General features: G+C 69.7%; 56 protein-coding genes, 1 tRNA gene and 1 pseudogene (2 of these 58 running past the window's edge). 26 read left to right on the top strand and 32 right to left on the bottom strand.

The window, feature by feature from the left end; all coding sequences use genetic code 11:
- Together ASC58_RS21065 and ASC58_RS21660 are read left to right on the top strand one after the other, a co-directional pair.
- Window positions 1–490, top strand: partial view of a hypothetical protein gene (locus ASC58_RS21065; RefSeq protein ID WP_235529218.1) — the 3' portion only. The gene continues 260 nt to the left of window position 1, outside the view; only the last 490 of its 750 coding nucleotides appear in the window; its start codon lies off the left edge, out of view; the stop codon is at window positions 488–490.
- 243 nt (window positions 491–733) lie between these two features.
- Entirely contained in the window at window positions 734–883 is a 150-nt protein-coding gene (locus ASC58_RS21660) for a hypothetical protein (RefSeq protein ID WP_235529217.1), read from the top strand.
- A 137-nt stretch (window positions 884–1,020) separates the two neighbouring features.
- Here the strand turns inward: ASC58_RS21660 and ASC58_RS21060 are convergent, their stop codons facing one another.
- Window positions 1,021–1,602 (bottom strand): hypothetical protein, encoded by a 582-nt coding sequence (locus ASC58_RS21060; RefSeq protein ID WP_157598483.1) that lies wholly within the window; start codon window positions 1,600–1,602, stop codon window positions 1,021–1,023.
- A 371-nt stretch (window positions 1,603–1,973) separates the two neighbouring features.
- Here ASC58_RS21060 and ASC58_RS12735 point away from each other — a divergent pair, with 371 nt between their 5' ends.
- Entirely contained in the window at window positions 1,974–2,816 is an 843-nt protein-coding gene (locus ASC58_RS12735) for a toll/interleukin-1 receptor domain-containing protein (protein WP_056919537.1), read from the top strand.
- A 275-nt stretch (window positions 2,817–3,091) separates the two neighbouring features.
- On the opposite strand, the gene ASC58_RS21655 is transcribed toward ASC58_RS12735, so the two are convergent.
- The 3 genes and pseudogenes from ASC58_RS21655 to ASC58_RS21055 form a co-directional block, all read right to left on the bottom strand.
- Window positions 3,092–3,775, bottom strand: coding sequence for a restriction endonuclease (locus ASC58_RS21655; protein WP_235529216.1), 684 nt, complete (start codon window positions 3,773–3,775; stop codon window positions 3,092–3,094).
- A 660-nt stretch (window positions 3,776–4,435) separates the two neighbouring features.
- Window positions 4,436–4,576 (bottom strand): annotated as a pseudogene (locus ASC58_RS21975) (DUF2510 domain-containing protein); the annotation flags it as partial.
- A gap of 101 nt (window positions 4,577–4,677) precedes the next feature.
- A complete protein-coding gene (locus ASC58_RS21055) occupies window positions 4,678–5,658 on the bottom strand; it encodes an SHOCT domain-containing protein (RefSeq protein ID WP_157598482.1) in 981 nt (326 codons plus the stop codon).
- 654 nt (window positions 5,659–6,312) lie between these two features.
- Between ASC58_RS21055 and ASC58_RS12730 the strand changes: the two genes are divergently transcribed.
- A complete protein-coding gene (locus ASC58_RS12730; RefSeq protein WP_056919536.1) occupies window positions 6,313–6,924 on the top strand; it encodes a hypothetical protein in 612 nt (203 codons plus the stop codon).
- A 112-nt stretch (window positions 6,925–7,036) separates the two neighbouring features.
- On the opposite strand, the gene ASC58_RS12725 is transcribed toward ASC58_RS12730, so the two are convergent.
- Together ASC58_RS12725 and ASC58_RS12720 are read right to left on the bottom strand one after the other, a co-directional pair.
- On the bottom strand, window positions 7,037–7,315 hold the full coding sequence (locus tag ASC58_RS12725; protein WP_056919535.1) for a hypothetical protein: 279 nt from the start codon (window positions 7,313–7,315) through the stop codon (window positions 7,037–7,039).
- Between the two features lie 661 nt (window positions 7,316–7,976).
- Window positions 7,977–8,429, bottom strand: a complete 453-nt coding sequence (locus tag ASC58_RS12720) for a hypothetical protein (RefSeq protein WP_157598481.1) — start codon at window positions 8,427–8,429, stop codon at window positions 7,977–7,979.
- Window positions 8,430–8,673: 244 nt separating this feature from the next.
- Here ASC58_RS12720 and ASC58_RS12715 point away from each other — a divergent pair, with 244 nt between their 5' ends.
- From ASC58_RS12715 to ASC58_RS12705, 3 genes are all read left to right on the top strand, one after another.
- Window positions 8,674–9,045, top strand: a complete 372-nt coding sequence (locus ASC58_RS12715; protein ID WP_056919533.1) for a hypothetical protein — start codon at window positions 8,674–8,676, stop codon at window positions 9,043–9,045.
- A 108-nt stretch (window positions 9,046–9,153) separates the two neighbouring features.
- A complete protein-coding gene (locus ASC58_RS12710) occupies window positions 9,154–9,456 on the top strand; it encodes a hypothetical protein (protein ID WP_056919532.1) in 303 nt (100 codons plus the stop codon).
- A gap of 514 nt (window positions 9,457–9,970) precedes the next feature.
- The gene (locus tag ASC58_RS12705) at window positions 9,971–10,522 is read left to right on the top strand and encodes a hypothetical protein (protein ID WP_056919531.1); all 552 of its coding nucleotides are present in this window, start codon (window positions 9,971–9,973) and stop codon (window positions 10,520–10,522) included.
- Between the two features lie 42 nt (window positions 10,523–10,564).
- On the opposite strand, the gene ASC58_RS12700 is transcribed toward ASC58_RS12705, so the two are convergent.
- The 3 genes from ASC58_RS12700 to ASC58_RS12690 all read right to left on the bottom strand — a co-directional run bounded on the left by ASC58_RS12700 (window position 10,565) and on the right by ASC58_RS12690 (window position 13,258).
- Complete coding sequence (locus ASC58_RS12700) at window positions 10,565–10,939, bottom strand: PH domain-containing protein (RefSeq protein WP_056919530.1); 375 nt, start codon at window positions 10,937–10,939, stop codon at window positions 10,565–10,567.
- A 272-nt stretch (window positions 10,940–11,211) separates the two neighbouring features.
- Complete coding sequence (locus tag ASC58_RS12695) at window positions 11,212–11,988, bottom strand: PASTA domain-containing protein (RefSeq protein WP_162246850.1); 777 nt, start codon at window positions 11,986–11,988, stop codon at window positions 11,212–11,214.
- A 391-nt stretch (window positions 11,989–12,379) separates the two neighbouring features.
- Complete coding sequence (locus ASC58_RS12690; protein WP_369796227.1) at window positions 12,380–13,258, bottom strand: nuclease-related domain-containing protein; 879 nt, start codon at window positions 13,256–13,258, stop codon at window positions 12,380–12,382.
- A 175-nt stretch (window positions 13,259–13,433) separates the two neighbouring features.
- On the opposite strand from ASC58_RS12690, the gene ASC58_RS12685 reads away from it, so the two are divergent.
- Complete coding sequence (locus tag ASC58_RS12685; RefSeq protein ID WP_056919528.1) at window positions 13,434–14,348, top strand: tyrosine-type recombinase/integrase; 915 nt, start codon at window positions 13,434–13,436, stop codon at window positions 14,346–14,348.
- Window positions 14,349–15,161: 813 nt separating this feature from the next.
- On the opposite strand, the gene ASC58_RS21050 is transcribed toward ASC58_RS12685, so the two are convergent.
- The 3 genes from ASC58_RS21050 to ASC58_RS12670 form a co-directional block, all read right to left on the bottom strand.
- Entirely contained in the window at window positions 15,162–15,869 is a 708-nt protein-coding gene (locus tag ASC58_RS21050) for a hypothetical protein (protein ID WP_157598480.1), read from the bottom strand.
- Between the two features lie 649 nt (window positions 15,870–16,518).
- Window positions 16,519–17,787, bottom strand: coding sequence for an RNA polymerase sigma factor (locus ASC58_RS12675; RefSeq protein ID WP_082553247.1), 1,269 nt, complete (start codon window positions 17,785–17,787; stop codon window positions 16,519–16,521).
- Window positions 17,788–17,812: 25 nt separating this feature from the next.
- Window positions 17,813–18,175: a YciI family protein gene (locus ASC58_RS12670; RefSeq protein ID WP_056916022.1), complete on the bottom strand. Its 363-nt coding sequence runs from the start codon at window positions 18,173–18,175 to the stop codon at window positions 17,813–17,815.
- Between the two features lie 162 nt (window positions 18,176–18,337).
- Here ASC58_RS12670 and ASC58_RS12665 point away from each other — a divergent pair, with 162 nt between their 5' ends.
- Together ASC58_RS12665 and ASC58_RS21045 are read left to right on the top strand one after the other, a co-directional pair.
- On the top strand, window positions 18,338–19,705 hold the full coding sequence (locus ASC58_RS12665; protein ID WP_056919526.1) for an MFS transporter: 1,368 nt from the start codon (window positions 18,338–18,340) through the stop codon (window positions 19,703–19,705).
- A 102-nt stretch (window positions 19,706–19,807) separates the two neighbouring features.
- Complete coding sequence (locus tag ASC58_RS21045) at window positions 19,808–19,969, top strand: hypothetical protein (RefSeq protein WP_157581439.1); 162 nt, start codon at window positions 19,808–19,810, stop codon at window positions 19,967–19,969.
- Window positions 19,970–20,031: 62 nt separating this feature from the next.
- On the opposite strand, the gene ASC58_RS12660 is transcribed toward ASC58_RS21045, so the two are convergent.
- The 4 genes from ASC58_RS12660 to ASC58_RS12645 all read right to left on the bottom strand — a co-directional run bounded on the left by ASC58_RS12660 (window position 20,032) and on the right by ASC58_RS12645 (window position 23,373).
- Complete coding sequence (locus tag ASC58_RS12660) at window positions 20,032–20,694, bottom strand: HAD family hydrolase (RefSeq protein ID WP_056919525.1); 663 nt, start codon at window positions 20,692–20,694, stop codon at window positions 20,032–20,034.
- Window positions 20,695–20,732: 38 nt separating this feature from the next.
- Window positions 20,733–21,557 carry an alpha/beta fold hydrolase gene (locus ASC58_RS12655; RefSeq protein ID WP_056919524.1) on the bottom strand — a complete coding sequence of 275 codons (825 nt, stop codon included), beginning with the start codon at window positions 21,555–21,557 and terminating at the stop codon, window positions 20,733–20,735.
- A 52-nt stretch (window positions 21,558–21,609) separates the two neighbouring features.
- Complete coding sequence (locus tag ASC58_RS12650) at window positions 21,610–22,899, bottom strand: RNA polymerase sigma factor (RefSeq protein WP_056919523.1); 1,290 nt, start codon at window positions 22,897–22,899, stop codon at window positions 21,610–21,612.
- 96 nt (window positions 22,900–22,995) lie between these two features.
- On the bottom strand, window positions 22,996–23,373 hold the full coding sequence (locus ASC58_RS12645) for a YciI family protein (protein WP_056919522.1): 378 nt from the start codon (window positions 23,371–23,373) through the stop codon (window positions 22,996–22,998).
- Between the two features lie 142 nt (window positions 23,374–23,515).
- On the opposite strand from ASC58_RS12645, the gene ASC58_RS12640 reads away from it, so the two are divergent.
- A complete protein-coding gene (locus ASC58_RS12640; RefSeq protein ID WP_056919521.1) occupies window positions 23,516–23,902 on the top strand; it encodes a cupin domain-containing protein in 387 nt (128 codons plus the stop codon).
- Here ASC58_RS12640 and ASC58_RS12635 read toward each other — a convergent pair.
- The 4 genes from ASC58_RS12635 to ASC58_RS12620 all read right to left on the bottom strand — a co-directional run bounded on the left by ASC58_RS12635 (window position 23,868) and on the right by ASC58_RS12620 (window position 26,873).
- Window positions 23,868–24,779 (bottom strand): hypothetical protein, encoded by a 912-nt coding sequence (locus tag ASC58_RS12635; RefSeq protein ID WP_056919520.1) that lies wholly within the window; start codon window positions 24,777–24,779, stop codon window positions 23,868–23,870. The genes ASC58_RS12640 and ASC58_RS12635 overlap by 35 nt on opposite strands.
- The gene (locus ASC58_RS12630) at window positions 24,776–25,297 is read right to left on the bottom strand and encodes a metallophosphoesterase (RefSeq protein WP_056919519.1); all 522 of its coding nucleotides are present in this window, start codon (window positions 25,295–25,297) and stop codon (window positions 24,776–24,778) included. Before ASC58_RS12630 ends, ASC58_RS12635 begins: the two co-directional genes overlap by 4 nt.
- Before the next feature lie 95 nt (window positions 25,298–25,392).
- Window positions 25,393–25,887, bottom strand: a complete 495-nt coding sequence (locus ASC58_RS12625) for a VOC family protein (protein WP_056919518.1) — start codon at window positions 25,885–25,887, stop codon at window positions 25,393–25,395.
- 125 nt (window positions 25,888–26,012) lie between these two features.
- The gene (locus tag ASC58_RS12620) at window positions 26,013–26,873 is read right to left on the bottom strand and encodes an Fpg/Nei family DNA glycosylase (protein ID WP_056916032.1); all 861 of its coding nucleotides are present in this window, start codon (window positions 26,871–26,873) and stop codon (window positions 26,013–26,015) included.
- 47 nt (window positions 26,874–26,920) lie between these two features.
- On the opposite strand from ASC58_RS12620, the gene ASC58_RS12615 reads away from it, so the two are divergent.
- On the top strand, window positions 26,921–28,360 hold the full coding sequence (locus ASC58_RS12615) for an MFS transporter (RefSeq protein WP_056919517.1): 1,440 nt from the start codon (window positions 26,921–26,923) through the stop codon (window positions 28,358–28,360).
- Here ASC58_RS12615 and ASC58_RS12610 read toward each other — a convergent pair.
- Window positions 28,347–29,462, bottom strand: coding sequence for an App1 family protein (locus ASC58_RS12610; RefSeq protein WP_056916034.1), 1,116 nt, complete (start codon window positions 29,460–29,462; stop codon window positions 28,347–28,349). The genes ASC58_RS12615 and ASC58_RS12610 overlap by 14 nt on opposite strands.
- Before the next feature lie 116 nt (window positions 29,463–29,578).
- Here ASC58_RS12610 and ASC58_RS12605 point away from each other — a divergent pair, with 116 nt between their 5' ends.
- Entirely contained in the window at window positions 29,579–30,376 is a 798-nt protein-coding gene (locus tag ASC58_RS12605) for a maleylpyruvate isomerase N-terminal domain-containing protein (protein WP_056919516.1), read from the top strand.
- Here the strand turns inward: ASC58_RS12605 and ASC58_RS12600 are convergent.
- From ASC58_RS12600 to ASC58_RS12590, 3 genes are all read right to left on the bottom strand, one after another.
- Window positions 30,373–31,221: a hypothetical protein gene (locus ASC58_RS12600; protein WP_056919515.1), complete on the bottom strand. Its 849-nt coding sequence runs from the start codon at window positions 31,219–31,221 to the stop codon at window positions 30,373–30,375. The genes ASC58_RS12605 and ASC58_RS12600 overlap by 4 nt on opposite strands.
- A gap of 84 nt (window positions 31,222–31,305) precedes the next feature.
- Window positions 31,306–32,076, bottom strand: coding sequence for a GAF and ANTAR domain-containing protein (locus ASC58_RS12595; RefSeq protein WP_056919514.1), 771 nt, complete (start codon window positions 32,074–32,076; stop codon window positions 31,306–31,308).
- A 122-nt stretch (window positions 32,077–32,198) separates the two neighbouring features.
- The gene (locus ASC58_RS12590; RefSeq protein WP_056919513.1) at window positions 32,199–33,410 is read right to left on the bottom strand and encodes an endonuclease; all 1,212 of its coding nucleotides are present in this window, start codon (window positions 33,408–33,410) and stop codon (window positions 32,199–32,201) included.
- A gap of 126 nt (window positions 33,411–33,536) precedes the next feature.
- Here ASC58_RS12590 and ASC58_RS12585 point away from each other — a divergent pair, with 126 nt between their 5' ends.
- Window positions 33,537–34,313, top strand: a complete 777-nt coding sequence (locus ASC58_RS12585; protein ID WP_056919512.1) for a fructosamine kinase family protein — start codon at window positions 33,537–33,539, stop codon at window positions 34,311–34,313.
- Window positions 34,314–34,322: 9 nt separating this feature from the next.
- Here ASC58_RS12585 and ASC58_RS12580 read toward each other — a convergent pair whose 3' ends face one another.
- The 3 genes from ASC58_RS12580 to ASC58_RS12570 all read right to left on the bottom strand — a co-directional run bounded on the left by ASC58_RS12580 (window position 34,323) and on the right by ASC58_RS12570 (window position 37,421).
- Window positions 34,323–35,201 (bottom strand): AraC family transcriptional regulator, encoded by an 879-nt coding sequence (locus ASC58_RS12580; protein ID WP_056919511.1) that lies wholly within the window; start codon window positions 35,199–35,201, stop codon window positions 34,323–34,325.
- 143 nt (window positions 35,202–35,344) lie between these two features.
- Complete coding sequence (locus ASC58_RS12575) at window positions 35,345–35,848, bottom strand: DinB family protein (RefSeq protein WP_056919510.1); 504 nt, start codon at window positions 35,846–35,848, stop codon at window positions 35,345–35,347.
- A 34-nt stretch (window positions 35,849–35,882) separates the two neighbouring features.
- Window positions 35,883–37,421: an MDR family MFS transporter gene (locus ASC58_RS12570; RefSeq protein WP_235529215.1), complete on the bottom strand. Its 1,539-nt coding sequence runs from the start codon at window positions 37,419–37,421 to the stop codon at window positions 35,883–35,885.
- Between the two features lie 103 nt (window positions 37,422–37,524).
- On the opposite strand from ASC58_RS12570, the gene soxR reads away from it, so the two are divergent.
- From soxR to ASC58_RS12550, 4 genes are all read left to right on the top strand, one after another.
- Window positions 37,525–37,992 carry a redox-sensitive transcriptional activator SoxR gene (soxR, locus tag ASC58_RS12565; protein WP_056916042.1) on the top strand — a complete coding sequence of 156 codons (468 nt, stop codon included), beginning with the start codon at window positions 37,525–37,527 and terminating at the stop codon, window positions 37,990–37,992.
- A gap of 35 nt (window positions 37,993–38,027) precedes the next feature.
- Window positions 38,028–38,744: an endonuclease/exonuclease/phosphatase family protein gene (locus tag ASC58_RS12560; protein WP_056919509.1), complete on the top strand. Its 717-nt coding sequence runs from the start codon at window positions 38,028–38,030 to the stop codon at window positions 38,742–38,744.
- A gap of 93 nt (window positions 38,745–38,837) precedes the next feature.
- Window positions 38,838–41,147 carry an MMPL family transporter gene (locus tag ASC58_RS12555; RefSeq protein ID WP_082553244.1) on the top strand — a complete coding sequence of 770 codons (2,310 nt, stop codon included), beginning with the start codon at window positions 38,838–38,840 and terminating at the stop codon, window positions 41,145–41,147.
- Between the two features lie 11 nt (window positions 41,148–41,158).
- Window positions 41,159–41,974, top strand: a complete 816-nt coding sequence (locus ASC58_RS12550) for a hemerythrin domain-containing protein (RefSeq protein WP_056919508.1) — start codon at window positions 41,159–41,161, stop codon at window positions 41,972–41,974.
- A gap of 15 nt (window positions 41,975–41,989) precedes the next feature.
- On the opposite strand, the gene ASC58_RS12545 is transcribed toward ASC58_RS12550, so the two are convergent.
- The 3 genes from ASC58_RS12545 to ASC58_RS12535 form a co-directional block, all read right to left on the bottom strand.
- On the bottom strand, window positions 41,990–45,382 hold the full coding sequence (locus tag ASC58_RS12545; RefSeq protein WP_157598479.1) for a BTAD domain-containing putative transcriptional regulator: 3,393 nt from the start codon (window positions 45,380–45,382) through the stop codon (window positions 41,990–41,992).
- Between the two features lie 108 nt (window positions 45,383–45,490).
- Window positions 45,491–46,906: an FAD-binding oxidoreductase gene (locus ASC58_RS12540; protein WP_056919506.1), complete on the bottom strand. Its 1,416-nt coding sequence runs from the start codon at window positions 46,904–46,906 to the stop codon at window positions 45,491–45,493.
- Between the two features lie 149 nt (window positions 46,907–47,055).
- The gene (locus ASC58_RS12535) at window positions 47,056–47,862 is read right to left on the bottom strand and encodes a hypothetical protein (RefSeq protein WP_056919505.1); all 807 of its coding nucleotides are present in this window, start codon (window positions 47,860–47,862) and stop codon (window positions 47,056–47,058) included.
- Window positions 47,863–48,275: 413 nt separating this feature from the next.
- On the opposite strand from ASC58_RS12535, the gene ASC58_RS12530 reads away from it, so the two are divergent.
- Together ASC58_RS12530 and ASC58_RS12525 are read left to right on the top strand one after the other, a co-directional pair.
- On the top strand, window positions 48,276–48,779 hold the full coding sequence (locus ASC58_RS12530) for a hypothetical protein (RefSeq protein WP_056916047.1): 504 nt from the start codon (window positions 48,276–48,278) through the stop codon (window positions 48,777–48,779).
- Between the two features lie 33 nt (window positions 48,780–48,812).
- Complete coding sequence (locus tag ASC58_RS12525; protein ID WP_056919504.1) at window positions 48,813–49,316, top strand: nucleoside deaminase; 504 nt, start codon at window positions 48,813–48,815, stop codon at window positions 49,314–49,316.
- Between the two features lie 37 nt (window positions 49,317–49,353).
- Here the strand turns inward: ASC58_RS12525 and ASC58_RS12520 are convergent, their stop codons facing one another.
- The gene (locus ASC58_RS12520) at window positions 49,354–49,917 is read right to left on the bottom strand and encodes an NYN domain-containing protein (protein ID WP_056917332.1); all 564 of its coding nucleotides are present in this window, start codon (window positions 49,915–49,917) and stop codon (window positions 49,354–49,356) included.
- A 280-nt stretch (window positions 49,918–50,197) separates the two neighbouring features.
- On the opposite strand from ASC58_RS12520, the gene ASC58_RS12515 reads away from it, so the two are divergent.
- Window positions 50,198–51,061, top strand: coding sequence for an aldo/keto reductase (locus ASC58_RS12515; RefSeq protein WP_056919503.1), 864 nt, complete (start codon window positions 50,198–50,200; stop codon window positions 51,059–51,061).
- A 164-nt stretch (window positions 51,062–51,225) separates the two neighbouring features.
- On the top strand, window positions 51,226–52,020 hold the full coding sequence (locus ASC58_RS12510; protein ID WP_056919502.1) for a class I SAM-dependent methyltransferase: 795 nt from the start codon (window positions 51,226–51,228) through the stop codon (window positions 52,018–52,020).
- 58 nt (window positions 52,021–52,078) lie between these two features.
- On the opposite strand, the gene ASC58_RS12505 is transcribed toward ASC58_RS12510, so the two are convergent.
- A tRNA-Leu gene (locus tag ASC58_RS12505) sits at window positions 52,079–52,161 on the bottom strand.
- Between the two features lie 296 nt (window positions 52,162–52,457).
- On the opposite strand from ASC58_RS12505, the gene ASC58_RS12500 reads away from it, so the two are divergent.
- The 4 genes in view from ASC58_RS12500 to ASC58_RS12485 are tightly spaced (at most 11 nt apart) and all read left to right on the top strand, a layout consistent with a single transcriptional unit that may run on beyond the window.
- A complete protein-coding gene (locus tag ASC58_RS12500) occupies window positions 52,458–53,348 on the top strand; it encodes a DUF3662 and FHA domain-containing protein (RefSeq protein ID WP_056919501.1) in 891 nt (296 codons plus the stop codon).
- A gap of 9 nt (window positions 53,349–53,357) precedes the next feature.
- Window positions 53,358–53,882, top strand: a complete 525-nt coding sequence (locus ASC58_RS12495) for an FHA domain-containing protein (protein WP_056916052.1) — start codon at window positions 53,358–53,360, stop codon at window positions 53,880–53,882.
- Between the two features lie 11 nt (window positions 53,883–53,893).
- Window positions 53,894–55,267, top strand: coding sequence for a PP2C family serine/threonine-protein phosphatase (locus ASC58_RS12490; protein ID WP_056919500.1), 1,374 nt, complete (start codon window positions 53,894–53,896; stop codon window positions 55,265–55,267).
- 7 nt (window positions 55,268–55,274) lie between these two features.
- Window positions 55,275–55,481, top strand: the beginning of a protein-coding gene (locus ASC58_RS12485; protein ID WP_056919499.1) for an FtsW/RodA/SpoVE family cell cycle protein. The gene runs 1,170 nt beyond the window's last position; only the first 207 of its 1,377 coding nucleotides appear in the window; the start codon lies at window positions 55,275–55,277; the stop codon falls past the right edge of the window.

Genomic DNA, 55,481 nt, shown 5'->3' with positions numbered 1-55,481 from the left:
CGAACAAATCGAGGCTGCTCAGGACGCGGGCAACGAAGGCGCCGTCCATGAGCTCGAGGAACTTCGCCATCGCCTCGAAGAGATGCAACGGACCGGTACCGCCACAAGGCACCCAGCAGCTGACTACGACGATGCAGTCGAACAAGCCATCCACCGAATACTGCCGGGGGCTACGCTGCGCAAGACCGTGGGTCGTTCACGAGACAAGGCAGACTTCGAACTGACGCATGGATCGAAGGTCCTATTGGTCGAGTCCAAGTTCAAGTACGACCCAAGGCGCCCCTTCCAAGGCACGACTCTGGCACCACTTCTGGCGCGGCTAACTGACAACGAGGCGTTGCTTGTCGTTACGAACTCGCTCGACACCCGGGGAGCCGGAGCTGTGATCAGCGACCATCAGGACCGAGTCCAGATCATCACTTGGGCAAGCCCCAATGACGATTCGGCCCTCCGTGCTGCCTTGGACCGGCTCCTAGGTGAGGACTCTTGAACTGCTTGTCGTGAGGATTCCGAGAGCAATCGGGGTGCGCGGTTGACTCGGACAGCCCCGACGTTCTGGGCACGTTAATCCGCGTCACTCAGCCGCGAGACCTCCACACTGCGGTGGCTGTGGGGATATGCGGCGGATAGTGAACTGGCCAAGCCAGCGGCATGCTGAGTGGGCAGGGTATGCGCGAGCGCAGTTGGCTGATTTGGCTAGGCGCATGCCGTGCTGTCCATGCATCCTTTGACCATGAAGACAATTGCGCGCAAGCGTCGCGCCGACGACCCCCGTGCCAAGATCGTGCCTGGACCGTGCGGCTGTGAATGCGCAGGCTGCGATCAGATGGGCATGCACTGCATGAAAGCTGATCGCGGCTGCGGTTACCGCCGCGTGCCGTGAGGTCGGGCAGGATCTCGGCAACGATCAACACTCGTCGTGACCCGTTGCTTCCAGGCTGAAGGTGCGTCTATCCGCCGCGAGTGGTCAGCCAGGGTTCCGAGCCCCTTCCCTGTCAATCGCTTCCCCAAGCCGTGTAGTTAGTACCGCATATCGGCTTCCGCTTTGGCTCTTGCCACCAGGGCGTCTCGTGATTGGGCACTGTAGATCCGGCGTCGGGCCGACCAGGTGCCGGCTACCACACCCTGGGCGGGTTGGTACCACGCCCAGTGAGGATCCATCGACTGACCCGATATCTTGAGGTCCAAGAACACCCCATGCTGGTAGCCATTCAGCTCGACGACGTCGGCGACCGTCGCCTGTGAGCCGCCTCGGTGAGTCTGAGACGAGCTGTTCGTCTTCAGTTCCAGAACGAGCAGGTTGTTCTCCGGTCCACGCTCGCGTCGGCGGTGAATGAGGAGGTCTGGATAGACGCGATTCCCACCAGAGCGTCTCTTGACGTCCGAATCGCCGGCCGCGTCTGTGGCGCGGTTGTACTCGCAATCCACATCCCATCGACGGTCGACTAGCGGCTTCAGGTGCCACCCAAGCGCGAAGGCAACGGCCACCTCGTTGGCAGTTCCGGCCCTGTCCCGCTCAGTTGAGCTCACTAACCGCCATTCGTCGACGATCAACTGCGTGAGTGCAATCCGGATCCGGGCGTCAATCGAGGTTCGGTGCATCGCGCCAGTATGCGCAACCGAGTTCGCGATAGCCGCCGCGGGGCGTCCATTGGGGAGCCATGTCGGGGTGGGGGTGGCTCCAGGTCAGCGTCACACCGCCGCGTCAGCTCGCTCACAATGACGACCAGGTATTTGGTCTATTCTCTGGTCGTTGGCCTGCTGGGGTGCGGTCGCGCTGGCGGCGTCAGGTCGGGTCGCCTTGGCCGATTGTCTGATGACGGGGCTGTCACACCTACGCGCCGGCATCCCAGCTCACCAACTTCGTGTTCCCGAAGACGCCTGGGAAGTGACATGGGCTTTCCCTAACCGAGCGCCGACGACTCATACTGGTTGTTACCCTCCCGAAGCACACAACACGGCGAGGGAGCACGATGGCGACGAAGGTATTCATCAGTTGGTCCGGCGACAAGAGCCGTGCTGTGGCTCTCGCCCTTCGTACGTGGCTACCCAAGATCATCCAGTCGGTTCAGCCGTTCATGTCTTCTGCTGACATTGCGGCGGGCAGCCGGCCGATGTCGGATATCGAGAGCAGCTTGGAGGACGCTCAGTTCGGCATCATCTGCGTCACCAGCGACAACTGGGAGCGGCCGTGGTTGAACTTCGAGGCAGGTGCCATCTCGAAACGACTCGGCCTGGAGGAGACGCGTGTGAGCCCGCTTCTCGTGGACATGAAGCCTGAGGACATTGATAGCCCACTGAAGCAGTTCCAGATGAAGCACCTAGACGAGCGAGGCGTCTTCGAGGTTCTGCTCAGTCTAAACGCTTTGTGCGGCGACGGAGCATTGTCGGAAGCAGACCTGAAACAGACCTTCGAAGTGTGGTGGCCGAAGATGGACGCAGACTTTGAGAGAGCCCGCGTCGTGACCCCGACCATCCCCGTGCATCGGGGACAAGAGGCGAAGATCGACGAGTTGTTGACTCTCGTGCGTGGCCTCGCACGCACCGGCACGACCGGCAGCGAACGCCGGAAGAGGACCAAGGAGGATCCCTCCGACCGGATTACCGCGATGTTGCGGTCCCTCCAGCCTGAACTTCATACCTTAATGTGGTCGTCCACAGCAGACCAAGTAGACATCACTAGCGGCATCCCGGTTGCGCCGGAAACAGCGAAAAAGGTGCGTAGCAGTTTTCCACTCCTCGACATCACGTTCAGCACGGATGACGGCCTCGAAGCCATGCTGCGGCGGGAACTCGACGACAATGATCGCGAGTAGGGACACCTGCCCGTACAGCTCGGCCCAACTGCCAAGGTTCGGCCGTCTGTGTCGGTCGCGTCGTGGCAGGACACCCTCCCGCTCGAGCCACGGCTGACATATGGGACCCCGCGTCTCACCGCCGTCTGTAGGGCGAAGCGAACGCACGCTCATGGCCGAGATGCGGACCGAGCACACCGCGACCAGAGTTAAGGACCCGGACGTGGATGCTGTTCATCTAGGACGCCCGAGCACCAAGATGCGCTGACGACCACCGTGCGCTGCCTCATGGAGCCCTAACGGCCGGTCTTGGCGAGGGCGGTGGCGACTTCGTTTACAGGCTGTACGTATGACTCGGCTGCGTCGACTTCGAAGAGCGCGACCCCGGTTTGCCGCGCGTAGTCGATTGCACTCTGGGAATATCCCGCTCGCGAGTAGAAGACTGGTTGAGCTCCATGCTGGTTGGCTCCGACTAGGCGTTGAACGTCCGGTCTGCCGACGGCGGTCGTTCGGTACTTGACTTGGGCGACGACTCCGCGGCCTTCGACGTCGAACCCGCCGTCAGTCCCGGCCGGCGCGCGTTGGGCGTCTCTGAACCCGATGCTCCGCAGGTGTTCCGTCGCAAGAACTTCTGCTAGCTCCCACTGTGCGAGGCCGTTTATCGAGGATTCAGGACTATCGGCGGCGTCGCGGGCATGCTGGGCGTTCATTGCGCGCGCCCTGGCTTCGATGTCCTCTGACAGCTCGGCGACGACCGCGACAAGGTGCTCTCCACGTTGCGTGTGTCGTGGCTTCAGGCGGCTGACCTCCCGCTGAATCTGTTCGATGGTGGCTGAAAACACCCCCTCGGCGGCACCCTTGGCTGCCTGTCGGTACGTTTCGCGTGCGTCTACGAGTGCGCGTCGCAGCTGCCACAGCCACTCGTCCACTTCGCCCAGGCCGTAGGCGATCCGCAGCAGGTAGGTGCGCAGATTTGACACACTCCGGTTAAGTCTGTGATGCGCGGATTTCAGCGATTCCGCTAAGGGCTGCGGCGCCGAGACTGGGAAGCCGTTGCGTACCGCGCTGGGAAGTGGGGAAAGTGCCAACGGTGTCAGCCTCGAGGCGTCGCAAAGGAGTGTCTCGGCGTGTGAGAGGAGTGTTGCGATTCCGACGGTGGATCGAACCAGGGCGCGACTGCGCCGGTCGGCGTTCGCAATGATTACAGCGGTCGCGTGCGTGATGGCCGCGGGGTCGTGTTGCCAGAACTGCCAGTCTCTTGGGGCCGGCCCCCATTGGCGGGGAGCCTTCCAACGGTCGGGGGGTGACCATCCGGGTGCTGGGCTAGGCCAGTTCGGTGGGGCCACCCATATCAACGGAAACGTGTGACGGTTGTCGAGACGCCAAATGTCTGGTGTATCCGCTCCTTCCTCGCTGAGGATTGCTAGGACGTTAGAGAGCTCCAGGACAGCGGCTTCGTCATCCAGTCCTACGGTGCGCCACAGGTGGTCGATGGGCTTGGACCAGCCCTGCCCCGGTTCCCACATGGGCGCGGGGTGCCAACCGGCAGGCGGTTGCGGCCAGCGAGGGTCGGCGACGAACGTGAGGACGACGGAGTCGACGGCTGTTCCTTGCCCGGGCCGCAACTTGGGATCGCGGGATGGATCGGACCATTCGGAACCGTCCCACCAACGCAGGACATCCTGCTCGCCGTCCTGGTACCAGCCAGGGGGTATCAATCTAGCCTCCTCATTCACGCCCTCTTCGTCGCATGAAACGCTGCGGACGCATTCGCCGCCCATCCAGCATCGCTTTACTTCAAGTCAACTTCCAAGAACTGTTACGACGGGATTGGGGGCTGTCTGCAGCCGCCGCCCCGGGTGTTAAGACACGAGCGGGCCCCTCATGTTCCATATGGGAAACTGCCCTGGACCTGCACAGTCCCAACGAAGCCACGGTCGATAACCACGACACATTCGCCCTCTGAGGCATCTTCGCGTGGGGCTTGAAATGCGAAGGTTGCGACTTCACTCTCGCCGGCTCTGTGGTCCTTTCCACTCCATCCAAGTCCTGACCCGTTGCCCCCGTTAGCTGATCCGTCGACGAAGCGTGTCGCCTCATTCTGGTTCGGACCGACCAGCAATTTGACGTCCGCGACGTTCGCGCTGGCCAGGGTATTCCCCGGGTTGCGGAACTTCACTTTCACTTCGATGCTCTCCATGCCGGGCTCGGCGCCAATGGCGAACTTAGTTGGCTTGAACTTCTTCACCGAAAGGACCGTGTAGGTGCCGTCTTCCCAGCCAACCTCGTCGCCAAGAGAGCCGGTGGGCTCGGTCTCGGAGGGGGTCGAGGTCTCAGCAGGAGAGTCCACGGGCGGCGTGACAGGTCCTGCATCGTCGGCGGGTATGTCATCCATGGGGGCGTCGTTGCCTGATTCAGCCTGCTGCTGCCTCTCGCGCACCCACCATCCGCAGCCCACCTGTTCCAGCTTGGCTGTTAGATCCGCGTTCGGCGTCCCCTCGTTGAGCATTTGGTTGGCTCGGTTGTCGCATTCGGCTGTTGCGGCAGCGGAGTGCGATTCTCGCCCAGACCACCAAACGGCCGTGGTGACCACCAGAGCTAAGGTAGTCACCCCCGCTACCAGAGCGAAGATGCCCCGTTTCCCGGGCCGGCTGCGGGCCTTCGAGCCATTAGCGACGGCCTTCCCCGTAAGTACGGCAGCCTTAGCGCGGGCAAACTCTTCGTCCGAGAGATGCCCGTCGTGGTGGAGGCGAACGAGACGTTCGATCTCATCTGAAACGTCCACTGTCCTACCTTCGATGTGATTTAGCGTGGCGATGAGCAAGCCCGGTTGCAGGCCCTCGACCCGTCCCTTGAGTGTCACGCATCATCCAACCATGACGGTGGGGGCGCTTCCCGAAAGTCCAATCAATTAACTGATAATGGGCCTACCCATAATCCTTACCCTCGACCGTCAGACGGTCAGGTCTGAGCCTCCAATAGACCGTTCACTGCTCTGAGGGAGGACTGGGCCACCTTCGAACGGTGTGATCCGTCGCGACCGATCCGGCTTGGTGTGCGCGTCATGGAATGGACTGGGGTCGGCGCACACAGTCCGCTCTCACTGTGAGTCATACCACCGCGTGCCGACCAGTCGAGCACCTAAGCCTGCCGCCCGTTGCCCGCCGCAGGTGGGCGGCTCGGCCAGCGACACCGCACTCGTCGCTTTCACCGCCACAAGAGCGTCGACGAACTAGCTTCGTCGCGGCCTACCCCGCCGAGGCGCCCGTGAGAGGAGCCGCCTCAGAGACGGCCCACACGCCTCGTGCCGAACTTGGCGGACCACCGAGCGGTCGAGCGCCGTCACGGTGTAGCACTGTGCGCGGCGCAACTCTCATCCGGTCCTTTACTCCTCATAGCGCAAGACGTCGGCTCGACGTCCGGATCACTTGATCGGAGAAGCCCTTGTTCTAGGGCGTGTCTCCGCCTACTCTGACTCTAGGATCGGAGTTGAAGCAACTACCCATAGGAGCGCCACATGAAGGTCCGCAGCTTTGAAATCGAAGCCACCCCCCAGGAGCTTGACTCCTCGACCACTCTCAACGAGCTCCTCAGGCGGATGGCTGGCCAGTCGGTCCGCGACGGCGCGGGCGTCGCAGCTGAGGACGCAGGGTCCGACGACGCGGCCGCGGATCTCGCCGCTACTGCACCTGTAACGCCCGCGCGGCAGGACACCATCCCGGGCGTAGATACAGAAGGCCAGGACGCCATCCGCAGCCTCCTCGACCGGAACCCCGCTGGCGATCTCTTCGTCCAGTTCCTAAGCGAGACGAATGGCTGGCAGAACGTTAAGACACTGGGAATCAAATCCAAGGGTCACCTTCTAGGCACGCCGTTGGACTACTCACGCTATTTGCGGCTGCGGAAGACCGGGTCACAGTTCGGCGGGTTCGCATATGTCTACGCCCAAGACGGGCTCATCAACTTGCGGCTGGCGTTCACGTCGGACGAGGAACTCGCGGCGATCGCTCCAGATGCCTGGCGACTTGCCGTAGGTCACCGCGAGTACCGCGTCAACATCCGCATAACGAATGAGTCGACGCTCGGGCAGGCACTCAGACTGGCCCGGCAGGCGTACGACCTCACCTGATCTGAGGAGGAGCAGACCCATAAGGCGCTGAGGGTTCGGGTAGGTCATGTGACTCCCTGGACGAACGACGCCTTACCGCCGCGTTCGTTCTGAGGACTGGAAGCGCGCAGCCCTAGACGCCCGGATCCTTGCTCAAATGGCCGGCGCCGTCGCGGATCCATCGAACACCTCGGGCATCCGTGAACGAGATGGTCACCCGGATATCGATGCGCGCGTCATCGGCGCGCGGTTGTGCCAGCAACTGGCCGACGCCTGGACACTTAATCTCGCGATAGTGGGCCACGGACCCAGTGGGCGACAGGATATGGAACTTCTGAAGCCCCAAGGGCGCATCAGCGGAGCTGTACGCCACTTCCACGTCGTAGACCGGAACCGCAGACGCGTTCTGCATGGCTAGGTTGGCTCGATCGGTCGGCCGTCCGGAAGCTGAATGGCGATCCGGGGTTGGTCGGTCCAAGAAACCCAGCTCGCAACCAGCTCAGCCTGTCGCTGTTGATCACTCAGCTGTCGGTCCTGCTCCCGGCTTTCCTCGATCGAGTAAACCCTCCTAGCCGTGATACCGGCCCATATGGCTGCGAGTACGGCCAATACGGTGGCGCCGGCAGATATCCAATTGGCGATCGTGTCGGCCACTCCACCCCCCTTTCGCCCAAGCCGGTAGCAAGGGTCATCGCTCAACTTACAGCTGGCATCGTCCCTAGGACCTGCGCCTTTGCGACGTCTGTCGACTCCTAGAAATGGACAGTCGCTACTTCTCAGTGATGGTGATCTGCGGGTCTCCCACGTGCCATCTATCAGTCGGGTTCATTGAGAACCCCTCAATGAAAACCGTGCCGTGCCCGGCACGACTGGCTTCAAAGGTTGCGGCGATCGCCCGAGCCAGAGCACGCGCGTCCACTGGTAGCCCCTCGAACTCAACGGCGATTCGTCTCTGCGTCATGCCTAGATACTGACGGACGGCGCCTACCACGGAGTCGTTTCGGCCTGCGTTGTGTCATATCGCCGCTTGTGGGCGGCCTCAATGGATCGCGAGTGCTTCGGCACGTGTTCGTTCAGTCCCAACCGCGGTCCCGCAGGAAGTCTTTGAAGTCCTTGCCTTGCAGGTGATGACGGGCTACGTCCATCGCGTCGACACACATAGCCGTTCTGCCGGCCTCGTCTTGCCCCGTGGGCCTCTCCCAGAGATTCTCGACGGCTTTCGCGAGATCGCGGTGCGCACCGTCCTCGGTCATGAAACCGAGCATCGTGATGGGGAGGTCGAGGGGTGCCACATCTAGGTTGCCTTCGGTGCTGAGAGCGTGGCCTGCCGCTCGCATCAGCGCCTCCATCTCTCGGCCGATTGCCTCTTCATGTCGATTAGCCCGTTCACGATCCCACTGTCGCTGGGCGGTGCGAGCGGCGGAGATGGTCGCGAGGGCGCCGCCGACGGAGGCGCCGAGAAGCGAACCGAACACACCGATGAAGGCAGCCTGGATTGACGCATCCATTTCGGTCCACCACTCCACGGTTACGAACCGTAGCTTGCAGCAGGCGGTGCTGGTCTAGAAGCCCCGCTCGAATTTCTCTCGTGGGCCTCCGTGATGGCTGCCCGCGTCCCGACGAAGGGGTGAAAGGACTGCCTCGGATGCGTTCACCTGGAGCGCGACATCCATCGAGCAGTAGGTGCGTCTATCCGCCGCCTGTCGACCTGTTGCATCGCGAACGCTTGGACGTGGCTTCCGGTCGGAGTGCTCGTGTTGAATACCGCGCATGGTGACTCGCCTGGAGCAGGTCCATCCCGATATCGCGACGTGGCTCCAAGGGCTCCCTCACGACCGGCAGGTGGAACTCGTTCACGACCTGGCGCTCCATGCGGTCCAGAGCACCGGCCTGTCAGTACCGCCTGAAGCGACGGATCTCAGTGAGTGGGCGGCAGACATCGATTCCAAGGGGTGGTCTCGAGACGCCGACGGCCAGTGGGTACAAACCGCGGAGGCCTTCGCCCATGCCCGGGCCGCGTTCGCGCTTCGCGACGCCTCTACGGCTGGATTGGGCTCGGAAGCGACCAAGGACTCGCTGTACGAGAGCATCGTCGCGCTGGGCCCGGACTTCGTCCGGACAAAGCTGGGTCTGACGACGTAGCCGCGCCCGGTCGATGGGACCCGACGGTCCCTGTGGACGCCAGGTTCACAGCCGCGTCATCGCTCCTGAGTCGCAGACGGCAGGCCGGTGGAGTGGTTCACTCCAACAATGGCGATTGTCCCCCTCAGTGTGCGCCCGGCCATACGTGCGGTCCTCGACCAGTTGGTCGACGGCCAGTTCCCGAACCAGCTCACGTGGGTCAGCGACTATGGCGAGACGGGTGCCGTCCTCATCCGCCAGCCCGATTCGATCTGGGAGCACCCACGGAGCGACGTGCTCGAACGACAGGACGGCTTCTACGCAATGACATTGCCGCTCTGGACCACCGACGAGTCTCCCAGCGAACTCAGTGCCGAACTCGGTGTCTCTCCAGAGGGCGTCGTGACCCTCGAAGACGTCCACGTCCTATAGGGCGTTGCCCAGCGGCCTAGTAACTCTTTGGAGGCCCGGCTCGATCACCGACGCCAGTGTCATACCGCCGCGTGGCGGGCAACTCTTGTCACCGGGGGCGCTTACTCCGGCCCTACTCATCGCCAAACCGTGAGACCGCGCTGATGAGCGGTTCACGCCTGGCATTCTTGCTGCGGTAGAACTCAACGGCTGCGAGCGAGTCTCTTGCTACCCCCCTCGCTCGGGAGGATCATCAAAACCCTGTGTCCGAAGTCAGTGCCCTCGCCACCAAGGGGTCATCATGTCGCGATCGGCCGTTGTTGCGATCATCATCCTGAGCCTCGGTCCAGCGGCGTGTTCCTCGTCCCAGCCCCCAAGCGGGACTGCGAGTTCCGTTGCTGTGAATGCGTCCGGCTCGAGGACCGCCACTCTGCGGTCATGTCGAGCTGCCGTCTCAACATGCCAAGGCGAGTTGGCCGCAGGGACGTACACCTCGACCAGGACGGACCTGTTCGGCACTGGCAAACCAGGCCAAGTGTCGGTCGCCGTCCCGCGGGGATGGGCAAACACTTTGGACCATCAGCCCGCGTACTGGCTGCGCCCGGCCCAGGACTACTACGCCGACCCGGACACGGATGGCAACGGCACGAGCTCCGGCATCTACGTGTGGGGCGACGTCGCGGCCGCACGACAGGGGGGCGTGTGTGCGGAGATCTCGGATCCCGCGGTGCACACAGATGCTCGGAGCTTGGCCAAGTGGATGCGAGGCATCAAGGGGGTGACTGCGACGCCGCGGTCCGACGAGATGCTTAGTGGGCTGACTGCAACGGTGATGGACCTTCAACTTGGAGCGAACCCGCCGAAGTGCGAAGGGAACCCCTACGTGGCCTTGATCGCCAGCCGACCCGGCGCCCCGGACGCCTACGCCTGGGGCCTAGGAAAAAAGGAGCAGACACGGCTCTGGCTCGTCGACCTCGGAGGCGGTCACACCTCATCGGTCTTCGTCATCGGCCCCAAAGAAACGTTCGAAGAACTGCTCCAGCGAGCGCAACCCATCCTGGCGACCCTCCGGCTCACCAACAGCTGAGCTCCTCAGAGCAGGGTGGGTTTGCGGTCTCAGGTCCAGTCGCTACAGAACGTGGTGGGCGATGAGCTTGTTCAAGTAGGCGACGTCTGTGTTGCCCTTGAATTCGAACTTGACACGCCCTAGCCCTGAGAACCACAGCTCCAGCTCTGCGTCCAGGTCGAAGGTTCCGGCTGTCTCCAGTGAGAAGGCTTGAACCTTGACGAATGGCAGCGAGGTGTAGTCCTTCTTCCTACCCGTGATGCCCTGGACGTTAACTGCGATGATGCGCTTGCTCGTGAAGACGATGTAGTCACGTATCCCTTTGAAGGCAAGATAACCCTGCTCGCCCTCGATCAAGAGCGGGTCGATCTGGCTCGCGACTTCCGAGTAGTCGATCCGGCCCAGCTTGATGTAGCTCGCATTCTGAAAGTCGATCACGTGAGCACACTAGCCACGACGCCGCGTCGGCGTGACTCAAACGCATCTGCTGCTCCGATGCCACTGTTCATGAGGCGCCGGACCAGACGAGGGAGGCGGCTTCGAAGGACAGAGCATCGTGCGTCACTCCGCCGCGCCTGCGACGACGTAGACGCCGATGCATCGGCGAGGATGTTGGTACCGCTGAGGTCACCGCGAGTAAGGCGTGCGCTCCTTCCCCGAGTTGTCTTCCCGTGAGAAGGGTTCTGCGACAAGGGCGCCGCGACATACCGTCAGCAGTCGCCGGCCCGGCCAACAATCGTCGGAATTCGCGACGCGGGCAGCGCATCGACCACGTAGCGAGGATTGGCTGAGACCCGGCCGACCTCCGTGCAGTAACCCGTCAGTCGCGGAACGGTACTCAGAGCAAACTCTGTGCTTGTGAGGCACGTACTTCGCCCGTGATCCCACACGTACCCACCCCCAAGCCGCATGGCGTCAGGCGGCTGATCCGATCCATATGAGTTCCAGACGTAAATCTCACCGGCATTACCGCCCCGCCTAGCGCACTGGACGGCCGCAGTGAAATTCTCGACCGTGGACTTGCTCGTGATCGATGGGCCGGCGGTAGTGGGGCTCTGGACCGTGGGCGTCTTCTCTCCCCCTTGGACTTGCTTCTTCGATTCACTGTCCGACCGCTTGTGAGCCATCTCGCGAGCAAAGGCCGACTGGGGAGGGATCAGCTTCAAGACTTGAGCGTCATCCTCGCGCCCCACGGACAGTGCGACGGTTGCATCCGTGTCGACGCCAACGGTTCCAGGTGCCGGGTCCTGTTTGATCACGACCCAGTTGGCGTCGCGCAGGATGACGTCTTCGGCCCCGATAATGTCCTTGTCGTTAGAGCTCTCCAAGCCGAGTGCCTCGAACTTCCGGTGCGCGTCGTCGAGACGCATGCCGACCACGTCTGGAACCGTCGTAGTAGGGCCACAGCCCGTAGCCAGAAGGCAGACCACCAGCGAAAGGGCAGCAAGGCCGCCAGTCCGGCGTGCGGTGCTACGGCCGATGTCCATGAGGTCAAGTCTCGCCACACATCGCCGCCGGCGTCGCCGAATGAACAGAAATGTTGTCCCCGTCGCCAGGCCGGCATGCCCAGTGCGGCATTGACTCGAGGGAGCAAACATGCGTCATGCCGCCGCCAGGTGGACACATCGCTCACTTCTGGTGCGGTCCTTGGAACTGGAAGTCGCCTGCCAGCCAACGAACGAAGTACCGGGATCTTTCGACGTTCGTCCGAACGGAATTCTCCTTGAGCCCAGCCGCACGCGCCTCATGCTCGAAGCGCTCGAGCTCGTCCATGAGGTCGGCGATAGTCCATGTTGTGTCCATTGATGAATCGTGCACCCGAGGCGCACCGTGGCAACCAGTGCTCCGGCGCGTCATATCGCCGCGACTCGGTATCCGTCAGGCGGCGGGAAGTGCCTTCGCCAGGCGTCGGTGGAGGCGGTCGATGGCTTCGACGGAGAGTGCGCCCTCCGCCTCAAGTTGGGGATAGAGCTTCTTGGGCCAGAGAGCCTGCACGTCGCGCGTGGTGAAGCTCCCTCCGATCAAAGGCCAGTCCGCCTCGACGAAGCAGAGCACGCCCCGGGCCGGGACCTCCTCGGCGAGCGCTGCGCGGACCACGTCGACCTGCTTGAGCACGCCGTCCACCAGCTTGGTGCAGTCGCGGGATCCGACGAGCAGCCGTTCCACGCGGGGGCGCAGGATGCCGCCTTCGATCTTGAGGTGGGGACGGCCGCGGTACTTCTTGGCGTCGATGACGTAGACGCCGTTGGGCGTGACAGCGATGTGGTCGATGTTCGCCTTGGACCTCGGGATGCGTCGGTCGTGCAACAGCCTGGTTCTGTCGCTGGCCAAACGATCTAGGCCTTTGCCGAGCTTCTCTTCGCCGAGGGCGCCGGTGTCCCAAGCAGTGGTGGACTGCCGCTCCTCGGAGATGGCAAGGAGGAACCCTCCGATCCGCGGATGCTGGGTCCGGATGCGCTGCTCACGCTTGGCTTTGCGACGCTCGAACTCCCGACGAGCTGATGCTCCGGCGGTGCCAGCCTCAACCACCGCGTTAGCGACTGGTCCCGCCTCCATCACGCCTTGAAGGGTGACCGGACCTGCATCCGTGGCGGAGGTGGATTCAGGCGGAACCGTCATGTCGTGGCTCAGGCAGCGGACCGTCTTGGTCCCTCGCTCGTACACCGCCTGAGTCTTCTGTGGGATCCCGGCTCCACAGACTCGGCAGGTGCCGGCGTACCGCAGCCGCATGATCTTCTCGTCGGCTCCCTCTTCCACGCCGGGAACCGTACGTTGTCCACGCCCCCCAGAGTCGTCGTTTGCTGGATTTCTGGTTGGGCGCCGCGGCCACGCACGGGTCTACCGTCGGGGTCGTCCGGGTGCCTGGCCGCGATGGCGGCGCCGGGCGGCGCCGGGGTCTGGCTTGTGTTCTGTCGCCGCATGAGGTGACGCCATGTCCGATACGACGATCCTGCTTCCGTTCCAGCCCGCGTCGATGTCGACCGTACAGCTGGCCGCGGTCTCCTTCCTGGCCCGATACTCCGAGCACACCCATGCCTTGTACGCCTACCAGCTCAGGGAGTGGTTCACCTGGTGCGAGGTCCACGGACTCGACCCGCTGGTCGCCGTGCAGCGAGCCCACGTCGAGCTGTACATCCGCGGGCTCAGTGACCGTGGGCTGATGGACTCCTCCGTGGTGACGATGATGCACGGCGTTCGCGGGTTCTTCCGGTTCGCGCACATCGACGATCTCATCGGCTCCGACCCGGCGGTGTACGCACGGCTGCCGAAGGTGCACCGGGACGAGTCCCGCACCCACGGCCTGGATCGGCTCGAGCTGATCAGGTTCCCGCAGGTGTCCCAAATCATCACCGTCCACCACGGAGCACTGGCGTTCCTGCTCGGCATCAACGCGCTACGCGCATCGGAGGCCGCAGCCGTTCGGAGCGAGGACTACGCCGACACCATGCGCGGCCACCGCGTGCTGCACCTGGTCGGCAAGGGCAACAAAGCCGTCACCATGCCCGTCACGGTCCCGGTGCTGCGTGTCCGCGAGGCGTGTCGCGGGCAGCGCACCACCGGGCCGCTGATCCTGCGACCACTGAGCGGGAACCCGATCGATCGGCGCCACGCGTACCGGATGGTCGCCCGCATCGCGAAAGCCGCTGGCATCCCGCGCCACATCAGCCCGCATTCCCTGCGGCACGCCGCCATCACCAACGCCCTCGACGCCGGCGTCCCGCTACGCGACGCTCAGATCCTCGCCCGGCACGCCGACCCAAGGACCACAGAGCACTACGACCGGGCCCGAGGAAACCTCGACCGCCACGGCGTTCACTTCCTCACCGCCTACGTCGCCGGCGTCTGAGGCGCAGACGCTGGGCCGCAACGTGAACGCGCGCTGATACTCGCCGGCAGGCTCACCACCGGTTACCGGGCAGTCTCGTGACATGCCACGTGCCTGGATGATCGGCGAAGCACGGGTGGATGGAGCGAACGGGCCGGCCCCGCGGGATTCAAGGCCCCCGGGACGACCGCATCAATGGTTGCCGCCGACGCCCCAGAGCGATGGCCCGCAGCCGGACTGAATCTCAGTGGTTTACTGAACAGATGGACTCGGCCATCGCCGTCGCAGGGACACTGGCTGGTGTCCTTCTAGGTGGACTCGTTTCCTTCTTTACCCAGCGAGCCGTTTACAAGCGCGAGGCACTTGAACGTCTCGCGGCCGTGCGTCGGGAAACCTATCTAGAGTTCCTGTCCGCTGTTCACCAGATGTTCGTGGCGATCCAAGAAATCCAGCGCCAAGTCCGGGACGGCTCCTTGGACGCATCTGCCGCCAGCGAACGGCTTCGTTCCGTGCCATCTCACGAAGCGCAGAACGCCCTGGAAAACTTGCGCTTGGTTTCCAGCGGGTCGGTAGCAGCAGCCGCAGCGCGCCTATGGGAGCGGATGCGGCGGGACGACGCCCCCATGGGAAGGAACGTCACATGGCGCTCGTTCGCTGATTGGCGGCACACCTATTGGGGCGCTCGTAGGGCACTCGTGGACTCGGCGCGACAAGACACTGGATTCGACGCACTCGACTGGGCGACCGCCGGACTTCCCTAGCGTCGATGTCTCCGCGCCGAGGGCGTGCGTACCGTCGCGGCATGACGGTGCGCCTCCAGACGCTCCAAACAGGTCATACGTGCCAGTGGCGGCCCATTACATCCCGGGCGGCGGCCAAGTTTTCCAGAAGGTTGGCGCTAAGTTCTGCCGAAGTGACGTGAGATCCTAAGTGTCCGCGCCGGAAGGCTGTCGTCATGTACAGGTAGTACGTGATCACGAAGGCGTAGTAAGGGAGCGTGAAGGTTCGCAGGGACGCTGCCGAACTAGTAAACGGTGACGGCACCGCCCCGTGCGCTCTGACATTCCTCAGACCAAACAGCAGCCCGGAGACTAGGACAAGAACACGGTCGTTGGCCGTGAGTTCGAGTCGCGCCCCTCTCAGGTCCACAGTCTCACCGCGCATAGCTAGGAGCAGCAATCTGGCAGCCTTGCGTCGATCTTGCAGATCGAGCAGGTCATAGTGGTCGCGCAGGAGTCCTCGGAGGTGACTCAGATGAGTGCCAGCGTTCGCAAGACGTCTAGCCAGCTTGTTTCCGTCTTCTGGGCCATCGACCCATTGAGCGATCAGAAACTCAAGTGCCTGCTGAGGAAGGGCGGCTATTGCGACATCCATGGACTGTGCTTCGTCGGCGCGAAGGGAACGCGTGAACCGCGTCAGTTCGACAGTAGTGTTATGGCTCTCCGGGCCACGGAGGTCATGAAGGGCGGCCTCGAAGGCTCGCCAGGTTGAGTCGAAGGAGAGATCGACACGACCCGGAAACGCATCGAACGCGTCGATCAACAGAGATACCTCACGGTGGTAGGGAACTGACTCCGAGTCGGCAAGCGCCAAGGGCCGAAAGGCGGGGCCAGCTCGTTGACTCAGCCGGTCCGCAAATGCCCTCTCGATCGGGAACGACGCGCGTGGGCTGCCGAGTCCAGCATCCGCCCAGGCGGCGACCGCCTGAAGCCGCAATGATCTCTGATGCTTTGGCGCATACTTTGGCAATCGGGCTCCTTCGGTTGAGACCTCCGAGTGCGAAGCGGAGTGGCGACCAAGGGTACGACTGTAGATAATTACTGGCCGTCGCGCACACATGAATGAACCCGATGGGCTTCAGGGGTCAAGACTGTCGGCCGGAGAGCGCAAACGCTCATAGTCGAGGGGGACTTTGGCCAACGAGGATGAGTGCCAGGTCGAAGACAAACGCGCGGTTCGGGTCGGCGTAATCGGCCAAGGGCCCAGATGCTCACCGACGGACCAATTGTAGGGACGGCGCAATAGTCTCATCCGAGGAGCCAATTCGTCTTCCAAGCTCCTCGTGGGGCCGCCTTCGGGGAGAGGAAGCCGTCCTTGCGGAGAGTCGAGAAGGCGTCCGTCCTCCCCACGCTCGTCGTGCGTCAATACCGCCGCGTTTGACTGCGGTCGCGTCGTTCCGAGAACAACGCAGCTAGACGAGCTCGCCGCGCTTCCTTGCCAGGTACGCGCGCTCGGCGACGTTCGCCGTCGAGCTGATGGCGGCGGCATACGCGTCCTTGGCCTCGGCGCTGCGACCGAGCCGGCGCAGGAGGTCGGCACGCACGGCGTGCCACGGGTGGTAGCCCTCGAGCGGCAGCCGGTCCACCAGTGCGAGACCCACGGACGGTCCGTCGAGCTCGGCGACGGCGACCGCCCGGTTGAGGGCGACGATCGGCGAGGGATCGAGGCGGACGAGCTGGTCGTACAGCGCGACCACCTGCGACCAGTCGGTGTCCGAGGCCGAGACGGCGGACGTGTGGACGGCGTTGATCGCGGCGAGCAGCTGGTAGCGACCGGGCCGGTTCAAAGCCAAGCACGAGCGGACCATTGCGTGCCCCTCCGAGATCAACGACCGGTCCCAGCCCGATCGGTCCTGCTCGTCCAACGGCACCAGGACGCCACCACGCACGCGGGCGGAGCGTCGCGCCTCGGTGAGCAGCATCAGGGCCAGCAGCCCCATCACCTCGGGCTCAGACGGCAACAACAAACGGAGTACCCGGGTCAGCCGGATCGCCTCACCCGTCAGCTCCGAGCGCACGGGCGACCCGTCACCGCTGGCGAGGTACCCCTCGTTGAACACGAGGAACAGCACGGTCAGCACCCCACCCAACCGATCGGGCAGGTCCGAAGCAGAAGGCACGCGGTAGGGCACGTTCGCCGCAGCGATCTTCTTCTTGGCGCGGGTGATCCGTTGCGCCATGGTCGTCTCGGGGACGAGGAACGCCTGCCCGATCTCCGCCACCGTCAGGCCACCGAGAAGCCGCAGGGTCAGGGCGATCCGCGCCTCCGGCGCGAGCGCCGGGTGGCAGCAGGTGAAGAGCAGCCGGAGCCGGTCGTCCTCGACCACTCCGACGGGTGAGTGGGGTGTGTCGTCGTACGTCATCAGGGCCGCCTGGTGCTTGGCGTCGCGCTGGCCTTCGCGGCGGATCCGGTCGATCGCGCGGTTCGCGGCGGTGGTGGTGAGCCAGCCGCCGGAGTTGGGGGGAGTGCCCTCGGACGGCCACTTCTCCAATGCGACCACGAGGGCCTCGCCCGCTGCGTCCTCGGCGAGGTCGATGTCGCCGAACCGGCGGACGAGCGAGGCGATGAGGCGGCCGTACTCCTCGCGGAAGACCCGCTCGACAGCCGCCCCGTCGCCTCCGGACGGCCGGCCGGCCACGTGGTGTGAGCCCCCGTGGTCGACCGTGCCGTCCTGCGTCATACCCGGATCCGTCACGTGGACCGGCTCAGGCCAGGCCCTCGAACGGACGGACCTCGACCTTGCCCCGGCAGGCCTTCGAACCGTCGGCAGCGAGCTTGAGCGCCACGTCGAGGTCGGGGGCGTCGATCACCCAGAACCCGCCGATGTACTCCTTGGACTCCAGGTACGGCCCGTCGGTGACCACCGGCGCGTCACCGGTGTTGTCGACGACGGTCGCCGTGGTCGCCTGCTGCAGGCCACCGGCGAACACCCAGTAGCCGTCGGCCTTGAGCTGGTCGTTGAAGGCCCCCGTCGCGGCGAACGCCTTCTCCATCTCCTCCTTCGAGCCGTACTCGCCGAACTCGTTGCGCTCGGCCGGGCCGTGGACGGAAAGCAGGTAGTGCGTCATGTCGATCTCCTTGGTCCGGGGCGGTCCCTGTGGCCGCCTCTCACCCTCACCACGAACGGGCTCACGTCGATACGACAACCTGCCACAGAATTCTTTTCGATCGCCCCGGGACGTGCGTCCACCACGGGTTTGGTGTGCGAGCCCGTGGGTAGCGTCTTTCGCATGGATCGTCCCTCCCCGCGCTTCGCCACGACCGTCGGCGTGCTCTGCCTCGTGCAGTTCGTCGACGTCCTCGGCGTCACCGCGGCGATCGTCGCGATCCCCTCGATGCTCGAGGGCGTCGGAGCCGGCGATGCCGCCGCCGGACCGATCGCGACCGCCTACGCGATGTTCTTCGGTGGGCTCCTCGTGGTCGGTGCGCGGCTGGGCCACCGGTATGGCCACGTGCGGGTGCTGCTCGCGGGGCTGGCCGTCTTCGCCGTCGCCGGCGCCCTGGGTGCGGTGGCCGGCGAGGCGTGGCAGCTCGTCGTGGCGCGCGCTGCGCAGGGAACGGCCTCGGCGCTCACCGTGCCCGCGGCGCTGAGCCTGCTGCTCGCCTCGGCCTCCGACGCGGGGGAGCGGTCCAGGGCCCTGGGCCTGTGGAGCGCCGCGGGAGCCGCAGCCGGGGCCAGCGGCCTGTTCGTGGGTGGGCTGTTCACCCAGCTGCTCGGTTGGCGGTCGATCTTCTGGGTCAACGCGCCGCTGGCCGTCGGCCTGGCGGTCGGGGTGCTGCTCTGGGTGAGGGTCCGACCGGTCCAGGACGGCACCGCCTCGCTCGACCTCGTGGGGGCGCTGCTGCTCGTCACCTCGGTCATGGGTCTCGTGCTGGGCACCGCCCTCGTCCAGGAGCCCGGGCAGCGCGGTCGCGGGCTGGGCGTCGTCGGTGCCGGGGTCGCCCTCGGCGCCGCACTGGCCGTCTGGCTGCGCCGCGCCCGTCAGCCCCTGGTCGAGCCGTCAGCGCTGCGACGACCGCGGCTGCGGCTGGGCACCCTGGGTTCGTTCGTCAACACGGCGACCACCAGCTCCACCGCCGTCCTCCTGACGCTGCACCTCCAGCGCCGGCTCGGGTTCAGCGCGTTCGAGGCAGGCCTCACCCTGCTCTGCCTCAGCCTCGCCGTGGTCGTGGGATCGACGACCGCTCCGCGCCTCGTGCGCACCGGCGGACCGCGACGCCCCGCCGTCCTGGGCCTCGGGCTGCTCGCCCTCGGCAACCTCGTCACTGCGGCCACCATCATCGGCGGAGGAGGCAGCACCGGTGGCACGCTCGCAGGCACGGTCACCGGGCTGCTGCTGCTCGGGGCAGGCCTCGGGCTGTCGTCGGTCGCCTGCAACGACATCGGCACCGACCTGCCCGAGGACGAGGTCACCGCCGCCACCGGGGTGCTCAACACCGGAGCGCAGCTCGGCAGCGCCATCGGCGTCGCGGTCCTCCTGCTGCTCGCCTCCCCGGGGACGTATGGCGCGGTGCCGGCTGCCGCGGTCGCCGTCCTCGTCGCCGGGGCCACCGCCCTCGTCGCGGCCCGGGTCGTGTCGCGCTGGCGGCTTGCCTGACGGTGGTGCGCCGGCTCGCTGCCGCGCGCGGCCTCGCCCCTCACCGCATGATGGACAGCAGGCGTCAGCACCGGGCTGTCGTCACGAGGCGCGGAGACCCACGTGAGTGACACCACCCCAGGCCAGGACAGCATCAAGATGTCCCCCGAGGAGGAGCAGGCGGCGCTCGAGTCGCAGCAGACCGACGAGGAGACCGAGCCGGCCGACGAGGGCGTCGGCGCGCACACCGACAACCAGGACGACCCCCGCCACACCGAGAACTAGGCGCTGCCGCCCCGGGACGCCGTGAACCCTGCCCCCGACCGCGGGTGCAGCCAGGCCGGGGGTCAGCGACTGGCGCGTGCCAGGGGAGTGCCGTCGAGCGCACTGCGGAAGGCCACGAGCGAGTCGAAGACCTGCAGCACCCCAGCCTCCTGCAGCTCCCCGACCGAGAACCCGCCGGTGCGGACTCCCAAGGTCGGGATGTTGAGCTTTGCAGCCGCCTGCGCGTCGTAGACCGAGTCGCCGACCATGATCCCGCTGGCGCCCTCGACCTTCGCCAGCGCGGTCGCCACGAGGTCGGGTTCGGGCTTGCTGTGCTCCACGTCGTCCGAGGTCGTCCACGCGTCGGCGAGCGACTTGCCGTCGATGAGGTCGAGGAACGTCTCCACGTGCTCGGTCTTCCCGGAGCTCGCCAGCACCAACCTGAAGCCCCGCTGCTTGACCGCGACGAGCAGCTCGTGGGCCCCTTCGAACGGCTGGACCTCCCCGATCAGCTGGTCGAACTCCTCCGCCCACGCCTCCCGCAGGTCGTCGCCGTGCTCCTCCTCGGCCTCCCGGCCGGCGACCATCGAGACGAACTGGTCACCCCCCATACCGATGCCGCGGTGCAGCCGCCAGATCGGGCGGGTGATGTCGTAGCGCCGCAGGGCGCGGAACCACGCGACCGCATGCTGGTAGTTGGTGTCGACGAGCGTGCCGTCGACGTCGAAGATCGCCGTGTCTGCCATGCCCTGTTCCTACCCCGTCGGACCGGGGGCACACATCCTCAGCCCGCCCAGAACTCCCGCAGCGCCGGCACGGTCGCCTTGCCCTTGACCATGTGCGTCTGCCGGGGCAGCTCCACGAGCGTCGCGTGGGGGAGCGCGGCCGCGAGCGCCGCCTGCCCGTTCTTCATGTACTCCGGGCTCTTGCCGCCCACCAGGACGAGCACCGGGACGCCGACCTCGGACAGCCAGCCGTCCGGCAGCGGCTCACCCTGCTGGTGCTCCAGGACGAGCGCGTAGTCGTTCGGCAACGTGTGCGCGACCCCGCAGAGCTTCTTCCAGACCGGCATCAGCCGCATCATCATCACGCCGAACGCCGGCACGCCGACCGTGCGCATGAACAGCTGCACCGCCTCACCCCGCTTCCCCGCGTCGACGAGCGCCTGCGTCCGCGAGCCCAGGTCGGGGTCGTTGGGCGCGTGGGTGCCGTCGACGATGAGCGGTGCCTCGTACAGCGCGACCTTCCCCGTCGCGACCCCCGCCCGCAACGCCTCGAGGACCAGCACCGCACCGGACGACGCCCCGACGACGAGCGCGTCCGGGCCCGCGACCTCCAGCACGGCCACGAGGTCCTCGACCTCCCGCTCCACCGTGTATGCCGTGGAGCCGGGGCCGCTCTCGCCGCGCCCCCGGCGGTCGTAGGCGTGGACCGCGTGGTCCTTTGACAACAACGGGGTCAGGGCCTGCCCCGTGCCCATGGATCGCTGGCACAGGGCTCCCTCGACCACGACGACGGCCGGTCCCGTGCCGGTCACGTCGTACGCGATGCGGGTGCCGTCGTCGGACGTGACGAATCGCGTGCTGGTGGTGGCGCTCACGGTGCTCATGGTGACTCCTGGGTCAGGTCCGGGTCAGGGCTTTGACCGTGCGTCGAACGGGTCAGCCGGATTTCGACATGCGCGCCCGGTTCTCCTCGGCCCGGCGCTCCAGCACCGAGCGCTCGGCGTCGTTGCGCGACCGAGCAGCTGCGTCGGCGAACGCCGAAGCCGCCTCACCGTGGCGCCCGGCCAGCTCGAACAGGTCGCCCCGCACGCTTGGCAGCAGCGGCGAGTCACCGAGCTGGGCGGCACCTGATGGGTCGACCGCGTCGAGCACCGCGAGTCCTGCGTCTGCGCCGAACGCCCGGCCGTGGGCGACCGCGCGGTTCACCTCGACGACCGGACCCGGCGCAGCCTCGGCGAGCACGTCGTACAACCGGGCGATCTGGCGCCAGTCGGTGTCCTCGGACCGACGGGCGCGGGCGTGCTGGGCGGCGATCGACGACTGGAGGAAGTACTTCCCGACCGGCTTCCCGCGCGCGGCGAGCGCACGGGCGCCGGCCAGCGCGGCCTGGCCGCGCCGGACCAGCTCCGGGTCCCAGCGGGTCCGGTCCTGCGCCTCGAGCAGCACTGGCACCCCGGCGTCGTCCACGCGCGCCGCGGCGCGGGAGCCCTGGAGCTCCAGCAACGACTGGAGGCCCAGCGTCTCGGGCTCGGTGGGGGCGAGGGCAGCGAGCATCCGCGCCAGCCGGATGCCCTCGTCCGCGAGGGCGGGGCGCATCCAGTGCTCACCGGCCGCGGCGGCATACCCCTCGTTGAAGATCAGGTAGATCACGGCCATCACGTCGTCGAGGCGCTCGACCCGCTCCGCACCGGTCGGGAGGTCGAACTCGGCGTGCGCCTGCGAGAGCGTCTTCTTCGCGCGCGAGATGCGCTGGCCCATGGTGGTCTCGGAGACGAGGAAGCCGCGGGCGATCTCCCCGGTGGTGAGGCCCCCGACGAGCCGCAGGGTCAGGGCGGCGCGTGACTCCGCGCTCAGCGAGGGGTGGCAGGACAGGAAGATCAGGCGCAGGACGTCGTCCTCGATGTGGTCGACCTGGGCGTCGAGGTCGGGCACCTGCTCCTCCTCTCCCAGGGCATGGCCGAGCTCCTCGGTCTTGCGGCGAAGGTTGTCGGCCCGGCGGAAGTGGTCGACGCCGCGGCGCTTGGCCGTGGTCATCAACCACGCCGCCGGGTTGTCCGGCACACCGGTCGCCGGCCACTGCTCGAGGGCGGCGACGAGGGCGTCCTGCGCGAGGTCCTCGGCGAGCTCGACGTCGCGCGTCATGCGGGTCAGGGCACCGACGAGCCGCGCCGACTCCGCGCGCCACGCGGTGGTGATCGCCTCGGTGGTCGGCGTCGGGACTGGCACGCCCCGAGACTACGAGGCCGGGTGTCACATGCGTGTGACACCCGGCCACGGGACCGTGTGCCGCGAAGGTCGCGGCATCCAGCCCGTCGCCTCCGATCAGGCGTCAGCCGCCTCCGGCGGCATGTCGGAGATCTGGCGCATGGTCGCGACCATCGACACCTCAGGCCAGTGCGTCGCGTGCAGCTCTGCGAACTCCTGCTGCCCGGCGATGGCCTCCTCGACGGTGTCGTACTGCATGATCGCCCAGCCCCCGACGACCTCCTTGGACTCGGCGTAGGGGCCGTCGACGCGCGAGGTCTCGCCCTTGCGGACGACGAAGTTCACCGCGTCCTCGGTGCCGTACAGGCCGCCGCCGTCGAGGAAGACGCCCTTGGCGGCCTGCTCCCCGATGTAGGTGTCCATCGCGTCCATCAGCGCCTGCGGCGGCGCGCCGATGCCCTCTTCCATCCTGACGAATCCCATGAAGCGAGGCATGTCACTGGTCCTTCCGATGTGGGTGTCACTGCTCTGTCACGCATACGTCGAACAGCGAACCAGTTCTTCGACATCGGGATCGAGAACTTTCTCGACGAACTTCTCCGGCAGCCGGGCCGGCGCGGACGGCTACCGTGGACCGATGGTGCACCATGAGCCCGTCCGCGTCGTCCGTGAGGCCGAGCTGCTGGAGGCCGACCCGACCGCGGGGATGGTGCGTCGGCGCGCGTTCGAGGTTCCCGGGCTGTGGGCCGGGCAGGTGGTGACCGAACCCGCCGCCGTCTCAGGCTGGCACCACCACGACTCGAACGTCTCGATGCTCTACGTCGTCCGCGGGGTGCTGCGGCTCGAGTGCGAGGGGGTCGAGGGCTGGGTCGATGCCGTCGCGGGCGACTACGTGCAGGTCCCCGCGTTCACCGTGCACCGGGAGTCCAACCCCGGCCGGGAGCCGTCCCTGGCCGTGATCGCGCGGTCCGGTCTCGGCATCCCCACGGTCAACGTGTCGCAGGCTCCGCCCCCGCACGCCTGAAGTGCCGCTCGAGCTCCTCGTATGCCGCGCGGTCCAGGACGCGGGCCGGGTCCGCCACGATGTCGGCCTGGATGCGCCGCCGAGCCACGCCGTACACGGACGTGCCCAGCGCCTGCTCGAGGTTGCGGGCGTACCAGCGCGGGAAGGCGCGGACGCCGAGACGCTGCACGGTGCTGACGACGATGCCCGGCCGCCCGCGACGGGCCCAGAACCCTGCCGCCAGACCGAGGACCCACGCCAGAACGACCGCGAGCACCATGACCGACACCGTCCCGACGATCTCGTCGCTGGCGAAGTTGTCGAGCACGCTGAGCAGCTCGCCGTAGACCCTGGCGAAGTCGATGTCGAGGCTGCCGACCTGCCGCAGGAAGGGAGCGACCCCCTCCGCCCTGGCGGTGAGGTCCTGGATGGACTCGAGTCCGGGCTTGCTCGACCACGCCGTCTGGAGGTGGTCCTTAGCCGCCGGCAGCGTGTCGAGGACGTTGGTCGGCCGGATGCTCTTGATCGAGTCCCAGGCCTGGTTGACCTCGCCGTACGTCGTGGTGATCCGGCCCAGCGCCTCCGAGCTCTGGCGGGCCGCGGTCTCGAGCTGGGTGGCGTCCGGGGCGTTGGCGTTGACGTAGTCGAGCGTCGTCTGGATCTGCCGGCGGTGGTCGATTAGGTACTGCGCCTCGTCCCACCGCTGCTTGAGGTTGGGCACCGCGTGGACCGCGTCGTACGCCTTGCCCCCCGCCGTCTCGCTGTCGCTCAGCGCGGCACTCAGGGCCGCGGCCGCGCCATACGCCTTGATCCCGAACTCGGCCACGACGCCCACCGCACGACGACCGACCTCCGCGGGCCGGCGGAAGAGCGGGACCTGCGTGGTGGCGGTGGTCATGCGGGGCCCCCTGTGCTCCGAGCGATCTGGTGCAGGTCGACCGACACGAGCGCTCCGTCCTCGACCACGGCCGTCATGTAGGTGCAGAACGGCTGGCGGCGCCGGTCGGTGGGCGACCCCGGGTTGAGCAGCCGCAGCCCGCGCGGGGTGGTCGTGTCCCAGGGGATGTGGCTGTGCCCGAAGACGAGGACGTCGAGATCGGGGTAGGCCGCCTCGCAGCGGGCCTCGCGCCCGGTCGACTGGCCGGTCTCGTGCACGACCCGGAACCGCAGACCCTCCACGGTCACCGTCGCGAACTCGGGCAGTCGTTCGCGCAGCACCCCGTGGTCGTTGTTGCCCGCCACACCGACGAGCCCCGCCGCCCGTGCCTCGAGCGCGTCCAGGGACGCCACGTCCACCCAGTCGCCGGCGTGAACCACGAGGTCGACCTCATCGACCGCTGCCCACACGACCGCGGGCAGGTCCTTGGCCCGCTTGGGCACGTGGGTGTCGGCGAGCAGGAGCAGCCGCGTCGTCATGCCCTCAGTCAACCCGGTCCGGTCGACGACGGCGCGCGGGCGAGACGTCGCGACGCGCCCGTCGAGACGCCTCCCGACGACGGCACGGCGCGCGTTCAGACGTCCTGCCGGGCGACGAAGTCGGCACCGACCATCTGCTCCGCCGCGGCGAGCACCTCCTCGTCGGACAGGTCCTCGGTGCGCATCCGCTCCACGGCCGCGGCGTACGCGGGGGTCGGCGCCTGGAGCTCGAGGGCAATGCCGTCGGGGTCCCTGAAGTTCAGGTGGTGGCCCAGGGGCATGTCCTGGATCGGCGAGTGCTCCACCCCGAGCTCGGCGAACCGACGCTCCCACTCGACGAGCTCCTCGCGGCTGCCCGCCGCCATCCCCACGTGGTCCAGCCCGGGGTTCGCCTCGTCGAACCGCGCACCGCTGCTCCCGTCGTGCCGGACCAGGGCGATGGTGAAACCCGTGCCTTTGTGCATGCAGACCCGCGCGGTCCCGGTGTCGAGGACGGCGAGGAACCCCAGCACCTGCGTGTAGAAGCGCTGGCTCGCGTCGAGGTCGGTCACGCTCAGCGAGACGTGGTTGAGGCCGGAGAAGCTCGGCATGGTGGTCCTCCTCACCGGGGGGAGACCGAGCCTGTCGGCCCCGCGACTGACGGACCAGCGTCCGCCTCCCGCAGGCCCGCCGTCAACGCCCGGGTGCCGCGGCCGTGCCCGGACGACGCGTCTGCCTACTTCAGCAGGCGGGACATGCGGCGGTCGGCGAGCGGCTTGCCGCCGGTCTGGCAGGTCGCGCAGTACTGCAGTGACGAGTCCGCGAACGACACCTCACGCACCGTGTCACCACAGACCGGGCACTCGAGCCCGGTCCGGCCGTGCACCCGCATCCCCGCCCGCTTGGCGTCCTTGAGCTCCTTCGCCGGCTTGCCGGACGCAGCAGCGACGGCACCGGCGAGCGTGTCTCGCAGCGCGGCATACAGGCGGTCCACGTCCTCCGACGAGAGCTTGGCGGCCATCGCGAACGGTGACATCTTCGCGACGTGCAGGATCTCGTCGGAGTAGGCGTTGCCGATGCCGGCGATGAACCCCTGGTCGCGGATCAGCCCCTTGATCTGCGAGCGCCGTCCGTCGAGCAGCTCCCCGAAGGCCTCGCGCGTGAACGAGTCGGACAACGGGTCCGGCCCCAGCGACGCGATCCCCGGGACCTGGGCCGGGTCCCGAACGAGGTACGCGGCCAGCCGCTTCTTCGTCCCCGCCTCGGTCAGGTCGAACCCCGACGAGTCGGAGAACTTCACCCGGACCGCGATCGGCGACTTGCCCGGCCGCAGCACGGTGTTCGGCACCGCGTCGTACCAGCGCAGCCAGCCCGCACGCGCGAGGTGGAAGACCAGGTGCACCCCGTCGCAGTCGAAGTCGACGAACTTCCCGTGCCGGGTCACCGAGTCGACCGGCACCCCGGAGAGGGCCTGCGGCGGCGGGTCGAACGTCTTGAGCACCGAGAACGACCCCAGCTCCATGCTGGTCACGGCCAGCCCGACGGTCCGCTCGGCGAGGAAGTCGACGAGCGCCTGGACCTCGGGCAGCTCCGGCACCCGCCCATTCTGTCCCAGCGGTGCGACGATGTCCCGGTGACGGCACGATGACCAGCGAGAAGACCACGGACCTGCTCGCGATGGGCACCCACCGGGGACGGCTCGTCCTCGCGACCACCATCCTCGGCAGCGGCATCGCCCTGCTCGACGGCACCGTCGTCAACGTCGCCCTCCCCACCATCGGCCGCGAGCTCGAGGCCGACCTCGCCGGCCTCCAGTGGGTCGTGAACGCGTACGCCCTGAGCCTGGCCGCCCTGATCCTGCTCGGCGGTTCGCTGGGCGACCGGTTCGGTCGCCGGCGCGTGTATGCCGTCGGCGTGGCCGCCTTCGGTGCCGCGTCGATCGCGTGCGCCCTCGCCCCGACGGTGGGGCTGCTGATCCTGGCCCGCGGCATCCAGGGGATCGGGGCCGCGCTGCTCGTACCGGGCAGCCTCGCGATCCTGCAGTCGTCGTTCCGGCGCGAGGACCGGATGGCGGCGATCGGGTCGTGGACCGGGCTGCTCGGGGTCGCCTCGGCCTCGGGACCGATCGTCGGCGGCTACCTCGTCGACCTCGACTGGCGCTGGGCGTTCTGGCTCAACGTGCCGCTGTGCGCGCTCGTCGTGCTCCTCACGTGGCGGTTCGTGCCGGAGTCACGCAACGAGCACGCGAGCCACCGGTTCGACGTGCGCGGGGTGCTGCTCGCCGTGGTCGGGCTGGCCGGGGTCACGTACGCGCTCACCGTCGCACCCGAGCACCCCGGAGCCGTCTCGCTCGGTGCCGGGGTCGTGGGCCTCGCTGCCCTCCTCGCGTTCGCGCTCGCCGAGCGCGACTCCAGCCACCCCCTGGTGCCGCCCCGCCTGTTCGCCGACCGGGTCTTCACCGCGATCAACATCGTCACGCTGCTCGTCTACGCCGGCCTGTCGTCGGCCCTGCTGTTCGTGGTGCTGTTCCTCCAGGTCGTCGCCGGCTGGTCCGCCCTCGCGGCCGGCACCGCGACCCTGCCCCTGTCCGTGGCCATGCTGCTGCTGGCCAGCAGGTTCGGCGCCCTGGCCACCAAGCACGGTGCCCGTCGCTACATGATCGGTGGAACCCTCGTCGCCGCAACGGGATTCGTCCTGCTTGCGTTCGCGCCGGCCGATCCCACCTTCGTCCTGCACGTGCTGCCGGGAATGGCGCTCGTGGGCCTGGGCCTGTCCATGACGGTCGCGCCGCTGACCGGCACCGTCCTCGCCGCCGCCCCCGACGAGCTCGCCGGCACGGCGAGCGGGGTGAACAACGCCGTGTCCCGCACCGCCGGCCTCATCGCCGTCGCGGCCCTGCCGCCACTCGTGGGGCTCAGCGGCGCCGCATACGCCGATCCGGCCCTGCTCGCGCCCGCCTACCGGGCGGCGATGCTCGCGAGCGCGGCCCTGGTCGCGCTGGGTGCGGCGGTCACCGCGGTGGGACTGGCGAAGCGGGAGGCGCCGTGCGCCGCCCAGCCGCACCTCGACCTCACGGCTCGATGACCGCTTCGCCCGCCCCGTCCTTGATGGGGCGCGTGTCGGCCTCGGCGAGCACCTCGAGGACGTGCTCGAGCTGGGGGCGCAGGCCGTACCCGTCGCCGGAGCGGCACACCGGCACCTCCTGCCGCTTGCGCAGCGGCTCGAACTCCTCCAACGACACCGGTATGCCGTGCGACAGCACCTGCTCGCTCGGCGTGAGCTCGCGGATCGCCACTGCTGCAACGCGATCTGGCCGCTGGTCGGAGAAGTCGCCGTAGATCTTGGGGTCGTGCTGGCCGTCGTCGCCGATGAGCACCCAGCGGATGTGGGGAAACTCGTTGGCCAACCGGTGCAGGCACGACATCTTGTGCTCCTGCCCGGACCGGAACCAGCCGGTGTTCGTCGGGCCCCAGTCGGTGAGCAGCAGCGGACCCGCGGGGTAGCCGTGGCGGCGCAGGAACCGGGTCAGGGTCGGCGCCGTGTTCCACGCACCGGTGGAGACGTAGACCATCGGGGCGCCCGGGTGCTGCTCGAGCAGCGCGCGATACATCGTCGCCATGCCCGGGACGACGTGACGGGCGTTCTCGTTCTTCACGAACGTGTTCCACGCGGCGATCATCGGGCGCGGCAGCGACGTCGAGATCACCGTGTCGTCGATGTCGGAGATCAGGCCCAGCCGCTGGTCGGACCCGACGATGACCACCGACGCGAGCATCTCCTCCGCCCCCAGCGCACCGAGCGTGACCTCGTGCCAGCCGGGTGCGAGGCCGTGGTCGCGGATGTGCACGTCGATGTACCCGCTGCGGTCGCTGACCGTCTCGACGACCCGGTCCCCGAGGGTGACGGTGACCGGGACGTTCATCGCCGGCGCGGTGATGAACGCGCGCCAGCCGCGACGTTCGTCCTCGGCCCGCCGCAGCTCGGCCGACTTCGCGCCGGCGTCCGCGCGGGCGTCGATGTCGGGGCGCCGGGTGAGCAGCACCCGCCCCAGGACACGCACGAACTCCTCCGAGCCGTACCCGGTGTGGCCGACCAGCCGGGTGCCCCAGCCCCGGCGGCGCAGCACGGCGTCCACCCGGCGGTGCCAGGCGTCCTCGACGAGGGAAGCAGCGTGGGGACGAGCCATGCACAGACCCTATGGCCTGCCGGTCCCCAGCACCGCGTTGGCCGCGACCGTCGCGACGGCTCGGCCGGAGGCTAATTCGGTGTCGCCACGTGCGAACACAGTGGTAGACAGCGCAGGTGCACACGCCCCTGGAGCTCCCCGACCTGCTGCGCCTCATCGACGACCGTTCGGCGGCCTTCCGGGCCGCGATCGCGGCCGCACCCGACCTCGACGCCCAGGTGCCGACCTGTCCCGACTGGACGGTGCGTGACCTGGCCCGCCACATCGGTATGGGGCGCTTCACCTGGGGCGCGACCGTCGCCTCCGGTCCGGAGGCCACCGCCAAGGCGACGCCCGAAGGCGTCCCGGAGATGCCGCAGGACCGCGACGAGCTCGTGGCGTGGCTGGAGGCCGCGGCGCAGGCGCTGCTCGACGCCCTCTCCGAGGTCGACGCCGAGCGCCGGTGCTGGGTGCCCTGGACCGACTCGCAGTCGCCGGCGACCTGTGGTGCCGTCGCCCGGCACCAGGTGCAGGAGATCGCCATCCACACCCACGACGCCCAGCTGACGGCCGGGGTGCCGGAGCCGCTTCCCGAGGACGTGGCCGTCGACGGCGTCGAGGAGTTCCTCGTCACCTGCGTCGCGACGACGTTCGCCTGGCCGCACGAGCCCGCCGTGCTCGACTACGTCGTCGACGAGGGAGGGGCCTGGCGCATCCGGCTCAATGCCGACGGAGCGCAGGTGACCCGGCTCCCCGACGACGGCAGCTCCACCTCGGACGACGCCGTCCCGGCCGGCACCCGCCACCTGGTCGGCCGCAGCACGGCCAGCGACCTCGTCTTCTCGTTCTACGCGCGCGTCCCGCTCGACCGGCTCCGGCTCGAGGGCGACACCCTCGTGCTCGACCAGCTCGTCGACTGGGACCCGGGCGCCTAGGAGGGCTTGGCGAGGACGGTGCGGAACTGGTCGACGAGCCGTTCGCCCGTCGCCCCCAGCCCGTCGAACTCGAACAGCCGCTCGCCCCGGCTGGCCAGCAGCAACGGCCCACCGTCGAAGTCGAGCTCCTTGGCCACGGCGAAGTCCTCGACCGCGAGCTCGCGGGCCCGGGCGGACGTGGCGAACACCTCGATGGCCGGGGCGTCCAGCCCGAGCCGGGTCGCGACGCGGCTGAGCACCCCGGGCGCCTCGAGCGGGTGGCCGTTGACGAAGAACTCGTGCTGCACCGCACCGAGCACGGTCGAGACGGGCATCTCGCCGCTCGCGAGCAGGGCGATCACCCCGGCGGCAGCCGCCTCCGGGTCCAGGTCGAGCGAGTCCGAGCGCAGGGCCGACAGGAAGGCCGAGCCGAACCGCGCGTCGGTGCGACGGCGCACCTCGGCCACGCTGGCGACCAGGGCGCTGGAGGGCTGGGCGGAGTAGCGACCGTCGTGGACGACCTCGACGTCGACGAGGGAGGTGGCGGCGCTGAGCACCGCGCTCACGGACGGCAGGTAGGCGTAGGACCACGGGTCGTAGACGTCCATGACGTAGACCAGCAGCGTGCTGGCGTCCGTGACGGCCAGGCCCGCGGGACGCACGAAGCTCTTGCCCGCCCGCGGGGGGTGCGCGGAGCCGTCTGCACCGGCGACGCCGTGGGCACCCCAGGAGGCGTGCGTGATGAAGCCGCCCTTGGCGCCATACCCGTCGGTGGGGCCGCACCAGGAGGCGAGGTTGGTCGGGCGGGCCGTGCGGGTGGGACGGCGGGTGGCGCCGTGACTGCAGGCGCGGTGTGGACCTCTCATCTGCACCCCTTCCAGGGCAACAAAAAAAGCAACCGGATGGCCGATCGGCCAAACCCGGTTGCTTCAGGTGTTCTGCAGACTAGCTCACATCGCCTCGGATCGGGAAGATCGGACCTCACCGACGATCTGGGCGGCCAGCGTGCGCAGCTTGAGGTTCTGCTCCTGCGACTGCCGCCGCATCAGCTCGAACGCCACCATCTCGTCGATGCTGTGCCGCCCCATGAGGACGCCCTTGGCCTGTTCGATGACGGCGCGGCTGGCCATCGCCTGCTCCATCTGGCCGGCGATCTCGCGAGCTCCGGCGAGCATCACGGCTGCGGCGAGCGCGTCGGCCGCGCGACCGGCGGCCATGCGCGCCAGCCGCAGCTCGGTGTGGTCGAAGGCGTGCCGCTCGTTGCCGTAGAGGTTGAGCGCGCCATACCGGCGTCCGCCCGAGACGAGCGGCAGGGCCAGCAGCGACTGGACCGAACCCGGGTCGCAGCCCTCCATGAACGCCGGCCAACGCTCCTCGCCACCGCTGAAGTCCACGAGGTTCTCGCGCCCGTTGCGGAACGCGTCGAGGCAGGGACCGTCCCCGACGGCGTACTGCACCGCGTCGATCTCCAGCGTGCCCGCCGTCGTGTACGCCGCGGTGCGCGGTCGGTCCTCGATGACCACGGTGACGCCCACGGCGTCGCACCCGTCGATGTTGGCGTTGACCGCCTGGACGAGGCGCTCGAGGTACGGCGTCAGATCATCGACCCCGTCGAGGTTGCCGGCCAGCTCGGTCATGATCTGCTCGGCCGCATCGAGGCTGCGCCCACCTGCACCATCGTGCAGGGCCTGGGCCTCTGCGACGTCGACCTGGTCGGTCATGGGGGCTCCTGAGCGGGACGGTCCTTGAGGGGTCAACGACAAGATACCCGCACCGAACCCGCAGGTCAGGCCATATCCACGGCCTGACCTGCGGGCGTCCCGCCGCGCACCGCACCGGCCGCTCAGGGCCAGATCGACGACACCCACTCGGGGTGGTCGATGAACGGGTTCCGGTTGTGCTGCCAGGTGTCGTAGATGACCTGGTTCCTCCGCTTCTCGAACGCGTCCGGCGGGTCCCCGGCGCTCCACGCCTTGAGGACCGAGAGCTTGCCGATGTAGGGCGCCGTGCCGTTGGCGACCGACTCGTTGGGCTCGAGGTCGGGCCACGCGTCGTCGCCCTCGTAGCGGATCGCCATGTAGAGGATCATCCGGGCGACGTCTCCCTTGACCGCGGCCCGGGGCTGGAACGAGTCGCCGTCGCTCAGGCAGCCGGTGCACTGCGCCACGGTCGACCCGCCGTTGTCGAAGTCGAGGTTGCCGCGGGTGCTGTTGACCGTGACGTCCTCGGGTCGCAGGTGGTGGACGTCGGTGCCGGGGCCGTTGGCCGTGCCGAAGTCACCGTGGCTCTTGGCCCAGACGTGCTCGCGGTTCCACTGGTCGACGCCGCCACCGTTGTCGCTCTTGGCGATCGACCGGCCCGAGTAGATCTCGATGACGTTGTTGGTGTTGTTCGGGTCCTGGTCGGTGTCCTTGAGGGCGTCCCAGACCTGGTCGTAGGTCAGCACCGTCTGGCTCTTGATGATCGAGTGCAGGCTGCTGCGCAGGGCACTGCCCGTCTTCCCGATCGCGGGGGCGTAGTAGGTGGTGTCGTACGGCCCGCTGGTGCCGGTGGACGTCGGTGACGTCGTGGTGGAGGTCGTCGACGTCGGGCTCGTGGTGCTGGTCGTCGGGTTCGGGTCCGAGCCCACCGCGCCGATGGCACTGGGGGACTTGAGCCCGGCGTGCGAGAAGTACGCGGTCAGCGTGCCGGTGACGTCGACCTGCTTCCCGAGGTTGCCCGGGTGGGTCCGCAGCCCCCACGTGGAGCGCCACTGGGTCGTCAGCTGGACGTAGACCATCTTCGAGGTGCTGGTCTCACCCGCCGTGTCCGCGAGGGCGATCGCGAGGTCGTCGGTGAACCCGCTGCGGTTGACCGTGGACGTCGCCACCGGCTCCCCGACGATGTAGCCGCGGACCGTCTGCACCGAGCTGTTCTGGGTGGCGATGGCCTGGGCGACGGTGAGGGGCGCGGCCGCGGTGGCGGCACGGGCCGTGGTCGCGACGAACGCGACGAGGAGGAGGACGGCAACGAGCGCAAGGCGTGGGCGCACTCGGATGGTGAGCTGCTGGGGCATGGGGGAAACCTGCCAGCAGCACGGCATACAACGGGCGAACGTGAGTTATGGGTGCAGGCCGGGCTTGGCAAAGATCCGGTATGCCGCGTGTGCCCCTTCGCGGGGCATCTCAGCGACAATGCAGGCGTGAGCGCCGATCCGGTCTTCCGCAAGGGCAGCGCCTCTGCGCCCGACGGCTACTTCCGCTGGGAGGCAGCCGGTCTCGCGTGGCTGGCCGATGCCCCCGGCGGGGTGCCGGTGGTGGAGGTCGTCGAGGTCGGCCAGGACCACCTCGACCTGCGGCGGTTGTCGTTCGTCAACCCGGACCCCGCGATGGCGGAGGAGTTCGGGGCGCGGTTGGCGCGGACGCACGACGCAGGGGCGCCGGCGTTCGGCAGCGCCCCTCCGGGGTGGTCCGGCGACGGGTTCCTCGGGCCCGCGACCGAGCTGTTGCCCCTGCCGCTGAGGCCGGTCGAGACGTGGGGGGAGTTCTGGGCGGAGCAGCGGATCCTCGCGATGCTGCCGCTCGGGCGCGACCGGGGACTGTGGCACCGGTACGACGTCGCGGTGTTCGAAGCGGTGGCACGACGGCTGGCGCGGGGCGAGTTCGACGACGGCTCGGTGCCGGCGCGGATCCACGGGGACCTGTGGTCGGGCAACATCGCCTGGACCGGCGACGGTGCCGTGCTCATCGACCCCGCGGCGCACGGCGGCCACCGCGAGACGGACCTCGCGATGCTGGCGCTGTTCGGCTGCCCGCACTGGGACTTCGTCGTGGGTGGGTACCTCGGGCAGCACCGGCTCGACGCGCAGTGGCCGCAGCGGGTCGCCCTGCACCAGCTGCACCCGCTCATGGTGCACGCCGTACTCTTCGGCGGCGACTACGCCCACCGCGCGGTCGAGCTCGCCCGGCGCTACCGCTGACCGACGACCCTACGCGGGCTCGACCGGCAGCCAGAGCTCACAGGTCGCGGTCGCCGCCCCGGCGTCGAAGGCCAGGGTGGCGACGATCTCCGGACCGGGTCGCAGCCGCCAGGGCTGGGACGGGAACCACGTCGTAGCGGTGGCCGCCCACGCGTCCTGCAGCGCCGACGGGTGCGGTCCCTCGGTGCGGAAGACCGCCCAGGTCCCGGCCGGCACGTCGATCACGTCCAGGCCGTCCGAGCCCGGGTGCGTCGTCGTGGCGACACCGTGCAGGTACGTCAGCTCGGTGCCCTCGCGCCGGTCGGGGTCGAGGTCGTCACTGACCGCGAGCACCCCACGGGGCTCGGTGTCGTTCAGGCCCTTGAGCCTTCGGGTCTCCTCCGGGGCGATCGAGGCGACGTGGTCGGCGATGTGCTGGTTCGGGCCCTCGTGGACCAGCGGCACGCGTGCGGCGTGACCGACCAGGTGCAGGGCCGGCAGCTGGGTGATGCGGGTGTCCATGGGGACGCTCCCTTCGACGGTCAGGTGGAACCTGATCCGTGGTTGTGTGCGCAAGGGACCCCCCTGACGACGCGCCTCGCCGGGCGTGACCGTGTGCACGGACCGGAACGCCCTCCCGAACGCCTCGGTCGAGCCGTAGCCGTAGCGCACGGCGACCGTGAGCAGGTCGTCGCCGGTTCCGAACAGGTCGGCCGCCGCCAAGGACATCCGTCGCCTGCGGACGTAGTCCGAGACCGGCATCCCGGCCAGCGAGGCGAACATCCGACGCAGGTGGTGCTCGGTGGTGCCCTGCCGCGCAGCCAGCCCGGCGACGTCCACCGGCTCGGCCGGATCGGTCGCGAGCTGCCACTCGATCTGGTCGACGGCGGCGTTGAGAGCAGCGATCATCAGGGTCTCCCTCCTTCCACCGACCACTGTGCCGGGCCGGGGCCGGAGCGCGCCCGGTGATCCCGGTCGGATGCGATCGGTCCGGCGAGGCGCTACCGCTGACCGCTCGCCCGCTCGCCCGCTCGTCCGCCGCCAGGGCCGGCTCAGCCGAGCAGGCCGCGGACGTAGGCGGCCTGGCCGACGTGCTGCTGGTCGTCGTTGACGACGCTGACGAGCCGGACCCCGAGGGTGACCGGCGGGTCCCAGCGCTCGTCGACGACGCGGTCGAGGTCCTCCGGTGCGAGGCCCTTCACCCAGCCGACGGTCTGGGCGTGCACCGCGTCGAGGTAGCCGGTGAGCTGGTCCGCCGTGAGGTCCCGCACCTGCGCGACCTCCTGGGGCGTCGCGCCATACCCGGTCTCGGCCTGGTCGAAGGGCAGGCCGAAGTCGCCCTCGAAGCCACCGGTGGTCCACACCTGGTCGAACCCGGCCGCGTCGGCGACGTGGTCGTCCTGCACGCGGGTGAGGTGCCAGACGAGCCAGCCGATGGAGTTCGCGCCCTCGGCGGGCTGGTGCGCCAGCTGGTCCGGGGTGAGCCCGTCCACCACCCGGTGCACGCCCTCCTGGATCCGGGTGAAGCCGTCGATGAGCAGCTCGGCAGGAGTCATGCGTCCGATCGTAGGTCGGGCGGCGGTGGGACGGTCAGTCGAAGACGAGGGGCTGGGACCGACGCGGCATGACGAGGACCGCCACGATCATCGCGACGGCCAGCACGACGACCGCGATGAACACCTGGTGGGTCGCACCGGTCAGGGAGGCGCGGACGAACTCTCGCACGACCTCCGTCCCTCCGGACTGGTTGCCCAGCACCACGGCCGCGTCGTCCGCGGTCTTCGGCAGCTTGCCCGTCGCACCCGCGGGAGGGGTCCGGAAGTCTTGGGCCAGCTTCGCGTTGGCGATCGCCCCGAAGACGGCGACACCGACGGCGCTGCCGAGCGAGCGGGCGAACAGGTTGGTCGCCGTGACGACACCACGGCGGTCCCAGTCGACCGAGGACTGCACGGCGACGAGGGTGGGCACGGAGGCGTAGCCGAGACCGACCCCGACGATGAAGGTGAACCCCGCGATCGTCCAGAGGCTGGTGCCCTCGTCGACGAGCAGCAGCAACGCGCTGCCGACCACGACGAACGCGACCCCGAGGATCGAGGTGTTGCGGAACCCGAACCGCATGTAGATCTTCCCGGCGCTGGCGGCGGCGATCGGCCAGCCGATGGTCATCGCGCCGAGGGCCAGGCCCGAGAGCAGCGCGCCGAACCCGAGAACGCCCTGGGCGAAGGTCGGGATGTAGGAGGTCAGACCGATGAGGACGGCACCGATCGCCAGCGAGGCGAGGTTGGCGCCGATGAGCACGCGCCGGGTGAAGACCCACAGCGGCAGGATGGGTTCGGCGGCCCGGCGCTCGACGACCACGAACGCCACGAGCAGCGCCACGGCGGCGACGACGATCGCCACACCGCCCGGGGACAGCCAGCCCCACGACCGGCCACCTTCGAGCAGGGCGAGGATGAGCAGCGACACCCCGGTCGTCAGCAGGATCGCGCCGGCCCAGTCGATGGAGTGGCGGACCCGCTCGATGTTCTCGTGGAACCCGCGCAGCAGCAGCACCGTGGCGACCGCGCCGATCGGCAGGTTGACGAAGAAGATCCAGCGCCACGAGACGTACTCGGAGAACACGCCACCGAGCGTCGGCCCGACGATGGAGGCGATGCCCCACACCCCGGCGATGAAGCCCTGGACGCGGGCCCGCTCCTCGACGGAGTAGATGTCGCCGATGATCGTCACCGACATCGGCAGGACCGCACCGGCGCCGAGGCCCTGGACGACGCGGAACGCGATGAGCAGCGGCATCGTCGTCGCGACCCCGCACAGGATCGAGCCGGCCAGGAACAGGCCGATGCCCACGAGCATGACGGGCTTGCGGCCGATGCTGTCGGCGAGCTTGCCGTAGATCGGGACCGACACCGCCTGGGCCAGCAGGTAGATCGAGAACAGCCACGGGAACTGCGAGAAGCCACCGAGGTCGCTGACGACGGCGGGCACCGCGGCGGCGAGGATCGTGGCGTCGATGGCCACCAGCGCCGTGCACATCATCACCGCGAGCAGCACGGGGCCGCGTTCGCTGCGCAGGCCGACACTGCTCTTCGTCGTCGTCTGGGTCACGAACAGGGACAACTCCGCCACCGGGCGCCCCTATTCCGCAGTGCGCCGGCGTGGTTGCCCCGTTGGCCAGTCACCAGCCAGACTGCAGTTGAAGTCCACTTCAAGTACGGGAGAGGGGAGCGGCGTGGAGCCGACCGACGTCCTCACGGTGTCCGAGGTCGCCGAGCGCAGCGGGTTCGCCGCCTCGGCCCTGCGGTACTACGAGAAGCAGGGACTCATCGACGCGACGCGCACCTCGGGTGGCCAGCGGCGCTACGCCCGCAGCGTGCTGCGGCGCCTCGCCTTCATCCGGGCGGCCAGCAACGTGGGGCTGTCGCTGGACGAGATCCGCACCGAGCTGGCCGGCCTGCCCAAGGGCCGCACCCCGACCAAGTCCGACTGGCACCGCATCTCCGGCCACTGGCGCACCCGGCTCGACGAGCAGCTCGAGGCTCTCGAGGCGCTGCGCGACAAGCTCGACTCCTGCATCGGCTGCGGCTGCCTGTCGCTGAAGCAGTGCGGCATCTCCAACCCCGCCGACAAGGCGGCGGCCTCCGACGACGCACCCGGCGCGGCATACCTCCCGGCGCTGCTGCGCCGCCCGCCCCACTGATGCCTCCCACCCCGCTGGAGCGGCAGGCTGGGACCGTGCAGCTCCCCGTCCTCACCTACAACATCCACAGCGGGGTCGGTCTCGACGGTGTCCTCGACCTCGACCGGATCGCCGAGGTCATCGCCGACAGCGGCGCCGAGCTCGTCGCCCTCCAGGAGGTCGACCGGCACCGCCGCGCCCAGAGCGCGTTCGCCGACCAGCCGGGTCACCTCGCGCAGCGGCTCGGCATGCACCTCGCGTATGCCGCGTGCCTCGACGACGAGCCGGCCCACCCCGGTGGGCAGCGGGCGCAGTACGGGACGGCGCTGCTCAGCTCGCGGCCGTTCGTGGACGTGTCGACGACCCTGCTGCCCTGCTTCGAGGGCAGCGAGCAGCGCGGCCTGCTCGAGGCGACCGTGGTCGTGGAGGGCGTGGCGCTGCGGGTGCTCGGCACGCACCTGCAGTGGGACCGCGAGGACGAGCGCCTGGTGCAGGCCCGGGCCATCACGGCCGTGCTCGACGACCGGCCGACCGTGCTGCTCGGTGACCTGAACACCACCCCCGGCTCGGCGACCCACGAGCACCTCGGCGGGTTCCTCCAGGACTCATGGGCGCTGGTGGGCGAGGGAGACGGGTTCACGTTCGACGCGGAGCCGCCGCCGCGACGGATCGACTACGTCTGGGTCGGCGGGGTCACGCCGGTCCGTGCCCACGTCATCGCGTCCCCGGCGTCCGACCACTCAGCCCTGCTCGTCGACGTCGGGCTGCCGTAGGCGGGTCGGGGACCCCAAGTCCGTCCCAAGTGGTGTGCAAGTGCCTCGCCGCACGCTGGTCCGCAACCAGCACCGCACACCGAAGGACGAACCATGTCTCGCTTGCTCCACCGCCTCGGACGAGGCGCCGCGCTCCACCCCTGGCTCACGATCGCCACCTGGCTGGTCGTGGCCGGCACCGTCGCCGGTCTCGCCGGCGCGTTCGGCGGAACCCCCCACGACGACTACAACGTCCCGGGGGCCCGGGCCCAGGTGGGCATCGAACAGCTCCGGGCGCACCTGCCCGGCGCGGGCAACACCTCCGCCCGCGTGGTGGTGCACGACCGGACCGGCGCAGCGGTCGACCCCGCCGCCCTGACCTCCCTCGCCGACCGGCTCCGCCGGATGCCGCACGTCGTGACCGTCGCGCCACCCGCCCTCTCCGACGACGGAGACACCGCCCTGGTGACCGTGGGGTACGACGCACCGGTCACCGACACGGACCTCATGGGCCACCTCGAGCCGCTGGACGCCGCCGTTGCCGCCACCCGGGCCGCCGGGCTGCAGGTCGAGCTCGGCGGGGAGCTCCCGGAGAGCGCGGTCGCCCCGATGGAGGGACGCGGCGAGCTCATCGGCATCGTCGCCGCGCTCGTCATCCTCGTCTTCGCCTTCGGCTCGGTCACCAGCGCCGGCCTGCCCATCGGCACCGCGCTGGTGGGGCTCGGGGTCGGCAGCGCCGGCATTACCCTGCTCGCCGCGGCGACCGACGTCAGCACCGCTGCCCCCATGGTGGCCACCATGGTCGGCCTCGGTGTCGGCATCGACTACGCCCTGCTGCTCGTCACCCGTCACGTCGAGTACCTGCGCGAGGGACTTCCGGTCGCCGAGGCCGCGGGCCGCGCCTGCGCCACTGCAGGTCGCTCGATCGTCTTCGCCGCCAGCACCGTGCTCGTCTCGCTGATGGGCCTGCGCCTGGCCGGCCTGCCGGTCTACAGCTCCTTCGGGTTCGCCACGGCGATCGCCGTCGTCGCGGTCGCCGCGGCGTCGCTGACGCTGGTCCCGGTGCTCGCCCGGTTCGCCGGCCTGCGGCTGCTGCCGCGCCGGGTGCGCCCGGGTCGCGTGCGTCCGAGCCGGGTGCGTGCGAGCGAGCGGGCCCGCACGTCGAACGCCTACCGCGCCACGGTCTCCGCCGCCCTTCCCACCGCGACCTCGCGGACCCCGCTGACGGCCCGCTGGGCCGCCCGCGTCGGGCGCAACCCCCTGCCGTGGGCCGCGGCGGCCGCCGTGCTCATGCTCACGCTCGCCATCCCCGCGATGGACATGCGCACCTGGCCGCAGGACGCCAGCAGCGGCGCGACCGACCTGACCACGCGACGCGCCTACGACCTGGTCGCCGCGGAGTACGGCGCCGGGGCCAACGGGCCGCTGACGTTCGTCGTCGACCGCTCGGTGGTCGACGGTCCCCGGCTGGCCGCCGTCAGGAGCACGCTGGAGCACGACCCGGACATCAGCGCGGTGACGCAGCCGACGGTGTCCCCGGACGGAGCCGTCGCGGTGTTCGACGCCGTGCCCGCCTTCGGCCCCACCGACCACCGGACCAGTGCGCTCGTGGACGGCCTGCGCGCCCAGCTGCCCGACGGGGTGGAGCTCACGGGCACCACCGCCTTCTTCTCCGACATCGCAGGCATGCTCGCGGACCGGCTGTGGCTCGTCATCGCCTTCGTGGTCTCGGTCTCCGTGCTGCTCCTGGCCATGGTGTTCCGGTCGGTCGTGGTGCCGCTCAAGGCCGCCGTCATGAACCTGCTGAGCATCGGCGCCGCCTACGGCGTCCTCACCGCCGTCTTCCAGTGGGGCTGGGGCGCCTCGGTCCTCGGGCTCGACCACCCGATGGCGGTGTCGAGCTGGGTCCCGATCCTGATGTTCGCGATCTTGTTCGGGCTCTCGATGGACTACGAGGTCTTCCTGCTCTCGCAGGTCCGCGAGGACTGGCTGCGCACTGGCGACGCCCACGGGTCGGTGGTTCGCGGCCTCTCCGCCACCGGCCGGGTCATCTCCAGCGCCGCCGCCATCATGGTCGCCGTCTTCCTGGGCTTCGCCACGGAGGTGGACGCCGTCGTCAAGATGCTCGGCGTCGGCATGGCCGCAGCGATCCTGCTCGACGCCACGGTCATCCGCATGGTGCTCGTGCCGGCGACGATGTCGCTGCTCGGCGAGCGCAACTGGTGGGTCCCGGGCTGGCTGGACCGGGTGCTGCCCACGGTCCGTGCCGAGGTCGAGCTCGACGACCTCGGCGGCCTCGCGCAGCCCGCTGGCGTCCTCAGCACCGTCGATGACCTCGGGGACCACGACGGCTCCGACGACTCCGACGACCCCACCCACGACCAGTCCCGCGACGGCGAGCGCCAGCCCGTCGGCGCCCTCTGAGAGGAACGACGATGACCACCACCAGCACCACGCCCACGCCGACGCCCATGCCCATGCCCATGCCCACCACCGTGACCACCACGGTGCCGACCCGGACACCGTCCCGGGCCCCGGCCCTGCCCGCCTGGCCGGAGCAGCTCCGGTTCCCCGGGCAGACCGCCGCCCACCCGGGACCGGTCGACATGACGATGATGTACGTGATGCACCACGCCTTCCGGCGCGACCTCGCGGCCTTCGCCGCGGCGGCCGCCGCGACGCCGGCCCAGGCGCGCACCACGTGGCGAGCCCTCGCCGCGCGGTGGGAGCTCTTCGCCGCGGCGCTGCACCACCACCACACGGGCGAGGACACCGGCCTCTGGCCGCTGCTCCTCGAGCGCACGGACGAGGTGGGACGCGCCACCCTGCAGGCGATGGAGGACGAGCACGCGGAGATCGACCCGATCCTCTCGGCCTGCTCTGCCGGGTTCGCCCGACTCGCCAGCCAGGCGGACGACGACGCGCGAGCGGGCCTGGCCATCCGGCTGACCGCCGCCAAGAGCAGCCTCGGCCGCCACCTCGAGCACGAGGAGACCGAGGCCATCGCGATCATCCAGCAGGTGATGACGGCTCAGGAGTGGCACGACCTCGAGGAGACCCACTTCAGGTCAGGGCTGCGGACCGCGGAGGTGCTGGCTTTGGTGCCCTGGGCGATGCACCGGGTCCCGGCGCCGCTGCGCCGCAGCGTCTTCGCGACCACCGGTCGTCCGCACCACCTGATGTGGCTCGTGACCCGGCGGTCCTTCGAGCAGCGCGAGCGGGCGGCCTTCGCCTACCTCGACCAGGCCTAGCCGGGGCGTACCGCCTCAGAACCCGAACCGGTCCCGCTGGTCGCGCAGCCACTGCGCCGCCAGCGGGACCTGCCAGTCCTCGCAGAGCGCCACGGCCCGGTCGGCGTGCCGCCGGGCGACCTCCAGCTCACCGCCGGCGGCGGCGGCCTGGGCCAGGTAGCCGTCGACCGGTCCGAGCGCCAGGCCCGACCCGGCACAGCACGAGTACCCCTCGTAGGGCGCCAGCAGCGCGTACGAACGCGCCGCCAGGTCACGGTCGCCGAGCTGCAGCGCGACCTCGGCAGCACAGCACCACGTGAGCATGGAGAACCAGTCGTCGTGGTCCAGGTCGATCGGATGGGTCGCGGCATACTCCCGGGCGAGGTCCTCGCGTCCCCCGCGCAGCATGAACATGACGACCACGGCCGCCAGGGGGAGGCCACTGCCCTCCTGGGCGTCGCGCAGGATCTCGGCCATCTCGCCGGCACGCCCCTGCCACAGCCGCAGGGCCATGAGCGCACCGAGGGTCGCGTCGTCGGTCTGGTGCAGGGACATCCGCTGGTCGAGCAGCCGGATGTTCGCCATCCGCTCCTCGCACTCCCCGAACCGTCCCGCCATGGCGAGCCAGGGGAGCTCCATGCTGTCGAGGACGATGATCCCGTAGGGGAGTCGTTGCCGGTCGGCAGCGTCCCGGGCCACGGCGGCGTGCTCCCACATCTCGGTGGGCAGCCCGAGCTCCCCGGACACCACTGCGCGCAACGTCGTCGTGACCACATAGGCGCGCTCGTCCCCCAGCCGGTGCGCCAGCCGCATCGCCTCGCTCACCCACCGCAGCCGCTGGGGCGCCGTGCGCGAGCACCACAACGCCACGAAGGCCAGCTGGTAGGCGTCCAGGCTCAGCCTGGGGTCGCCGAGGCGGTCGGCCATGGCCAGCCCTTCGTCCACCAACGCGGAACGCTCGTCGTGACCGGTGCCGTAGTAGATCTCGAGGGCCAGGCTGAGCATGACCCGGCAGCGCAGGGGCCCGTCCACCTCGGGCAGGGCCGCGAGCGCGTGGCGCAGGGCCGTCACCACCGTCTCGTTGACCGTGCCGTGCGGGCCCGACTGCCACAGCGCCCCGACCGCCGTCATGGTGGCCGCGCGCGCGAGCAGCTCGACGTCGCCGATGCCCTCGGCCACGGCGATGGCCTCCTGCGCCACCTCGACGAGTCCCGACCAGTCCCCAGCCCAACGCCGGGCGTCGGCGAGGTCGCACAGCACGTCGAAGCGTTCGTGCGCCGTGCTGTCGGGATCGCTGGGAAGGGTGTCGAGTGCCGAGACGAGGAGCTGGGCGGCTTCGTCGTAGGCGTGCAGCCGCCGCGCCACCGCGGCGGCGGACACCGCCGCGAGCCAGGCGCGCGCGGCATACGAGGGTCCGGCTGCGAGCCAGTGCCTGGCCAGCTCGGTCTCGCGGCCCGACCTCCCCTGCAGGGTCGACGCCACCTTGGCGTGGGCCCGCGCCCGGCGGGTGGCCGACAGGGAGCCGTAGATGGTGTCGCGGACCAGGGCGTGCCCGAAGAGGTACTGCTCGATCCCGTCCTCGCGCAGCAGACCGGAGTCCAGGGCAGGGTCGAGCCGGTCGAGCAGGTCGTCCTCCTCGAGGCCCGAGACGGTCGACAACGTCGAGAGGTCGAACTGGCGGCCCAGGACCGCCGCCCACCGCAGGGCGGTGAGCGAGTCCTCGGGCAGCCGCTGCAGGCGCCGCACCAGCACGTCGTGGACCGCGGCCGGCGGGTGCGCCTCCCGCTCGAGGCCGCCCAGCCCGTCGCCCTCCCTGGCCAGCCGGGCGTACTCCACGAGGAAGAACGGGTTGCCGTCGGTCCGTTCCACCAGCTCCTGCGCCTGCGCCGACGTCGGGACCGCGCCGGCCACCGTCTCGACGACGCGGGTCGCCTCCCGCGCCGTGAGGCCGTGCAGGTCGACGCGCAGGGCGTGCCGCCGGGCCAGCGCCTCGGCGACGTCCGCGAGCGCACCGGTGGGTTCGGGACGGTTGCGCCAGGTGCCCAGCACGAGCAGCCGGGTGTCGTCCGCGCTCTCGACGAGCAGCCTCAGCACCCGCAGGGAAGCGACGTCCGCCCAGTGGAGGTCGTCGAGGATGACGACGACGGCACGGCTCCTGGCGACGTCGACCACCTCGTCGACGATCTCCTGCCACACCGCGAACGGCGCACTCCCGTCGTCGGGCAGCTCGGGCAGGTCGCGCCCCAGCCCCCTGAGCACCTGCTGCCACGGCCACAGCGGAGGGGCGCCGTCGTCCTGGGAGCAGCGCCCGAGCAGCACGGCCGCGCCGCGCCCACCGGCCCGGGAGGCGAGCTCCGCCGCCAGTCGGCTCTTGCCGATCCCGGGCTCCCCGACGAGGGCGACGAAGACGGCCGAGCCCGCCTCCGCCCGGTCGAGCTGTTCCAGCGCGGCCGTCAGCTGCTCGTCCCGACCGACCATCGGCCAGGACGGCAGGGCCGGGACGACCGACTCGATCGGGCCGATCCGCACCGACGACCGTCCCGCCCCGGCACCCGTGCGCTGCGGCTGCGGCGAGGGCGTGGGCGTCACCGGGTGCGACGGGGTGGGTGTGGTGCCCGCCGGAGGGCGCCACTCGAGGGCCGGGTCCTGGCGCAGCACTGCCGCCTGCAGGTCCCGCAGCTCGGCCCCTGGTTCGAGGCCCAGCTCGTCGGCGAGCACCTGCCTGACCTCGCGCAACGTGTCCAGGGCCTCGGCCTGCCGCCCGGCGCGCGTCAGGGCGAGCGCGCGCAGCGCCCACAGCCGCTCGCGGAGCGGGTGCGCCGTGGTGAGGGACTCGAGCTCGCCCGCGACCGTGCCGTGCTGCCCGAGCTCGAGCGCCGCGACGGCCCGGTCCTCCAGCGCGACGAGGCGCAGCTCCTGCAGGCGGACCCGCTCGGCGACCGCGGACGCGGCGTCCTCGAGGTCGACGTAGGGCTCGCCGCGCCACTCCGCGAGGGCGGTGTCGAGCTCCGAGACGACCTCGGCCAGCTCCTCGGCGGTCAGGCCCCGACCGTCCTGGACCCGCTCGACGTGCCCCAGTCGGCGGTGCGCCCGGCTGACCGTCCGATCGAAGCGCCGGGCGTCCAGGTCGTCCTCACCCACCCGCAGGGCGTACCCCGGAGCGACCGTCACCAGCACGGTGGACGGTGCGCGCGCCGCCCGCTGCGGCTCGAGCGCGCGGCGCAGCCCCGCGACATACGCCTGCAGGGTCCCGGTCACCCCCGGTGGTGCACCCGTGGGCCACAGGAGGTCGACGAGGGCGTCGACCGAGACGGGCCGGCCGTGGTTCATGGCCAGGGCCGCGACGAGGGCGCGCTGCTTGCGCGTGCCGAGGTCGACGGGCACGTCACCGAGTCGAGCTTCGGCAGTGCCGAGGACACCCACTCTCATCCGACCGAGGATAGGGGCCGGACCGCCCTCGGACACTCGTCCTTTCTGCGCAGGCGGGCGTGCGTCAGCGCCCCCGTCCACGGTGGACGGGGGCGCCCGGTGGCGGTGTCAGTCCGTGACGCGCAGGTTCTCCACGAGACGCGGTATGCGGTGGTTGCCCACGAACACGCCGTGGGGGTCGACCGCGGAGCGGATTCCCTTCAGCTGCAGCCACGTCCGCTCGTCGTAGCCCGACCTCGGGTCGACGGCGTTCTCGGCGAAGTTGAGGTAGCTGCGGCCGTTCGACCACGGCGAGAGCGCCTTGGTCAGGCGGTGCGCGTCGTGCTCCCCCTGGGCAGCCAGCTCGGGGGTGGCCGCGATCGCGGCACCGAACGCGACGAACGCACCCTCGAGGCGCTTCAGGGCCCCGCCGCCCTCGTGGTCGCGCCCGAGCGCGCCCCCGAGCTGGCGCAGCTCCGCCAGCAGCAGCGACGAGGACGATCCCGGACCCACCTCGCCGAGGAACGCGTCGATCCCCTCGGGTGGCAGCTCCGCGAGCATCGTCGAGTCCGAGACCGTCGGCGTCGGGCCCTCCGGGTCCATGTGCAGGCGCACCAGGGACCGCGCCGGGACCCGGGCGAAGGTGTCGATCTCGGGAGTCAGCGACCGGAGGTCGGCCAGCACCCCCTCGGCCTCGTGGTCAGCACCGAGGACGGCGCCGTCGACCACCACGACCGACCGGCCGCGCAGCGGCGCCGGGATGTCGGGGAGCGGCGGGAGGTTGAGCACCCGGAACGACGTGGTGACCTCGTCCGGGGCGCCGGCCGACCAGTCGACCCAGCGGCGCAGCACCGCCTCGGCCCGGGAGACGTCCCAGACGAGCATGCCGGCGTAGGCCGTCGCGATGTCGTAGAGCCGGAACTCGAGGGCGGTGACGACGCCGAAGCTGCCACCGCCACCACGCAGCGCCCAGAACAGGTCGGGGTTCTCGCTCGCACTGGCGCGCACGTGTTCCCCGTCGGCGGTGACCAGCTCGACGGCGAGCAGGCTGTTGGTGGCCAGGCCGAGCTTGCGGGCGTACCAGCCGATGCCGCCGCCGAGGGAGTACCCGGCGATCCCGACGTCCGGCGAGCTGCCGTGCAGCGCCGCCAGGCCGTGGTCACCGGCAGCCTCCGTGGCGTGCAGCCACAGGGCGCCGCCCTCGACCCGCGCCACCTTGCGGGCGGCGTCGACGTGGACGCCGGTCATCTCCGACGTCCGCAGGACCACGACGTCGTCCAGCCCCTGGGCGACGAGTGGGCCGGCGTTGTGCCCCGTGCTCTGCGGGGCGACCCGCAGCCCCGCGGCCGCTGCGGCCCGCACGGCGGCCTGGACCTCGGCCACCGTGCGTGGGGTCACCAGCGCAGCCGGGCGCTGGTCGATGGCCACGTTCCACGGCATCCGCGCCGCGTCGTAGCCGGGGTCGCCGGGCAGGTGGAGGCCCTGGGGGCAGGCGTCCCGCAGTGACGAACCGCGCTGCTCGGTGACGGTGGTGGTGATGCTCATGGTGCGTGCTCCTTGATCCGCTGTGACTGTGGTGAGCAGCCTGCGGCCGAGCGCTTGAGCACGACTTGGGGACGACTAGGGGTACGACGGCGCGCCCCTTGTCAGGGAGGACGGGCCCGACGCCCGGCCGACCGGTGGGGGCGGTCGGGTCAGCGCACGAGGGAGCGGATGCGCTCGAGGCGTGGCTGGGAGGGCGAGGTCCCGACCGGGGCGGCAGCGAGCCGGTCGGCACGGCGGGCGGTGTCGTGGATGGTCGCCGACAGCAGGCCGACCAGGCGTGCCGGCACGTCGTCCACGCACGCGACGGCGATGCCCTCGACGGCATACGCCACCAGGTGGGGGGCGGTCTGGCGCCGGAACGTCCGCTCGCTGACCTGCCCGTCCTTGCCGAACCGCAGCGCCCACGCGTGGGCGTCCGGGGTCGCCTCGAGGGCGGCGTCGCACAGCGCGACCAGGTCGGCGTGCCCGGTGGTGGCCCGGGCGGCCCCGGTGCCCTGGGTGGCCCCGTCGCCCTGGGCCCCGGCGCCCTGGGTGGCCGGGGCGAGCCCGGCCGGCGGCAGGCCGTCCGTGGGCAGGTCGGCGGCGAGGCGGCGGCAGGTCAGCAGCCCCACGGCCAGGGCGTTCTGCCGTATGAGCGGGGCGATCGGGAGGGCTGCGGCACCGGCTCGCACGGCGATCGCGACGTCGAGCTCCAGGGCGGTCCCGGTGATGCCCACGACGTCGGGGATGAGGCCGACGATCCGGGGGCGGTCGTGGTCGGTGAGCGAGTCGTTGACGAGCCGGGCCAGGGACGCCAGCAGCGGGTGCGTGCACTCGGGGTGGTCGCTCCACCGCTCGCCGGCGAGGTACGACGCCATCTCCATGAAGCAGGCGCCCTTGCGCGGGTTGCGGTGCTTCCCGGAGGAGAGCACCGGCACGACGTCGGGGAGGGTGAGGGACGGCGTGGTGGCCTTCATGGCGCCTCCAGGGCGACTGACCGGCGGGCCTGCCCCGCGGGTCACCCTCACTATGCGCCCACCGGACGGCGTGCGCCAGATCCAGACCGGTTCCCGGGACAGGTCATCCGTTCGGCTGCGGATCGTGGCCGAGCGCAGGAGGGCGGTCCACCGGTTCGTCGAGGGCGTCCAGCCGACCGTCGCGGGTGGGCGTCCTTCTGGTGGAGGGCCCCACGGCAGCCGTCGAACGTCTCCACGGGCAAACCGAGGAAGACGGGCTCGACGGCTACGCCACGTGGTGGAGATCGTTCGCCATCCCACGACGGATGTGTGAACGAGCCCCGACGGCGACGATTGACCTTGCCGGAACGGTCCGCCAGACACTCCCCCGGCACCCAGCTACAGCCACCGTCAGCGGTGGAGGAGGACTCGCCATGACCGTCATCGAGCGCATCTACGACAACGCCTGGTATGTCGCCCACGCAGCACCCGGCATGCGCGAGGCGCTTGCCGCCGACGTCACCCGCACCTGGATGGCCTGCGAGGCGGCCCGCGAGGACGCCGGTCGCGCCCGCACCGTGGTCGGCCTGACCGCCGCCCGCTCCGCCCTCGCCCTGTCGTTCGGCAACGTCACCCAGGCCGAGTACGACCGGGCCCGGTCCCGTGCCGCGGAGGCGGCCCGGTGCACCGACATCATCGACGGCCACGCGTTCTCGATGCGCCGCGAGCTCGGCAACGGCGGCGCCATGACCGTCGACATCGCCTCCTGCACCCTCCTGCGCCGCGCCGTCCTCACCATCGGTGCCCGCGGTCACGCGTGGACCGCGGTCCTCACCGACCCGCAGGCCCACGTCCGGCGGTTCACCGTCGAGCTCGGCACCGACCCCTGGGACGCCGTCCACCGCGCCTGCGCCTGGATCACCACCGGCCGGATCTGACCGATTCCCTCGCAGATCGGCCACCATGGGTCCATGACCCTGGGGAGCGACCTGACCGAGGACGACCTGCGCCACCTGCGTCGCTGCGTGGAGCTCGCCCGCGAGGCCCTCGAGGCCGGCGACGGACCGTTCGGCTCGGCCCTGGTCACCGCGGACGGCCGCGTCGTCGCCGAGGACCGCAACCGCGAGCAGACCACCGGTGACGACACCCGTCACCCCGAGCTCGAGCTGGCCCGCCTCGCCGCGACCACCCTCACCCCCGCCGAGCGCGCCACCGCCACCGTCTACACCTCCGGCGAGCACTGCCCCATGTGCGCCGCTGCCCATGCGTGGGTGGGCCTGGGGCGCATCGCGTATGCCGCGTCCACCGCCCAGCTCGTGGGTTGGCGCCGTGGGTGGGGACTTCCCGCCGGCCCGGTCACGCCCCTGCCCGTGCAGGACGTCGCGCCCGGGGTCGTGGTCGCCGGACCGGCCCCCGAGCTGACGGACGAGGTCCGCGCGCTACACGAGGCGTTCGCCACGCGACACGCCTCCTAGGCGGCTGCCCGCGGTCGAAGGCGCGACCGGCTCCGGCTCAGATGAACTCGAACGGGTCGAACTCGTCGATCGGGATGACCCGGACACGCGGCAGGCGTGCGGTGAACGCGTCGACGTCGTACTCGAGGTCGAAGAACTCCAGGCCCCGTGACTCGAGCTCGACGAACGCCTTGCTGCGGAACTCGAGGAACCCGACGAGCCCCACCTTGCGGCCGTCGCAGAGCTTGCCGAGCTGCGGTACGAAGTCGCTGTCGTGGCTGACCAGCATGACGTCGGCGTTGCGGTCGGCGAGCGCGTCGAGGGTCCGCTGGATGGCGATGTCGACGACCTTCTCGTGCGCACGCCCCGACAGCGGCACCGGGCGGTACTCCATGGCCAGCAGCGCCTGGATGAACCCCATCGGCAGGTCGCCGTTGGCCGCGAGGAAGAACAGTCCCTTGACCGGCTGGCCCCACTCCTCCTCGGCGAAGTTCTTGAGGCGGTCCCACCGAGGGCGCTCGTCCGGCTGGGGCCGACGCGACAGGATCGACGTGCCGAGGGTGGCGTCGATGTTCTCGCCGTCCACCAGCACGTACGTCGTCCGTTGCGCGTCATCGACCATGGACGTGACTGTATGCCGTCGGGCCGGCTCCGCGTCGGGGCTCGCGTGCGGTGCCCGGCGAGGGGTCTCGTCCGGCGAGGTGGCGCCTCCGGCGACGTGCTCGCGCGGCGGTCCCTCGCCGGACATCGCCCTGCGGGCCCTACTCGACGCCATCGGGTGCTCCCACGCGACCAGTCTGACGCGTCCCACGCTCCTGCGGGTGGTCCGGTGCCTCGAGTGGGCACCACGCGGCATACCGACCTAGCGTGGTGAGGCCCCCCATCCCCACGGAAGGACCCCCATGCAGCAGCGCACACTCGGCGACACCCAGGTCAGCGCGATCGGACTCGGCGGCATGCCCATGTCCATCGAGGGCCGCCCGGACGAGGAGCGTTCGATCCGCACCATCCACGCCGCGCTCGACGCCGGCGTCACCCTCATCGACACGGCCGACGCGTACCACCGCGACGCCGACGAGGTGGGCCACAACGAGTCGCTCATCGCCAGGGCCCTGAAGTCCTGGGGCGGCGACAGCTCGTCGGTCCTCGTGGCCACCAAGGGCGGCCACCTCCGCCCCGGCGACGGCTCGTGGACCCTGGACGGGAGCCCCGAGCACCTCAAGTCCGCGGTCAAGGAGTCGGCACGACGGCTCGGGGTCGACGCGATCGGCCTCTATCAGTTCCACCGGCCGGACCCGTCCGTGCCGTACGCCGAGTCGGTCGGCGCGATCCGCGACCTGCTCGACGAGGGGGTCATCGTCCGCGCCGGCATCTCGAACGCGAACATCGAGCAGATCGACCTCAGCCAGGAGATCCTCGGCGGACGGCTCGTGTCGGTGCAGAACCAGTTCTCGCCCAAGTTCCTGTCCAGCCGCGGCGAGCTCGACCACTGCGCGAAGCTCGGGATCGCGTTCCTGCCGTGGAGCCCGCTCGGTGGCATCTCGAACGCCTCCGAGCTGGGTTCGAACCACTCGGCGTTCGCCACAGTCGCGGAGGCCCACGGCGTGAGCCCGCAGCAGGTGGCACTGGCGTGGGAGCTCTCGCTGTCCGACGTCGTCATCCCGATCCCGGGGGCGTCGCGGCCCGAGTCCATCACCGACTCGGTGAAGGCGGCCGAGCTGGAGCTGACCGACGACGAGCTGAAGGCCCTGGACGCCGACGCCTGACGTCCGCCCCTGACCGCGACCATCTGTGCGCGACCCTCTGACCGCGAGTTTGAAGCCCCAGCGACGCCATGGTGTCGCTGGGGCTTCAAACTCGAGAGGTCAGGGCACCGACCGCACGCCGATAGGTTGTCCGCCGACGCACACCCCACGATCGGAGCCAGGCCATGGCCGAACGCAAGCCGCAGCTCGACTACTCCCAGCAGATGGCGGCGATGCTCGACGAGGAGAAGCGGCGGAAGAAGGCCGCGAAGATCCTCGCGGTCCTGCGCCACGCGCTCGGACGGCCGGACCTCACCGGGCTGACGGCGCTCGACGTCGGTTGCTCGGCCGGCTACATCGCCGACGAGCTCGCGAAGGCCGGCGCCACGACCCACGGGGTCGACATCGACGAGGGTGGCGTCGCCCTGGCCAAGGAGCGGTTCGGGGCCGACGTCACCTTCCACCTCAGCGACGCAGAGCACCTGCCGTTCGAGGACGACAGCGTCGACGTCGTCGTGCTCAACCACATCTACGAGCACGTGGTCGACCCGGCCGCCGTCGTCGCCGAGATCCACCGGGTGCTGTCCCCGGACGGTGTGGCCTACTTCGGCCTGGCCAACCGCCTCGGGATCATCGAGCCACACCACCGGCTGCCGTTCCTGTCGTGGCTCCCGCCGAAGGCCGGTGACGCGTACGTCCGGATCACCCGCAAGGGCGACCAGTACTACGAGCGGCTGCGGACCCGGCGGTCGCTCGAGCAGCTGCTGAACGCGTTCGACCTCTGGGACTACACGGTGCCGGTCCTGGCCGACCCGCAGCGCTACAGCGGTGGCGACATCGTCCCCGGACTCGCGGCCAGGCTGCCGCGGGCATCGTTCCGTGCGCTGATGCCGATCATCCCGACGTACCTGTGGGTCGGGTTCAAGACTCCGCACACGCCGGCCGGTGGCGACGGCAGCGCCCCGCCCGTCCACGTCTGAGGTCCGCACCGGAACGGCGAAGGGCCCCCGAGATTCTCGGGGGCCCTTCGTCATTGCGTGCGCGAGGGGGGATTTGAACCCCCACGCCCTTTCGGACACTGCGACCTGAACGCAGCGCGTCTGCCGTTCCGCCACTCGCGCGCGGTGAACAGTGTGCTGTATCGGTGCCCGGAACTCCAAACCGGCTCGTTCCGGCCCGGCTGTCGGTCGAGTCGAGCAGGACGACGGCACGACGCCACCGGGAGCGCGACACGGCAAAACGGCGGATGTTGGGCAAAACTGCGGCCTGCAACTTCCGTTTCCCCGAGCAACCGGCGTTTTGCGTCGGGTGGCTGGTCGCGATTGGCTGGGTCGCCGCGCGGCGGCCTGGCGCGGCGGGCGCCGCGGCCAGCCGAGCCGGTTACGATCAGGGGCCAGTCAGCGAAGGAGGCCGAGCGGTGGGACTGTTCGACCGGGTCGAGCAACGCCTGGAGCGTGCCGTCAACGGTGCCTTTGCGCGCGCCTTCAAGTCGGAGGTCCAGCCCGTGGAGATCGCCTCGGCGATCCGGCGGGCCATGGACGACCGTGCCGCGATCCTCGGCCCCGGCCGCACGATCGTGCCGAACCTCTACACGGTGGAGCTCTCCGACACCGACTACGACCGCCTCGGCGGGTACGACGAGGAGCTCGAGAACGAGCTCATCGCGGCCGCCCAGGAGCACGCCGAGTCGCAGCGCTACCAGCCCGGCGGCCCGTTGCAGGTGAGCTTCGCGAGCGCCAACGACCTCGAGACCGGGGTCTTCCGCCTGCGCACCTCGACCGCCCGTCGCCCCGGCGACGCCCCCGGTCGCCGCAGCAGCGGCGGGTATGGCGCCGGGTCGGCTCCCAGCCCCTACTCCGAGGCTGAGGCGGCTGCCGCGGTCTCACCCCCGGCCCACTCGGCTCGCCCTCAGGGTCACCCCGCGCGGCAGGTCCCGGACGACGACGGCCTCGAGGCAACCCAGGCGCAGGCGCCGGTCGCCCCACCGGCTCCGCCCCGCCGGGTCAACCCCGCCGACCGGCCGTGGCTCGACGTCGACGGCGAGCGCTACCCCCTCATGGGCGCGATGACCGTTCTCGGTCGCGACGACGCCGCCGACATCATCCTCGACGACCCCGGCATCTCCCGGCGGCACAGCGAGATCCGCGTGACCAACGACGGACCGCACCTCGTCGCCAGCATCCGCGACCTCGGCTCGACGAACGGCACGTTCGTCAACAGCGAGCGGATCTCCAGCCAACGCCTCTCCGACGGGGACCGGATCACGGTGGGCCGCACCTCCGTCGTCTACCGCGCCGGGCGGCGGTGACCTCGTCGCATGAGTGAACTCACCCTGACGATCATCCGCCTCGGGTTGCTCGTCCTCCTGTGGATCTTCGTGTTCAGCGTCGTCGGCGTCCTGCGCGGCGACATCTACGGCACCCGCGTGGTCAGCCGCACCCCGCGCAAGCCCGCGCCGGCCAAGCGGCAGCCGGCCGCGCGCGCTGCCAAGGCCGACGAGACCCCCGCCGCCAAGCCCCCGGCGAAGACCCCTCGGCGCCAGGCCTCGTCCACGCCGCGCACGCTCGTCGTGACGCAGGGCGCCCTGACCGGAACCAGCCTTCCCCTGCGTGAGTCCGGCACCGTCATCGGCCGCAACCCCGAGTGCGCCCTCGTCCTCGACGACGACTTCGCCAGCGGCCGGCACGCCAAGATCTTCCACCGCGACGGCGCGTGGTTCGTCGAGGACCTCGGCTCCACCAACGGCACCTTCCTGGGCAGCGAGCGCCTCACCGGCCCGGTCCGGGTCGAGGTCGGGACCACCCTGCGGATCGGCAAGACCGTCATCGAGCTGCGGAAGTAGGCCTCGACGACATGCCCTTCGCGTTCAACTACGCCGCGCGTTCCGACGTCGGGATGGTGCGGTCGGAGAACCAGGACTCCGGGTACGCCGGGCCCCGGCTGCTGGCGATGGCCGACGGCATGGGTGGCCACGCCGGCGGCGACATCGCGTCCTCGGTGGTCATCGGTGCGCTGGCCGACCTCGACGGCGAGGCGCTGGGCAGCGCCGAGGCGAGCAAGGCCCTGCTCCGACGGATCACGTCGGCGAACGACGAGCTCGCCGACATGGTCAAGTCCGACCCCAGCCTGCACGGCATGGGGACGACGCTCATCGCGATCCTGCGGTCGCACAACAAGCTCGTCCTGGCCCACATCGGCGACTCCCGCGCCTTCCTCGCCCGTGACGGTCAGCTCACACAGATCACCAAGGACCACTCCTTCGTGCAGTCCCTGGTCGACGAGGGCCGCATCACCGCCGACGAGGCGATCGGTCACCCGCAGCGCTCCTTGGTCACCCGCGTCCTGACCGGGCAGCCCGACGACGAGCCGGACGTCACCGTGCGCGAGGCGCGCATGGGCGACCGCTACCTCATCGCCTCCGACGGCCTCACCGACTACGTCGCCGGTGACACCATCGCCGAGATCGTCACGGCCGGCGACGCGCCGGGCGCGACGGCCGACCGGCTCGTCGACCTCGCGCTCAAGGCAGGCGCACCGGACAACGTGACCATCGTCATCGGTGACGTCGTCGACCTCACCAAGGTCGACGGCCCCCCGACGCAGCCGCAGATCGTGGGCGCCGCCTCCACGCGCACGAAGAAGAGCACCCGCGCCATACCGGTCACTCCCGCTGCCAAGGCCGCTGCGCTCACCCGCGAGGCCACCGGCGAGGACGACGACGAGGTGACCCTCGCGGAGGAGGGCCCGGCCGGGCCCGGCCGCTGGTGGCGCAGGGCCGCGGTCCTCGCCGTCGTGCTCGTGGTCCTCGGTGGTGGCGCGTATGCCGCGTACGACTGGTCGCAGGGCCAGTACTTCGTGGGTGCCCACGACGGGAAGGTCGCCATCTACCAAGGCGTCTCGCAGGACCTCGGGCCGATCGCACTGTCGCACGTCGAGGAGGCGTCCGACGTCGTCGTGAGCGACCTGCCGGACTTCTACCGCACCAAGGTCGAGGCCTCCATCTCCAAGGACACGCTCAAGGACGCCGAGGCCCTCGTCGAGGAGCTGCGCCTCGAGGCGTCCCGCTGCGCGGTGAGCCGGGCGACCGGTGGCACCTGCGCCACCGACGACTCGACGACCCCCACGCCGACCACCACCACGACGTCCCCGAGCACGACCACCACGACCCCGACCACCACGACGAGCTCGTCGACGACGACCGGCACCCCGTCGACGACGACCCGTTGAGCGCGCCATGACGACCGTCTCGAGCTTCGCTCCCCGCACCCGCCGCAACGTCGAGCTGACGTTGCTGCTGCTGGCCGTCGGCATCGTCGTCCTGGCCTACGTCAACGTCGGGCTCTCGGTCTCGGGCGCGTTCCCGCCCGGGCTCATCACCCACGGCGCCGGCCTGCTCGCGATCTCGCTGGCGTTCCACCTCCTGCTGCGCTGGAAAGCGTCG

The sequence above is a fragment of the Phycicoccus sp. Root101 genome, assembly GCF_001426245.1.
Lineage (GTDB): Bacteria > Actinomycetota > Actinomycetes > Actinomycetales > Dermatophilaceae > Pedococcus.
This window is presented reverse-complemented; position numbering and strand designations above follow the sequence as displayed.

Bases quoted from the DNA above. Each gene is read 5' to 3' on its own strand.
- ASC58_RS21660 (WP_235529217.1), top strand. From the start codon at position 734: ATGAAGACAATTGCGCGCAAGCGTCGCGCCGACGACCCCCGTGCCAAG.
- ASC58_RS21060 (WP_157598483.1), bottom strand. From the start codon at position 1,602: ATGCACCGAACCTCGATTGACGCCCGGATCCGGATTGCACTCACGCAG.
- ASC58_RS12735 (WP_056919537.1), top strand. From the start codon at position 1,974: ATGGCGACGAAGGTATTCATCAGTTGGTCCGGCGACAAGAGCCGTGCT.
- ASC58_RS12730 (WP_056919536.1), top strand. From the start codon at position 6,313: ATGAAGGTCCGCAGCTTTGAAATCGAAGCCACCCCCCAGGAGCTTGAC.
- ASC58_RS12725 (WP_056919535.1), bottom strand. From the start codon at position 7,315: ATGCAGAACGCGTCTGCGGTTCCGGTCTACGACGTGGAAGTGGCGTAC.
- ASC58_RS12715 (WP_056919533.1), top strand. From the start codon at position 8,674: ATGGTGACTCGCCTGGAGCAGGTCCATCCCGATATCGCGACGTGGCTC.
- ASC58_RS12710 (WP_056919532.1), top strand. From the start codon at position 9,154: ATGGCGATTGTCCCCCTCAGTGTGCGCCCGGCCATACGTGCGGTCCTC.
- ASC58_RS12695 (WP_162246850.1), bottom strand. From the start codon at position 11,988: ATGGACATCGGCCGTAGCACCGCACGCCGGACTGGCGGCCTTGCTGCC.
- ASC58_RS12685 (WP_056919528.1), top strand. From the start codon at position 13,434: ATGTCCGATACGACGATCCTGCTTCCGTTCCAGCCCGCGTCGATGTCG.
- ASC58_RS12675 (WP_082553247.1), bottom strand. From the start codon at position 17,787: ATGACGCAGGACGGCACGGTCGACCACGGGGGCTCACACCACGTGGCC.
- ASC58_RS12670 (WP_056916022.1), bottom strand. From the start codon at position 18,175: ATGACGCACTACCTGCTTTCCGTCCACGGCCCGGCCGAGCGCAACGAG.
- ASC58_RS12665 (WP_056919526.1), top strand. From the start codon at position 18,338: ATGGATCGTCCCTCCCCGCGCTTCGCCACGACCGTCGGCGTGCTCTGC.
- ASC58_RS12660 (WP_056919525.1), bottom strand. From the start codon at position 20,694: ATGGCAGACACGGCGATCTTCGACGTCGACGGCACGCTCGTCGACACC.
- ASC58_RS12655 (WP_056919524.1), bottom strand. From the start codon at position 21,557: ATGAGCACCGTGAGCGCCACCACCAGCACGCGATTCGTCACGTCCGAC.
- ASC58_RS12645 (WP_056919522.1), bottom strand. From the start codon at position 23,373: ATGCCTCGCTTCATGGGATTCGTCAGGATGGAAGAGGGCATCGGCGCG.
- ASC58_RS12640 (WP_056919521.1), top strand. From the start codon at position 23,516: ATGGTGCACCATGAGCCCGTCCGCGTCGTCCGTGAGGCCGAGCTGCTG.
- ASC58_RS12635 (WP_056919520.1), bottom strand. From the start codon at position 24,779: ATGACCACCGCCACCACGCAGGTCCCGCTCTTCCGCCGGCCCGCGGAG.
- ASC58_RS12630 (WP_056919519.1), bottom strand. From the start codon at position 25,297: ATGACGACGCGGCTGCTCCTGCTCGCCGACACCCACGTGCCCAAGCGG.
- ASC58_RS12625 (WP_056919518.1), bottom strand. From the start codon at position 25,887: ATGCCGAGCTTCTCCGGCCTCAACCACGTCTCGCTGAGCGTGACCGAC.
- ASC58_RS12615 (WP_056919517.1), top strand. From the start codon at position 26,921: ATGACCAGCGAGAAGACCACGGACCTGCTCGCGATGGGCACCCACCGG.
- ASC58_RS12610 (WP_056916034.1), bottom strand. From the start codon at position 29,462: ATGGCTCGTCCCCACGCTGCTTCCCTCGTCGAGGACGCCTGGCACCGC.
- ASC58_RS12600 (WP_056919515.1), bottom strand. From the start codon at position 31,221: ATGAGAGGTCCACACCGCGCCTGCAGTCACGGCGCCACCCGCCGTCCC.
- ASC58_RS12595 (WP_056919514.1), bottom strand. From the start codon at position 32,076: ATGACCGACCAGGTCGACGTCGCAGAGGCCCAGGCCCTGCACGATGGT.
- ASC58_RS12590 (WP_056919513.1), bottom strand. From the start codon at position 33,410: ATGCCCCAGCAGCTCACCATCCGAGTGCGCCCACGCCTTGCGCTCGTT.
- ASC58_RS12580 (WP_056919511.1), bottom strand. From the start codon at position 35,201: ATGATCGCTGCTCTCAACGCCGCCGTCGACCAGATCGAGTGGCAGCTC.
- ASC58_RS12575 (WP_056919510.1), bottom strand. From the start codon at position 35,848: ATGACTCCTGCCGAGCTGCTCATCGACGGCTTCACCCGGATCCAGGAG.
- ASC58_RS12555 (WP_082553244.1), top strand. From the start codon at position 38,838: ATGTCTCGCTTGCTCCACCGCCTCGGACGAGGCGCCGCGCTCCACCCC.
- ASC58_RS12550 (WP_056919508.1), top strand. From the start codon at position 41,159: ATGACCACCACCAGCACCACGCCCACGCCGACGCCCATGCCCATGCCC.
- ASC58_RS12545 (WP_157598479.1), bottom strand. From the start codon at position 45,382: ATGAGAGTGGGTGTCCTCGGCACTGCCGAAGCTCGACTCGGTGACGTG.
- ASC58_RS12540 (WP_056919506.1), bottom strand. From the start codon at position 46,906: ATGAGCATCACCACCACCGTCACCGAGCAGCGCGGTTCGTCACTGCGG.
- ASC58_RS12535 (WP_056919505.1), bottom strand. From the start codon at position 47,862: ATGAAGGCCACCACGCCGTCCCTCACCCTCCCCGACGTCGTGCCGGTG.
- ASC58_RS12530 (WP_056916047.1), top strand. From the start codon at position 48,276: ATGACCGTCATCGAGCGCATCTACGACAACGCCTGGTATGTCGCCCAC.
- ASC58_RS12525 (WP_056919504.1), top strand. From the start codon at position 48,813: ATGACCCTGGGGAGCGACCTGACCGAGGACGACCTGCGCCACCTGCGT.
- ASC58_RS12520 (WP_056917332.1), bottom strand. From the start codon at position 49,917: ATGGTCGATGACGCGCAACGGACGACGTACGTGCTGGTGGACGGCGAG.
- ASC58_RS12515 (WP_056919503.1), top strand. From the start codon at position 50,198: ATGCAGCAGCGCACACTCGGCGACACCCAGGTCAGCGCGATCGGACTC.
- ASC58_RS12510 (WP_056919502.1), top strand. From the start codon at position 51,226: ATGGCCGAACGCAAGCCGCAGCTCGACTACTCCCAGCAGATGGCGGCG.
- ASC58_RS12495 (WP_056916052.1), top strand. From the start codon at position 53,358: ATGAGTGAACTCACCCTGACGATCATCCGCCTCGGGTTGCTCGTCCTC.
- ASC58_RS12490 (WP_056919500.1), top strand. From the start codon at position 53,894: ATGCCCTTCGCGTTCAACTACGCCGCGCGTTCCGACGTCGGGATGGTG.